General features: G+C 50.2%; 35 protein-coding genes and 1 pseudogene. 22 read left to right on the plus strand and 14 right to left on the minus strand.

The window, feature by feature from the left end:
* From NDI52_RS24320 to NDI52_RS24360, 9 genes are all read left to right on the plus strand, one after another.
* Positions 1-231, plus strand: a 231-nt coding sequence (locus tag NDI52_RS24320; protein WP_348256529.1) for a hypothetical protein, incomplete at its 5' end; no start/stop codon positions are given.
* A 309-nt stretch (positions 232-540) separates the two neighbouring features.
* The gene (gene xrtO, locus NDI52_RS24325; RefSeq protein WP_190772532.1) at positions 541-2,067 is read left to right on the plus strand and encodes an exosortase O; all 1,527 of its coding nucleotides are present in this window, start codon (positions 541-543) and stop codon (positions 2,065-2,067) included.
* Between the two features lie 61 nt (positions 2,068-2,128).
* Positions 2,129-4,807 carry a TIGR02921 family PEP-CTERM protein gene (locus tag NDI52_RS24330; RefSeq protein WP_190772531.1) on the plus strand — a complete coding sequence of 893 codons (2,679 nt, stop codon included), beginning with the start codon at positions 2,129-2,131 and terminating at the stop codon, positions 4,805-4,807.
* Between the two features lie 387 nt (positions 4,808-5,194).
* Positions 5,195-10,126 (plus strand): PAS domain S-box protein, encoded by a 4,932-nt coding sequence (locus NDI52_RS24335; RefSeq protein ID WP_190772530.1) that lies wholly within the window; start codon positions 5,195-5,197, stop codon positions 10,124-10,126.
* A gap of 22 nt (positions 10,127-10,148) precedes the next feature.
* A complete protein-coding gene (locus NDI52_RS24340) occupies positions 10,149-10,604 on the plus strand; it encodes a response regulator (protein WP_190772529.1) in 456 nt (151 codons plus the stop codon).
* A 138-nt stretch (positions 10,605-10,742) separates the two neighbouring features.
* On the plus strand, positions 10,743-11,984 hold the full coding sequence (locus tag NDI52_RS24345; RefSeq protein ID WP_190772528.1) for an ATP-binding protein: 1,242 nt from the start codon (positions 10,743-10,745) through the stop codon (positions 11,982-11,984).
* Positions 11,985-12,428: 444 nt separating this feature from the next.
* Complete coding sequence (locus NDI52_RS24350; RefSeq protein ID WP_190772527.1) at positions 12,429-15,470, plus strand: PAS domain-containing protein; 3,042 nt, start codon at positions 12,429-12,431, stop codon at positions 15,468-15,470.
* Between the two features lie 22 nt (positions 15,471-15,492).
* On the plus strand, positions 15,493-15,957 hold the full coding sequence (locus NDI52_RS24355) for a response regulator (RefSeq protein ID WP_206754887.1): 465 nt from the start codon (positions 15,493-15,495) through the stop codon (positions 15,955-15,957).
* A gap of 586 nt (positions 15,958-16,543) precedes the next feature.
* Positions 16,544-17,779, plus strand: a complete 1,236-nt coding sequence (locus NDI52_RS24360; protein ID WP_190772525.1) for a hybrid sensor histidine kinase/response regulator — start codon at positions 16,544-16,546, stop codon at positions 17,777-17,779.
* Positions 17,780-18,018: 239 nt separating this feature from the next.
* Here the strand turns inward: NDI52_RS24360 and NDI52_RS24365 are convergent, their stop codons facing one another.
* The 3 genes from NDI52_RS24365 to NDI52_RS24375 form a co-directional block, all read right to left on the minus strand.
* Positions 18,019-19,059 (minus strand): DHH family phosphoesterase, encoded by a 1,041-nt coding sequence (locus NDI52_RS24365; RefSeq protein ID WP_190772524.1) that lies wholly within the window; start codon positions 19,057-19,059, stop codon positions 18,019-18,021.
* A 91-nt stretch (positions 19,060-19,150) separates the two neighbouring features.
* Positions 19,151-20,908, minus strand: coding sequence for an ATP-dependent DNA ligase (locus tag NDI52_RS24370; protein ID WP_190772523.1), 1,758 nt, complete (start codon positions 20,906-20,908; stop codon positions 19,151-19,153).
* Positions 20,909-20,961: 53 nt separating this feature from the next.
* Positions 20,962-21,195, minus strand: coding sequence for a hypothetical protein (locus tag NDI52_RS24375; protein ID WP_190772522.1), 234 nt, complete (start codon positions 21,193-21,195; stop codon positions 20,962-20,964).
* Between the two features lie 735 nt (positions 21,196-21,930).
* Here NDI52_RS24375 and NDI52_RS24380 point away from each other — a divergent pair.
* The gene (locus NDI52_RS24380; protein WP_190772521.1) at positions 21,931-27,513 is read left to right on the plus strand and encodes an ATP-binding protein; all 5,583 of its coding nucleotides are present in this window, start codon (positions 21,931-21,933) and stop codon (positions 27,511-27,513) included.
* Positions 27,514-27,620: 107 nt separating this feature from the next.
* On the opposite strand, the gene NDI52_RS24385 is transcribed toward NDI52_RS24380, so the two are convergent.
* A complete protein-coding gene (locus tag NDI52_RS24385) occupies positions 27,621-28,577 on the minus strand; it encodes an aldo/keto reductase (RefSeq protein ID WP_190772520.1) in 957 nt (318 codons plus the stop codon).
* Between the two features lie 452 nt (positions 28,578-29,029).
* On the minus strand, positions 29,030-30,364 hold the full coding sequence (locus tag NDI52_RS24390; RefSeq protein ID WP_190772519.1) for a cytochrome P450: 1,335 nt from the start codon (positions 30,362-30,364) through the stop codon (positions 29,030-29,032).
* A 246-nt stretch (positions 30,365-30,610) separates the two neighbouring features.
* Between NDI52_RS24390 and NDI52_RS24395 the strand changes: the two genes are divergently transcribed.
* Positions 30,611-30,901, plus strand: coding sequence for a hypothetical protein (locus NDI52_RS24395; protein WP_190772518.1), 291 nt, complete (start codon positions 30,611-30,613; stop codon positions 30,899-30,901).
* Between the two features lie 31 nt (positions 30,902-30,932).
* Here the strand turns inward: NDI52_RS24395 and NDI52_RS24400 are convergent, their stop codons facing one another.
* Positions 30,933-31,832: a LysR family transcriptional regulator gene (locus NDI52_RS24400; protein ID WP_348254098.1), complete on the minus strand. Its 900-nt coding sequence runs from the start codon at positions 31,830-31,832 to the stop codon at positions 30,933-30,935.
* Positions 31,833-32,422: 590 nt separating this feature from the next.
* Here NDI52_RS24400 and NDI52_RS24405 point away from each other — a divergent pair.
* From NDI52_RS24405 to NDI52_RS24415, 3 genes and pseudogenes are all read left to right on the plus strand, one after another.
* Positions 32,423-32,605 (plus strand): annotated as a pseudogene (locus tag NDI52_RS24405) (response regulator transcription factor); the annotation flags it as partial.
* 121 nt (positions 32,606-32,726) lie between these two features.
* Entirely contained in the window at positions 32,727-34,388 is a 1,662-nt protein-coding gene (locus NDI52_RS24410) for an FAD-dependent oxidoreductase (RefSeq protein WP_190772515.1), read from the plus strand.
* A 2-nt stretch (positions 34,389-34,390) separates the two neighbouring features.
* Complete coding sequence (locus tag NDI52_RS24415; RefSeq protein WP_190789208.1) at positions 34,391-35,800, plus strand: ATP-binding protein; 1,410 nt, start codon at positions 34,391-34,393, stop codon at positions 35,798-35,800.
* Positions 35,801-35,972: 172 nt separating this feature from the next.
* On the opposite strand, the gene NDI52_RS24420 is transcribed toward NDI52_RS24415, so the two are convergent.
* On the minus strand, positions 35,973-36,785 hold the full coding sequence (locus NDI52_RS24420; protein WP_190772513.1) for an SDR family oxidoreductase: 813 nt from the start codon (positions 36,783-36,785) through the stop codon (positions 35,973-35,975).
* A gap of 70 nt (positions 36,786-36,855) precedes the next feature.
* The gene (locus NDI52_RS24425; protein WP_190772536.1) at positions 36,856-37,806 is read right to left on the minus strand and encodes a class I SAM-dependent methyltransferase; all 951 of its coding nucleotides are present in this window, start codon (positions 37,804-37,806) and stop codon (positions 36,856-36,858) included.
* Positions 37,807-38,182: 376 nt separating this feature from the next.
* Here NDI52_RS24425 and NDI52_RS24430 point away from each other — a divergent pair, with 376 nt between their 5' ends.
* Both NDI52_RS24430 and NDI52_RS24435 read left to right on the plus strand, forming a co-directional pair.
* Complete coding sequence (locus NDI52_RS24430; RefSeq protein ID WP_190772512.1) at positions 38,183-38,959, plus strand: class I SAM-dependent methyltransferase; 777 nt, start codon at positions 38,183-38,185, stop codon at positions 38,957-38,959.
* 10 nt (positions 38,960-38,969) lie between these two features.
* The gene (locus NDI52_RS24435; protein ID WP_190772511.1) at positions 38,970-39,305 is read left to right on the plus strand and encodes a cupin domain-containing protein; all 336 of its coding nucleotides are present in this window, start codon (positions 38,970-38,972) and stop codon (positions 39,303-39,305) included.
* Positions 39,306-39,405: 100 nt separating this feature from the next.
* On the opposite strand, the gene NDI52_RS24440 is transcribed toward NDI52_RS24435, so the two are convergent.
* Positions 39,406-40,122, minus strand: coding sequence for a Crp/Fnr family transcriptional regulator (locus tag NDI52_RS24440; RefSeq protein WP_190772510.1), 717 nt, complete (start codon positions 40,120-40,122; stop codon positions 39,406-39,408).
* Positions 40,123-40,318: 196 nt separating this feature from the next.
* Here NDI52_RS24440 and NDI52_RS24445 point away from each other — a divergent pair, with 196 nt between their 5' ends.
* The 4 genes from NDI52_RS24445 to NDI52_RS24460 all read left to right on the plus strand — a co-directional run bounded on the left by NDI52_RS24445 (position 40,319) and on the right by NDI52_RS24460 (position 48,671).
* On the plus strand, positions 40,319-40,912 hold the full coding sequence (locus tag NDI52_RS24445; RefSeq protein ID WP_190772509.1) for an HPP family protein: 594 nt from the start codon (positions 40,319-40,321) through the stop codon (positions 40,910-40,912).
* 187 nt (positions 40,913-41,099) lie between these two features.
* Positions 41,100-44,681, plus strand: coding sequence for an NB-ARC domain-containing protein (locus tag NDI52_RS24450; RefSeq protein ID WP_190772508.1), 3,582 nt, complete (start codon positions 41,100-41,102; stop codon positions 44,679-44,681).
* Positions 44,682-45,318: 637 nt separating this feature from the next.
* Entirely contained in the window at positions 45,319-47,589 is a 2,271-nt protein-coding gene (locus NDI52_RS24455) for an AAA family ATPase (protein ID WP_190772507.1), read from the plus strand.
* A 506-nt stretch (positions 47,590-48,095) separates the two neighbouring features.
* Positions 48,096-48,671, plus strand: coding sequence for a glycine-rich domain-containing protein-like (locus NDI52_RS24460; RefSeq protein ID WP_190772506.1), 576 nt, complete (start codon positions 48,096-48,098; stop codon positions 48,669-48,671).
* Between the two features lie 67 nt (positions 48,672-48,738).
* On the opposite strand, the gene NDI52_RS24465 is transcribed toward NDI52_RS24460, so the two are convergent.
* From NDI52_RS24465 to NDI52_RS24485, 5 genes are all read right to left on the minus strand, one after another.
* On the minus strand, positions 48,739-50,241 hold the full coding sequence (locus NDI52_RS24465; protein ID WP_190772505.1) for a mannitol dehydrogenase family protein: 1,503 nt from the start codon (positions 50,239-50,241) through the stop codon (positions 48,739-48,741).
* A gap of 358 nt (positions 50,242-50,599) precedes the next feature.
* Positions 50,600-51,709 carry a sn-glycerol-3-phosphate ABC transporter ATP-binding protein UgpC gene (ugpC, locus tag NDI52_RS24470; RefSeq protein WP_190772504.1) on the minus strand — a complete coding sequence of 370 codons (1,110 nt, stop codon included), beginning with the start codon at positions 51,707-51,709 and terminating at the stop codon, positions 50,600-50,602.
* A gap of 40 nt (positions 51,710-51,749) precedes the next feature.
* Positions 51,750-52,601 (minus strand): carbohydrate ABC transporter permease, encoded by an 852-nt coding sequence (locus tag NDI52_RS24475; RefSeq protein WP_190772503.1) that lies wholly within the window; start codon positions 52,599-52,601, stop codon positions 51,750-51,752.
* 12 nt (positions 52,602-52,613) lie between these two features.
* On the minus strand, positions 52,614-53,519 hold the full coding sequence (locus NDI52_RS24480; RefSeq protein WP_190772502.1) for a sugar ABC transporter permease: 906 nt from the start codon (positions 53,517-53,519) through the stop codon (positions 52,614-52,616).
* Between the two features lie 485 nt (positions 53,520-54,004).
* Complete coding sequence (locus NDI52_RS24485; protein WP_190772501.1) at positions 54,005-55,357, minus strand: sugar ABC transporter substrate-binding protein; 1,353 nt, start codon at positions 55,355-55,357, stop codon at positions 54,005-54,007.
* A gap of 162 nt (positions 55,358-55,519) precedes the next feature.
* On the opposite strand from NDI52_RS24485, the gene NDI52_RS24490 reads away from it, so the two are divergent.
* On the plus strand, positions 55,520-56,326 hold the full coding sequence (locus NDI52_RS24490) for an SDR family NAD(P)-dependent oxidoreductase (RefSeq protein ID WP_190772500.1): 807 nt from the start codon (positions 55,520-55,522) through the stop codon (positions 56,324-56,326).
* A gap of 263 nt (positions 56,327-56,589) precedes the next feature.
* Positions 56,590-57,531, plus strand: coding sequence for a sugar-binding transcriptional regulator (locus NDI52_RS24495; RefSeq protein ID WP_190772499.1), 942 nt, complete (start codon positions 56,590-56,592; stop codon positions 57,529-57,531).
* The last annotated feature ends 140 nt before the right edge of the window (positions 57,532-57,671 follow it).

Here is a 57,671-nt window from a genome sequence, read left to right on the forward strand (position 1 = left end):
AATGCAATAAGATTGTCGTTATTCATGGTGTATCCTCGTCTGGTCTTTTTCCTTATCCAGCAGGATACGCCGTTTCTTCTCCTTTACTCATACACCACAAATAAACATAGCTCTCACCGCAGCAATTCTCAGTATGGGCATCAAAGCCAAGAGTTCACGCCCGTAGGGCGTGAACTCTTGGCTTTGATGCCCGAAAACCGCGCGCCTTTGGCGCGCGGTTTTCGGGCCTAATTTCAAAATGAGAATTACTGGGTTCACCGCTCTGATTTTGATAGGTGAATGAGGCGGGCTCTGTCCGCTTCATTCACTTGATTGCCTGAAGCTATAACAAGCGTAATTTTTTGAGGGGGAAACTGATTGGTTTCCCCCTCGGAATGAGTGACTTATTAGGCACTAATTTTTCTTGACGTTCCGAAATCCGTGAGTTGAACTTGAAGTAAAGCTTAGCTTGGATACACTACCGCCTAAGAATATTCCGTAGAACTATATGTTACATCGGGCACATAAGCTGCGGAGCCACTTGCTGAGGAGAAACAGGGTATGGCAGTAAACGCAGGTTCCGCATCAGCCGACACCGTCGGGGGTGAGCTGAGGCAACGATTCCCACAAGGGATCGCATGGAGCGCAGCCATTGTTCTTAGCTGGTTTTACCTCAACAGAGCATCTGTGCAGTGGCTATGGCAAGCGGCACAAGAGCTGTCCTTATTAAATGGATTGATGCTGGCGGCGGGTGGCCTGGTGTTGCTGGTGCAGATGCTTCGACAGCCGAGCCAATGGCAGCTGTCTCCAACTCCCACCCTGCGGGTTGCCCCCGTAGCGCTGATCTTCGGCTGCGGGCTGGGAGCGATCGCCACACAGTGGGTTCTCAACCTGGAACAGGTTCCTGTGGTGTTATTGATGTTGGGAACCTATAGTTGGCTGGGGTTGCATATCGCGCCAGCTATCTGGCGGCGGGGATTAGCTGTGGCGGTGGCGATCGCCATCCTTCTCCCCTTCAGCGTTCAATTCACCACAGGTTTGGGATTCCCTAGTCGTATCCTCACGGCCCATGCCGTTGAGTTTCTGCTGCACCACTTCCAAATTGCGGCGCTTTCCTCGGAAGACATCATTGTGCTGGATACCGGGCTAGCACGGGTGGATTTACCTTGCAGCGGCCTCAAAAGTTTGTGGACAGGAACCTTGTTCTTACTAGCCGCCACCGGGCTCGAAGGGCGGCAAATCGGGCTTCGCTGGTTGTTAGTCTGTTTAGCTAATATTGGGCTGCTGATTCTGGCAAATATTGTGCGGGTATTTACCCTGGTAGGGATTTTGCACGTCCTGGGACAACCTGCCCTGGCAGAGACGCTACACCTGCCTCTGGGGGTGATCGGCTTTGTGGCCGTGTGTGCGATCGCCTGGGGGCTGCTCCAGTGGGTTCCTCGTAATCGAGGGCCTGTGGTACCCAAACCGCTTACCCTACAACCGTCTTTCCAAGCCAAAATTGCTCCCGCCGGAATTGTTCTTTGTTTAATCGCTCTGACGCTCTTGCCTCGACCCGGAGCGATCGCCTCCCATCCCCCTGACCTGGCTCACGTGCCTCTATCTGCTGCCATTCAAACGGTGTCCATTCCGCTTAATTCATACGAACAGGATTTTTTTGCCGCTCACTCCAATGCGTCCGTACAAAAGCAGCACTTTCAGTTTCAAGGGCTGAGTGGCGATCTCCTGATGGTTGGTAGCTCTAGCTGGCAGGGGCATCATGCACCTGAACTGTGTTTAATCAGCAGTGGCTTTGAAGTGAGCCACATGGAACCGCGGCAACTGACCCCTGAGATTTTGGGACGGTGGTTAATGTTGAATGGCGATCGGCAATCTGCGGCTTACTGGTTTCAGTCAGCTCACCGGACGACGGATGATTATTTGACCCGTATTTGGGCGGATGTATCGCGACAGGAATCTTCCTGGGTTCTTGTTTCCATCGTGTTTGACCACCCGGAAAATGCTCAGCAAGACAATGTTCAGTCATTTCTTCAGACTGTTCATGAAACAATCCGTGAAAATCTAAATTCCCCATCCGCCGATATTTAAAACTTTTGGCTCGCGTTCGCTATCTATTATTTCCGATTACCGTCTGCCATTTCTTTTTCCCATGACCTTCTTCAAATCTTCTAGTCTTCTATTTAAAATTGCTTTCTGGTTATTCAATACTTCATTACTCCTGGTGATTTATTTAGGAGTAATGTTGATTTGGGGCATCGCCATCATCAACGATGCGATGGATGGCAACGTGCCCTGGGATTTTCTGGTGCCCTTTATTGGGTTGGTGGGGGTGCCGACGACCTGTACGGTGGCAGAGATTGTCCCAAAGACGCGGCGATCGCTTCCCATCTTCCAATTGTTCTATGGGGTAGAGGCACCGCTTCTGACGTTTTGTCTACTGCGCTTCTTCTGGCTACGGGATCTAACCCCGGCGAATACGTTGATTTTAGGCATGAGTTTGGCGGGGGCGATCGCCTTCGCACACTGGTTATTTCAGGGAAGTAAGCCCCAATTTCAGCCGCAGTGGTGGCACCTGGCAGGGCATACGGTAATGCTGATGTTGGTGGGTTACTTGCTGGCCATTACTGCCTTTTACGTGCCGCCGATTGTGGCGATCGTTGTTATTGCGCTCATTCCCGCGAGCCTGTATGCCATCGTTGCATTTCCCTTCACAATGTTGGTGATTGGGTTTGCATCCATGCCCATCGGAATGGCAGTCGTATATTGGCAGTCATGGCGACAGTGCTTCACTTCCCTGGTCAGCCGATATAGCGCCAAATGGGTCGGTGCATTCACAATAGCGGTTGCTGGGTCAGTGCTTGGGCTATTTATTCTGTTGCAACAACAACCTCAAAATCAGGCGTTTAAGTTGTTGGAACAACCGGCTCAAACCGATGCAGAGCGGCAGATATTACTCCAAAAATCTGAGATTATTCGCCAGGGTTTGCTCAATGCCTATCTAGCAAATTACCGCTATCCCTACATTGAAAGCACACCGATCAAAGACATTTATCACTATCAATTCTCCTTGCCCGTGAGTATTGCTCAGGTGTTGCAGGATGCCTATGATTTTGTCATGGCTCCCTTTACCTACCAGGGCACCGAGGCCGACATTGACAGGGCAGCTGGGCTTTACGCACAGTTTTTTGACGCGCCCATTCTACGAGCTGAGAAACCTGCAATTAAGCGGGCTATCCAATCGACCTTTGACCGCGGGCAGGCAAAAGCGGGCTTACTTGACATTGGGGAGCAGCGGGTCTGGCTAGCAAACCAGCAGGTGACGGTAAACCCCCAAGGGGATTGGGCTGACGTAGAGATACACGAAACCTATCAGAATCAAACCTTGAACCAGGAGGAAATCCTCTATTTCTTCTCGCTGCCGGAAAGCGCGGTATTAACAGGCCTTTGGCTGAATGAGACGGGCGATCGCGCCACTGCTTATCCCTATACCATTGCACCCCGAGGAGCTGCTCAGCAGGTCTACAACGAGGAGGTAGAGCGGCGAGTTGACCCGGCCCTGCTGGAGCAGGTTGGCCCCCGGCAATATCGTCTGCGGGCCTTTCCCATCCCACCCAGCGGTATGGGCGAAATGCACCTGTGGATGACCTATAAGGTGTTGCAGCAGGATGGTGGCTGGCCGATGCCACGCCTTAGTGAGCAACGCAACGTTTACTGGGACAATACCACACCGCACCAGGTGAACGGTAAAGTGGTCAATTTGAGTAGCGAGTGGCTGCCTGCAAGCGTTCCAGCAGAGGCCATAAAACCGAGCCAGCATCAGATTGATTTGCCCTGGGGGGCACATGTGCTGGCAGTGCCGTTGGAGGGCGATCGCTACCAATTGCCCCAGAACAAACGGTTGGCGATCGTCCTCGATGGCTCCCGCAGCATGGAAACCCACCAGCCCGAGTTAAGCGCAACGATGGATTGGGTGCAGAACGTACTGCTGAAGCAGAACCAGGGTGACCTGTACTTGACCGCCATGTCTCCTGCGGCTCCCCAACGCATCGACAATTTGCAGGGGTGGGCGCTCCAAAAGACAACTTTTTATGGCACGTTGGAGCCCCGCCAAATGCTGGCCCAGTTTCAACAATTGCAGGGTGAGACGGCCTACGATGCCATTGTATTGATCACGGACCCTGGCAGTTATGAGCTGACGGCAGATAACACTACGGTGCTTCAAATGCCTGCACCTTTGTGGCTGGTTCATCTGGGCGGGTTACAACCGGCCTATGACGATGCCACACTACAAGCCATTCAAGATAGTGGTGGCAACGTGGCGACTACCATCCAGGAGGCAATGCAGCGGCTCGGAACTCAGCCCAGCCAGGGGGAAGGTACATCCCTGCTCAATGTGGTGGACGGTTATGCCTGGTATGTTATCCAGCCAGCCAGTGAGACTACCCCAGCTAATCCCAGCTTTGAGCCATTGGCGGCCCGACAGTGGGTAACTCACCTCAGCCGTTATATAAAACCCGATCAACTCAGCGAACTCGATACCATTCACGCTATCACGAAGGACTATGGCATTGTGTCGCCGTATTCCTCCATGGTCGTGCTGGTGAACGAAGAACAGCGGCAACGCCTGAGAGAACTAGAGCAATCGGAGGACCGCTTTAATCGAGAGGTGGAAGATCAGCAGTTACCTGAACCGGCCAGTGCTGTTTCTAGCGTTCCGGAGCCAGGGGAATGGCTGCTGCTGGGAGTAGTGGCGATCGCCCTTTCCGGTCTCTATTACCGTCAATTGCAGAGAGTAAAGAATTCAAGTGTATCTGCTCTCAGTAAGTAGTTGGATTCAATATAAGACCTAAGGAGATTTCCAGATAAGAACTTCCCCATTATTTGGAAAAAAGGCGCGGCGAAGCCGCGCCTTTTTTCCAAATAATGGGGATATTGTTTCTCAGAAATCTCCTAAGAAGCTGTGTCACCTGCCTCGCGGACGACACAGCTTTTTGATCCCTGTTGAGTCTTACAGCACTTTGCGCTTGAATCAGCCACGGTTGTTTTTGCGAGAGCCCCGCTGAGCGCGGCTCTCACAAAAACAACCAGATTTTAAGCGATTGAAAAGCGCTGTATGTTTAATGGAGCTGAGCTCCTTCCATGCATTCCTGCTCAGAATGTTTTTCTTTTATGGAGAAAAGGAACCCTAAGGGAAGCCTTTTCTCTGTCTCTATCCATGCTAGATTCACTCACTCTGTTGCTGGTCGGTGGCTTTCCCGCAGATCATGCCACCTACCAGCAGTTTCTGAGCCAGGATAAGCGCTATTCCTACAGAATCACCGAATTTGAGAAAGGGAAGGATGCCCTGGCCTGGTGCCAGTCCAATACCGCAGACGTGATTCTGGTGGACGATACACTTCCCGATCTGGATGGGCTGTCATTTCTGAAGGCCTTAAAACAGCAGGATGAATCTGTGCTGCCTGTGGTTTTGTTAACCACAGGCAGCACTGTAGCTGTTATTGAGGCGATGCAGCAGGGTGCTCAGAACTATCTGGATAAACGTCAAATTACAGCGGAAAGCCTGTCTCAATGCATACACCATGTCCTCGTGCAAACCAGGTTCATGCGAGATTCAGGATGGCAGCAGGAACAACAACGACTCGTTGCAGCGATCGCCCTTGAACATGCAAAACTCTATGAGCATCTCCAACGGGAAATAATCCAACACCAACAAAGCGAAATCGCTCTCCATGCGGTGTTTGAACAATCTCCAGAAGGGAAAGTTCGCTTTGCCCCAGATGGTTCCTTCATTGCGGCAAACCGGGCATGGGAGGAAATCTGGGAAATATCAACAGACAGGCTCGTAGGCTATAACATCCTGCATGATCCGGCGGTTGTCCAGGAAGGTTATTTGCCGGCAGTACTTCGTGCCTTTGCTGGAGAAGCCGTCACCTGTCCCCCTTTTTTCCACGATCCCTCACAGTTCAATCGTCCTGGTCGTTCTCGGTGGATTGATCTGCTAATGCACCCCATCAAAAACCCGGTAGGATGCATTCTGGAAGTCGTGATGGTTATTCGGGATGCTACCGATCGCATCACCTTAGAGCAAGAACAACAACGATTAGTACAGTTGGTTGAGCATAGCCCCAGCTTTATTGGGACAGCTACTCTGGATGGGCAAGTTACCTTTATCAACCCGGCAGGGCAGGTACTTGTTGGCTTGGGTGTCGGTAAAACGACGCAGACCATGGTTCCGGACTACCAAACTCCTGAAGAAAGCCAGCATTTCTATACTCAGGTTATTCCGGCTGTTCTCTCGGGAGGACAGTGGCAGGGAGAAGTAAGGATGCGCCACTTCCAGACCGGCGAACAGCTCCCCGTTTGGTGCAATACGTTTACGCTCTTCAACCCACAGACCGATCAGCCTGAGGCGATCGCTGCAGTCATACAAGATTTGCGGGAGAAAAAACAGACAGAAGCCTTACTCAGGCAGCAAGCTGAATTATTGGACCTGGCTTATGATGCCGTCATTGCCTATGACATTTCCGGCAGAATTACTTTCTGGAATCGGGGAGCCGAGAGTTTATATGGATGGACGAAAGAGCAGGTAGCTGATCACGTATCTCATACTCTATTTCAAACACAATTCCCCATTTCCTACGAAGTAATTCATGCGGCCATATTAGAACAAGGGTATTGGGAAGGCGAACTGATTCATACGCGGCAGGATGGGCAGAAGATTATTACAGAGAGCCGCCATTCCCTGATACGTGATACCCACGGCCAACCTACGCTGATTTTGGAAATTAACCGAGACATTACTGCCCGTAAACAGGCTGAGCACTCTCTGCGAGAAAGTGAGGAGAAATTCAGGCTACTCATCAAACACGCTCCTGTCAGAATTGCCATGTTGGACTGTGAAATGCGGTATGTCACAGCCAGCCAGCGATGGGTGAATGATTTTCGTACGGAACCGCTTGAAGCCTTAATTGGGCAGTCTCATTACGATGTTTTTCCCGAACTTCCTGAACGCTGGAAACAAACGCATCAACGATGTTTGGCTGGAGCTATTGATTATTGCGAAGCAGATTTCTTCGTGCAACCCGATGGCCTGAAACAATGGATCAGAAGGGAAATTCATCCCTGGTATCACCCCGACAATACGATTGGTGGCATCATTATCTTCTCTGAGGATATTACTGAGCGCCAACGAGCGCGACTGAACGAGCAATTTCTCAATCAATTAGAGCGGCGGCTGCGGCAACTTTCTGATATCAAAGCGATGCAATGGGAAGTTGTTAGCAGTTTGGGCGCATATTTAGATCTTGACCGTTGTTTATGGTGTGAAGTTGATAACAAACATAACGTTGTAGTGATTAATCAGGATTGGCGACAACCGGATCTTCCTAGCCATGCAGGCATGTATTCATTAGCAGACGTTATTCCTCTGGAGCTGCAAGCCCTTCATGCATCAGGTCAGCCTATTGTCATTGCTGATGTCTTAACCGATTCTCATACGGCGTCTAAAGCCAAGTTCTATCAGCAATTAAATATTGGCGCATTGATTGCCGTTTCTTGTGCCCATGCGGGTTATTGGGTTGCGACTCTTACGGGTAGTACTCGAACAGGCCGTCAGTGGCAAGAGGATGAAATTGTGTTAATGCAAGATGTTGTGTCGCGCCTCTGGAGCGTGATTGAGCAAACGCGATCGCTTGAATTATTGCGCCAAAGTGAGGAGAAGTTTCGCCAGTTAGCAGAAAACACTAATGATGTTTTTTGGATTAGTGAGCCTGAAATCAATGGGGTTCTCTACATTAACTCTGCCTACGAAAAGGTTTGGGGACGAAGCTGTGAAAGCCTGTATGCAGATCCAAAATCGTTTGTAGACGCAATTCATCCGGACGATCGAGAAGGATTTTTGGCGAGTGGGGCTGCAAGAGCAACGCAGTTTTACCAGAATGAATATCGAGTTGTCCGTCCTGATGGCTCGATTAGCTGGGTCATTGACAAAAACTTTCCGATTAGGAATGAGGCCGGTGAGGTTTATCGATGCTGTGGAATTGTTCACGATATCACCAGCCTTAAACAAGCCGAACAAGCATTGCAACGGGTAAACGAGTCTTTAGAAGAACGGGTTGCGGCACAAACTGCCGAACTTCAAGCCAGTGAACGCCTCTTAAATGCTTTTTTTGAGGCTACGTCTACCGCAAATATTGGCTTTTGCATTATCGACAACGATTTACGGTACGTGAAGGTTAATGAAACGCTAGCTGCTGTAAATGGACAGTCTGTCGAGAACCTTGTGGGTGAACGCGTTGTCGATAGCATTCCAGATATTGCTGCTGCTGTTGAAGTCATAACACGAGGAGTCCTGACCACTCGACAACCCGTCATTAATTTAGAGATGGCAGCCGCTGCCCCTGCTCAACCGGATGTTATCAAACATTGGTTGGTCTCCTACTTCCCCATTATTCAGGGGAGCGATCGCCCCGATGCTCTGGGCTGCCTCCTGTTAGATATTAGCGATCGCAAACAGGCAGAACTTGATATGCAAGCGAGTGAAGCTGCACTCCGGACGTTATCTTACATCACGACTGTTCCTGGCCTTAGTTTTGAACAACGCCTTGAGCAGTTGTTCGAGTTTGGGAGTCACCAATTTGATTTGGATTATGGCTTCTTAGCCTGTGCTGTCGGTTACGATTACCACATCGTTGCTGCCAGGACCCCTAATGAACCCGTGATGGTAGGCAAGGTGCTTGATCTTCGGCAAGCGTATTGTCTAGAAACCTTAAACTCCCCAGAACCCATCTGCATCGAACATGCGAGTCAATCCCAGTGGTGCGAGCATCCGGGCTATACCACCTCTGGCATGGAAAGCTACATCGGTATGCGCGTTCAGGTGTCCAATGAAAGTTATGGTGTTTTGTATTTTTGCAGTCGCCAACCTGTAGCGAAGCCTTTCAAAAAGATCGATCAGCAAATATTAAAGCTGATGAGCCAGTGGGTTGGCAGCGAGATTGAGCAACAACGATCGAATGCTGCCTTAGAACAAAGTGAGGTGAAGTTCCGCAGTGCCTTTGAAGATGCCGCCATTGGTATGGTCCTCATTTCTCCTGCTGGGGCTATGCTTCAGGTTAACGATTCCCTCTGTAAAATGTTGGGCTACTCCGAAGCAGAGCTTTTGGGCATGGATTGTCAGCCCATAACACACCCAGAAGATCGCGATCGCTACCAAGCCTACGTTCAACAACTGCTGAATAATGAGCATTCTACATGTCAATTAGAGAAGCGATATTTCCACAAACAGGGGCACATTGTTTGGACAATTCTGAGCATGTCGCTCGTTCGAGATATTCAAGAACAACCTCTGTATTTTGTTGCCCAAATCGAAGATATTACGGGTCTGAAACAAGCAGAACAGCAACTGTATCAACTCAACGCTCAACTTCAAGAAAGTAATCGAGAGCTAGAAAGCTTTGCCTTCATTGCCTCTCACGATTTGAAAGAACCCTTACGAACAGTGCGTAACTTCAGCACATTGCTTCAATTAACCTGTGGTAAGGCCCTGAATGACGAGGGTAAAGACTATTTGGCTCGCATCGACAAGGCAACCCAACGCATGCAGGCATTGATCGATGATCTGTTACGGCTTTCCAGGGTGGCAACCACAACAGCCCCCTTCGTGTCCGTTAATCTGAATCAGGTGATGGAGCAGGTTATCGCTAATCTTCAGGAGCAAGCTCAGCGTACAGGTGGGCAGATCCGAGTTGGTACCCTACCGACAATTGAGGCAGACCCGGGCCAGATGACCCAACTGCTTCAAAATTTGGTCAGCAATGCTTTAAAGTTTCATGGAGCAAGTCCACCTGTTGTAAACGTTTATGGAGATCAAAATTTAGGATCATTGGGTAGAAAAGATTGTGGGAATACTCAATACTATCGGCTGTGTGTAGAAGACAACGGCATCGGATTTGATCCGCAGTATTGCGATCGCATCTTTGGTGCTTTTGAGCGTCTGCATGGTCGTAGTGAGTATGAAGGAACGGGTATTGGTTTGGCAATCTGCAAAAAAATTGTAGAGCGCCATGGCGGTACTATTGAAGCTCACAGTATCCCTGGTCAGGGTGCAACGTTTATCCTGACTTTGCCTCAATTAACCGACGCTTAAGCTTCCCGATGGCAACAGTCCCATGCATGGAAACGTTTTGTTAATTGCTGAAGATAATCCAGACGATCGCTTATTGATTGAGCGTGCCTGGAGTTGTATACCCCACATTCAACTTTTCCTGGTTGAAGATGGAGAAGAGCTGATGAATTTTCTTGCTCACCAGGGAAAGTATGCTCAAGCTGATGTCTTCCCCCGCCCCAATCTCATCCTGCTTGACCTCCGAATGCCACGAAAGAACGGTTTTGAGGTTCTGAAAGACTTGAAAACTGCCCCCGAGTGGAAATCTATTCCGACGGTAGTAGTCACGACCTCTGATGCGGCTACTGATATTGATCGGGCCTATGAGTTAGGAGCTAACTCTTACATCATCAAGCCTCAAACCATTCAGGAAATCCTGGAACTGGCGGAAGTTCTTAATCATTACTGGTTCTCAAAAGCCTGTTTACCGCACAGTACGAGACAGAGCCTGAAAAGTTGATTTTGCCTACCTTTTAGCAAGCCCCAATAATTTTTGTCTAATTTGGGCATTCTAAGGAAAAGTTAAATGTCGAACTGGCTTGTATCAGTATTTTTGCCTGTTCTTGGTAAGCAAAAACAATAGTTCAGGGACCCATTAATGGAGCTTCAACACCTCAAAATTCTTTTCGTTGAAGACAACGAAGATGATTACATTGCTGTTCGTGCAATGCTGGCAACTGCGCGAGAACCTGAATTTGAGGTGGTATGGGTGGCAACCTATGAAGCAGCTTTGACCCATTTGGGTTATCAACAAAACAAGCCACAAGATCCCACCTATCACTATAATGCCTGCCTACTGGACTATCATCTGGGGGAGCATAACGGGCTAGAAATTTTGCAGAAAGCGCTCTTCATGGGTCATCATCCCCCGATCATTCTGCTCACAGGGCAGGGGGCGCGTGATGTTGATCAGCAAGCCTTAGAGCTAGGTGCAGCCGCTTTTCTGGCAAAGGATGAGATTAGCCCGACTAGCTTAGAACGAACGATTCGTTATGCTATCCGGCAAAAACAAGCAGAAACCCGGTTACACCAATCTCAGGAGATGTTGGCCCAGGCGAATGCTACGTTGAAGAGTAGAGTTGCCGAGCAGTCCGCAGAACTGGAACATACTCGTGAGCAAGAAGCCTATTTGCGTAAACTGCAAGCGCGGCTGCTATCCTCGGTTTCCCACGAGTTCCGCACCCCATTGATGTCGATTCAGGGAGCTGCTGAACTGATAGAGGAGTTCCCGTCGGATGAAGATACTCAATCTCAGCGGTTTCAAAAGATTTATGCCAGTGTCGATCGCATTACTCAATCGCTAGATAATGCGATGATTCATGCAGCGTTAGAGGCTGGTTCCATCCCCTTTAGACCGGTATCCGTTGATCCTGAATGGCTTTGCAAAGAACTTGTCGCTAACCTGCAACAGTTCCTGGGGAAACAGCAGCAGCTTGAATTTATCAATCACATGGATTCGGCCAAGGTGGTGCATTTGCATGTGAATGTCGTTCAACTCATTTTGACCCAGCTGGTTTTAAACGCAATCCGCTATGCACCTGACAGCCGTGTTATCCAGTTAGAACTGGGCTGTAAGCCGCAACCAGAGGGCCAAAGTATTGTTTTTGAGGTGAAAGATACGGGTATTGGAATTCCATCAGATGAACTGAATAAAGTCTTTGATGCATACTACCGGGCTACGAATGCCGACTTAATTTCGGGTACACCGGGCATTGGTGTAGGGTTGGCGATCGTTAAGCGAGCTACTGAACTTCATGGCGGCCACGTCACCCTCAGGAGTGAATTAGGGGTAGGGACAACCGCTATGCTCTCTCTACCCATCCTTGAACGAGAAGCCTAATACCTAATTTCATCGCTTCTGCAAATAAGACTACGTCATGGTAACGGATGGGGTAGATTTCCATCTACCACACCCGTTATCATGGCGTAAGCCCTACTAGGGTTGTTCTAGATATGTGGTTGCTTGTTATGGAAGGGGCGTTTTGCGCTTCTTCCATAACAACCAATCCCATATTTAAAGCATGACCATCCTGGTAAACGAATTCTCTTGTTCCCAGGTAATCTAAAATTTGAGGAAAAAATTAGTGTTTTGTAGCACCGGAATGTACCAGACATGAGGTGTTTCATACACTAAATGTTTCCTATTTGGAGACAGAAAGCCATGTTTAAGTGGCACTGAGTTACACAAAGGCTGTACTCAGATCCTCAGGTTTCCTAGAAATTTTGGGTCTGCTCCCCTGAACCCAGTGCTGCTTAACCTAATGGTCGTTCCCTGCTGCTATCTATGCCAGATCCGATGATCCTGTTACTGATCGATGCCTCTCCCACTGATCGAGCGCTCTATCAACTCCTTCTAAATCAGGACGATCGCCACTCCTATAAAATTATTGAATGCGAAAAAGGGAAAGATGCTCTGGTCTGGTGTGAGCATAATGCGGTAGATGTGATCCTGCTGAATGACATGCTTCCCGACCTGAATGGGCTAGAGTTTTTAGAGGCGTTGAAACAGCAAAGTCAAGAAACCGTGCTGCCAGTTGCACTGCTAGTCGATTCAGGAAGCATAGATGTTGCACTTGAAGCGATGAATCAAGGGGCTCAGACCTATCTGGATAAGAGCCGGATAACGGCGGAGAGTCTATCTCAATGTGTGCATCATGTTCTGGCGCAAAGTAGGCTGAAGCGAGAATTGGCGTGGCAGCAGGAACAACAACGACTCGTCGCGACGATGGCGCAGCGGATTCGCCAAGCCCTGAATCTCGATGAAATTCTTCAGACAGCCGTTCATGAACTTCGCTCACTCCTACGAAGCGATCGAGTACTGCTTTACCGCTTCAACCCCGACTGGAGCGGGCAGGTTGTGATGGAGTCGGTGGGGGGCGAATGGACATCCTTGATCGGTAGAGTGATTGATGAGTCCTGCTTTAAAGGTGACTTGGTTCAAGCCTATTTTCATGGTCGGGTGAGCCGTATTGAGGATCTTCATACCGCCGCTATTCAGCCCTGTCATCGGGAGATGCTGTCGCAATTTCAGATCCAGGCAAATCTGGTGGTTCCGCTGATTCATCACAGCAAACTGTGGGGGCTATTGATTGCCCATCACTGTGCAAATGCGCACCGATGGCAGGAACGGGAAATTGATTTGATGCAACAGGTGGCGACTCAACTGGCAATCGCCATTGAGCAAGCCGAACTTCATGCCCATCTCCTCAAAGAACAGACCCAGCGACAACAGGCAGAGATACGCTTTCAGTTGATGTTTGATCAAACCCCCGAGGGCCAAATACGCTTTGCCCCGGATGGTCAGGTGATTGCCGTCAATCGGGCCGGAGAAGAGATTTGGAATGCCCCAGCACAGGCACTAGTAGGGTACAACATCTTGCAGGATCCCTTTGTTGAGATGGACGGTCAGCGACTCGAGGTCATGCGTGCGTTTGCTGGGGAGCATGTTTCCCTGGTTCCCTTTTTCCATGATCCCTCTACGCTGGGGCGGCCGGGTCGTCCCCGTTGGGTTGATATACTTTTGTACCCCATTAAAGACGCTCAGGGGCATGTTTTGGAAGTTGTCATGGTGACGCGGGACATCACCGACCGTATGACGGCAGATCCAGAACAACCATTAGTTCGGTTGGTTGAAAACAGCCCTCATAAGGGAACGGCTACCTTGGATAGGCAGATGACATTACTGGCGCTGCGTGCTAGTGAAGCCCGATTGAGCTTGGCTCAATCTGCTAGTAACTCGGCAGTGTGGGATTGGAACATTACCACGAACACAGCATTCTGGTCGCCTGAGTTCTACCAGCTTTTAGAGCTTGACCCTGCTATTACCCCCAGCTTGGACAACTGGCTACAGTGTATTCATCCTGACGATCGCGACAAAGTGAAAGAGCAAACATTGCAATGCTTGACTGATGGATCGTCCAATATTAGGGTTGAGTTTCGGCTCATTGGTACCCAGGCATTGCAATGGGCTGCTGGAATTGGAAGGATTTTTCGCAATTCCAACGGTGAAGCTGTTCGGATGCTAGGGATTTTGATTGACATTACCCAGCAGAAGCAAACAGAAATTGCATTGCAGGAATTAAATAGTGAGTTAGAGCAACGTGTTGTAGAACGCACTGCTGAATTAGTTGACCTGAATGATCGTTTACTTCCGGCTTACAACAGTCAGATACAAACTCAAGACGCATTACATACAAGCGAAGAGCGCCTCCGATTGGCCCTTGATTTTACTCATATTGGATGCTGGGATTGGCATTTTCCCAGTGGTGAAGTGATCTGTAATGAACAATTCTTCAGGCTACTAGGTTCAACCTTCGATACGCGGCAAGTGAAGGGCGAACTGATTTATGCAGTTTGGCGGAGTCATGTTCATCCAGATGATTTGGATTGGGTGGTTCACCAGTTCTCAGACTCGATTGAGAAACAGACGGAGTATACCGTGGAATATCGAGTCGTGCATGACGATGGCTCCATCCGTTGGGTGATGTCACGGGCTCAAGGCATTTACGATGAGACTGGTCAATTACTGCGATCCATTGGCATTCTGTTGGATATTAACGATCGCAAACTGGCAGAACAACGCTTGCACGAACTGAATGTGCAACTCCAGAAAAGCAACAAGGAGTTGGAAAACTTTGCCTTCCTGGCTTCTCACGATTTGAAGGAGCCTTTACGAACGGTACGAAACTTTAGTACCCTGCTCCAGTTAACGTGTGCTGAATCTTTGCAGGAGGAAGGCAAGGACTATCTGAACCGCATCGGGAGAGCAACACAGCGGATGCAGTTAATGATTGACGACTTACTTCAACTCTCCCGCATATCGACCGCAACAACCCCCTTCACATCGGTTGACTTAAATCGGGTAATAGATCAGGTCATTGCTAATCTTGAAGAGCAAATTCGGCTGACCGCAGGCCAAATTCAGGTAGGAACTCTGCCGACCATTCAAGCCGATCCCATCCAGATGATTCAACTTTTCCAAAATCTGATCAGTAACGCTTTAAAGTTTCACGGAACTGCTCCGCCTTTGGTAAGAATTTATGTCAGGGAGAATCTGTTACCACAGAATAGTGCGAATCTGGGAAGTACGCAAAATTATGTGCTTTGCATAGAGGACAATGGCATTGGGTTTGATCCAAAATATCGCGATCGCATCTTTGGAGCCTTTGAACGTTTACAGGGCCGCAGTCAGTATGAGGGAACCGGTATAGGCCTGGCTATCTGTAGAAGGATTGTGGAACGGCATGGGGGCACAATTGAAGCTCACGGTACTCCTGGTCAGGGATCAACCTTCACCCTGACATTGCCTCGCTCAATTCGCGTCTAGCTCTCTAATGGCCACGAGTGTTATGTTGCAAAACGTTCTGCTAGTTGCTGAAGATAATCCAGATGACCGCCTATTGATGCAGCACGCCTGGAGCCATCGACCCCATGTGCAACTCTTTCTGGTTGAAGATGGGGAAGAGGTTATAGATTTTCTGGCTCATCAGGGAACGTATACGCAGTCAGACAGCTTTCCGCGGCCTGATCTCATCCTATTGGATCTTCGAATGCCGCGCAGGAACGGGTTTGAAGTTCTAGAAGCGTTAAAGAAACATCCAGATTGGAAAGCCATTCCCATTGTCGTGGTTACCACCTCTAATGCTGTTGAAGATGTCTACCGTGCCTATGAGTTGGGAGCGAATTCTTATATTAGCAAGCCACAAACGATTCAAGAGATTTTTGAACTGGCAGACAGCCTTGACCAATACTGGTTTGGTCGGGCTTGCCTACCCCGCAAACTTCATTCAAACTTGTTCAGTAGCGATCGCTAAAGCTCCTCTTACCACAAAACATCCAGGCTTTAAGCCACTCAACGTAAGACCCAAAGTGCCGTATTGACCGTCTGGGGAGAGAGACAACACTTTGGATTTTAAGTCTAAACATAACCACCTACTTTACCGCATCTTGAAACTACTTGAAGTGACTTCTATAGCCTTGGCTCAGTTGGTTAGGACATTGGGAGCTATTGAAGGCATTGCCTTTAATAGCTCCCAATGTCCTAACCAACGGCGATAGCAATTGTTGAATAACTGTAATCAGGATGTGTATCCTGAATTACCATTCCGTATTCGTTATTCAACTGGATTTGAGATGAGTCTGGAAGATTAAGACCTTTATCCTTTATGAAATCTGCCTAACTCATGATAAAAATGACGGTGGGTATAGAATACAGATGTGCTGGAAGTACAAAATACACCATTAAACCTTTAAACTTTATGGATGAGTACTGAAGCGATCGCTATGGCATAGTTTTTGTGAATGGGCGTAAAGGTTTTACAATCATATCCATTCTTGGAGGCAGTCCATATTAGGCAATCCACTCCCCATCAGAAGGAATAATTGTTCAGGCGTGAGTTCATGAGTCGTCAGCCCATTAAAATTCTGTTTGTTGAGGACAATGAAGATGATTACATTGCTGTGCGTGAAATGCTGGCAATTGTACGGGAGCTTCAATTTGAAGTGGAATGGGCTGCAACCTATGAAGAGGCTATCTCTAGCCTCACTCGTAAAGCTGATGAGTCCCAAGATGCACCCGGTTCTTACGATGCCTGCCTACTAAACTACTATCTGGGAGAACGTAACGGGCTAGAGGTTCTGCAACAGGCGCTATCCTATGGGCCTCAGCCTCCCATTATTCTCCTGACGGGAGTGGCAAATCGTGACATTGATTTGCAAGCGATGGAAATGGGCGCAGCTAATTTTTTGGCAAAGGATGAAATTAGCCCTGCTAACCTGGAGCGTACAATCCGTTATGCTATCCGGCAGAAGCAAGTCGAAGCTCTGCTGTACCAGGCCCAGAGAGCACTCGCCCAGGCGAACGCTACGTTAGAAAGCAAAGTTGCGGAACAATCCGCTGAATTGGAGCAAACCCGTGAGCAAGAAGCTTATCTTCGCCAGCTTCAGGCTCGATTGTTACCTTCGGTTTCCCATGAGTTTCGCACCCCATTGATGTCGATTCGGGGATCCGCTGAACTGATAGAAGGTTACCCGTCTGACCAAGATACACAATCCCTACGGTTTCAGCGCATTTATGCGGGTGTCGATCGCATTACCAAAACCCTGGATAATGCCTTAATTTATGCTGCGCTAGAGGCAGGTTCCATTCCATTTCAACCTGCACCGACGGATCTAGTCGCTGTTTGTGAAGAGCTGATCGCTAATCTTCAACAGTTGGCAGAACCACAACAGTTAGAGTTTGTCAATTCCTTCCGTCTCTCTTCGCCAGTTTCGGTTGACATTAGTTTGGTTCAACTGATGCTGACTCATCTAGTGCTGAATGCTATTCGTTACGCGCCTAACGCTGATTCGATTCAATTGGAACTCAGTTGTGAACAGCAAAACGAGTTGCAAACCATTGTGTTTTACATCAGAGATACCGGTATTGGAATTCCGTCCGATGAGCTGGAGAGCGTTTTTGATGGATACTACCGGGCCAGTAATGCCAATTCCATCCCCGGTACTCCTGGCATTGGTCTTGGGCTGGCAATCGTCAGACGGGCAGCTGAGCTACATAATGGGCAAGTTACACTCAACAGTGAGTTAGGGTTTGGTACAACTGCAGTGCTTTCCTTGCCTCTAACGATCGCTAGATAGCTTGTAAAAAAACTGAGTTCGGGTTAAGGGTGTTTTCGAGTGCCGCACAACGCGCGGCACTCGAAAACACCCTTAACCCGAACCGAGGTTAAAAAAGGGAGAGAGGTGGGGCAAAACCCTACCTCCTAATCCTTAACTCTGGTGCTGAATAATCTAGTTTCGAGCAAGTTAAGATGCCTGTTTTTGCGTGTGCGAAGCACACGCAAAAACAGGCATCTTGGAACTCAAATTAAATATGCCTACGCTTTTGAGAAGCCGAGTTGAGTGAGCAATTGTTGCCAGCGATCGCGCGGCAAGCTTCCACCCGATGCCTGGTCATGGCCATTTGCATAGTTGCCTTCACCGCCGCTCAGGGGGTGCGATCGCAAAAATTCCAGCACGTTGATGGAATTGGAACGGGCTGAGAAATTGATGCGATTGGGTATATAACCTTCATTGGCAGCAATGACGACATAGCCAGGGAGACGGCTACGCCAGCTCTGGGCGATCAGTGGATGTATCTGGCAGGGAGAGTTCAGTTGGAGTAACGCTACCTTACCCGCAAAGATAGGAGCGACCTTACGGGCTTCCTCCAGGGCGTGTTTCACCTCCTCGCGGGCCTGGCGCAGTTGAACCACTTCCGAGGAGTTGGAGTTGACCAGGGACTTGGGATCCGAATGATTTAATAGCGCGGCAACTGCCGCTTCTGGTTGATAGTGGGAGGCACGACGGGACGCGTTGATCAAAGCGGTGGCTTCTTTGAGATACTTGGCCGTGTACTTGCGTTTGGCCTGAGTGAGTAGGTCGAAGGGAGCACGATCGCCCAGGTCACTCAAGGTTCCAATGGCTGCAATCCAATCTAAATCTGATACATCAGCAATGGATTGACAGAGCTGCCAAACAAGCCAGGAAGTGTTGGGAATGGGATCCCAGGTATAGGCACTGATGAGTGTATCTCCATCAGGTACTCCTTCAGGATGGTGATGGTCGATAAAGCAGGTCGGGACGCCATCTAGAACGGCTTCGGAGCCGCTACCCAAATCCATAACAAAGAGGAATTCCGGCTGGGTAGAGGCAATACGATCGCGGTTTGCCTCCGTCCAGACGTTGCGTTCGCGGTCAGGGATGACAGGATGGATACGCGCGAACCCTGCGCGTTCGAATGCTCGCTGCCATACAACACCCGCCGTTACGCCATCGGCATCAGAATCGTAAGCCCCTGTGACGGGTGCGTTTGTAGAAATGCGATCGACAAACGTTTTAAACGCCTGACATGCGCTGTTTAAATCTGGAATGTTCATCTTCAAGGCCGCTTACAACAGTTCCTCTCTCAAGCAACTCACAGTTTCTTTTGTAGATGAGCGGAAGGGCGATCGTTCCGCTCAGCCACTCCTAAGGTTCTGGCTCGACATCTTCACTCCCCATCTGGGCAGCGAGTTGGCGTACCGTCTCAAGGGTGTCAGCCTCTTCCGGGGGTTTATCATGGCGGATACGAAGGATGCGGGGAAACCGCAGCGCATAGCCGCTCTTGTGACGCTTAGAGGGCTGCACCCGATCGAACGTTACCTCCAGGACAACCCTGGGTTCCACGGTACGCACACGCCCGTGGGCAAACTCCTGAATCGTATGGGCTTTCAGCCAATCGGAAAGTTCCTGCACTTCAGCATCGGTTAGACCTGAATAGGCTTTCCCGACATTCAGCAGAGTTGGATCATCCTCACTGGCCCGCACGGCAAAGGTGTAGTCTGAGAGGAATCGGCTCCGTTTGCCCGTGCCCACTTCGGCGGCGGTGATGACAACGTCTAGGGTGGCGATCGCCCGCTTTACCTTTAGCCAATCTTTGCCGCGTTTCCCCGGTTTGTAGGTCGATTGCAACGCTTTGACCATCAGCCCTTCATTCCCGCGATCGCGCGCCGCCTGGAACTCTGCATCCAGCGCCTCCGCGTTGTAGAACCGTTGGGAGACAACCCGTTGTACCGTGGGAGACTCCAACCCCAGCGATTCCAACATGGCCTGGCGCACTTCGTAGGGTTCCTCAATCAGCACCTGCCCGTTTCGGTACAGAATATCGTAGGCGACAAACGCCACGGGTACCGATTTCAACAAGTCGTCGGTCAACGTCTTACGCCCCAGGCGCTTCTGTAACTCCTGAAACGGGAGAATGCGGCCGTTTTGGTAGGGCACGATTTCCCCATCCAGAATTAACCCAGCATCCGCTCCCATGCCAAAAGCATCCCGTTTCATTGAGGCTAATGGCTGCACCAGATCTGGAAATGCAAGGGTGATCTCATCCAGGGTACGGGAGAAGAGCGCAACGCGAATGCCTGCGAAGGTTGCCCCATGGAGTAACGGATTTTTGTCAGAACTAGCGGGGGCAATGTGGGCCTGGGCTCGAATACCGTCATACTTATCTTCTACCGCAAAGCCTTCGGGCATGCGTTGAGTGATTTCAGCCAGGTCGTCTACCGGGCTTGCCAGCATGAATTTGATCGGGTGGAACAGCCGCATGTGAGCGGTGTCTAGCTGGTCATGGCGGGCCAGCACTGCCGTTTCACCAATATCACCCGTCAGCATGTTGACCCACTGAATGCGGGCCACATTTTGCTGAGCGAGGCGGGCGATCGCATCCTCCACGGCCCCTTCCCGCAACCCAATGCGCAAATCTCCTGCCATCAACTTGATAAGATACTTGGCTTCCAGAGAGGTCGCGCGCCGTAACAGGCTGATAATGACATCCACCTTTTTCTTGTTGCCGCGCGTTTCTACCAACGTTGCCAGCGTTGACTCCACCTCTGACAACAGCAGAATTGGCGTATCAACATCATCCAGCACACTGGCAGCCACATCCCCTAAATCGCCTCGCTGCACGAGTTCCGTCTGTAACCGCTCTGGATCTTCTCCACTCACCACGACCAGAGCCGTCATCAGAGCCGAGCCACCGACCTGCAAAACCCGCTGGTCAAATAGCGGAAAGGGAGAGCCTGCAAAATACCGGGCTGCTAGCCGCAAATCATTGTCAGATAGGGTATTGAAGTAATCTCCCAGAATGGCAGCTTTGGTAAGTCGTTTGGTGGTGGCAGCAATGGCTTCAGCGGCGATCGCAAACCGTTGAAAGGCGTTGACAGCCACAGCATAGGTATCTTGAATCATTGGTGTTTAATGGGTAATCAGCAATCGGTGGTGCGTCCCTGATTGCAGCTTGCTTAATCGCTTTGGGCAGTGGCGATTTGATTCAGCAATGTTTCATCGGAGCAAGCATGTTGCCAATCGTTCTCTAATTGGATTCGAACCGATTGGGCACCTCCACTGGGGGTACAAACCACCCAGTACTTATTCTCGTTACCCTTCACCTGGGCAGCATCATCCGAAAGGCCACTATAGGCCTGTACACAGGTCCAGGTTGTGCCCTGGCTATCGGTCACGTCTCGTTCTTCCATGGTGCTTGCAGTATAAGGATGCTGTGAGATGGGTGGGAAATCCACGCAAAAAATTACTCCATCTGTTAGCTATTAGAAGGCGATCGCCCCCGAACAACATCCTACTGAAGCAACGGTTTCAGCTATTCCTGGAGAAGAACAACTGATGATGGATAGGTTCAGGGGATGGGAGAAAAGGGCACTATATGCCTTTCCTTCACACCCTTTGAAGGGAATATGGCTCTTACGGCTTTGGATTTTAGTACAGGGCTCTACACGTAGTGATTGACTTGTAGCCTATGGAAAGCGCTACTCATAACCCATACTCTAGGTAGAGACAAAGCCTATGCCCTTTGTCGTATTGTCAAACTGTGCCGATCTCTTGTCATACCCATAACGACAGAGATGTTGTCGTAATATCATTCCTATGCCATTGGAAATAGCTACTCTAATTCATAAATTATGACAACAACTCACCCTTGCCCAGGAAAAGTTGATGGTAAATCCTGAAGTGCCATTGCGTGCTGTGCAGCCCCCATAAGAAAAGTCGTATCGTTGTCTATCTCTGACACTCTGTTTTAAGTCCCTTTAAATGTGCAAAGCACCCGAAAAAACAGCTTATCCAGGCATCTCTAAAGTATGCTCTAGCCTTTAAGCAGATTGGGGAAACGCTGCACTAGGTGTCTTTGCCCAAGGCAACGCAATGGCTTGGGGGTCAGGATTTGTTAGCCCAAGATTTTCGATAGGAGCAAGACGGTGGCTCAGGATGGAGTGGCGATCGCAAAAAACCTCTTCTCAGGCGGTGGAGAGATGGGGGCTTTAATGCGGTCTATGGATTGGGCCGAAACACCCTTTGGCCCTGTTGATCGGTGGCCTCAGAGCTTGCGATCGGCCCTGAGTATTTGTCTGAACTCCCGTTTTCCCATTGCGATTTATTGGGGCCCGCAATGTCTACTGCTCTACAACGATGCCTGGCGACCGATTGTGGGGGATAAACACCCTGCATCTCTAGGGCAACCTGGATGTGAAGTGTGGCCTGAAATCTGGGATGAGATTGGCCCTGAATTTGAGAAGGTTTTTTCAACGGGAGAAGGCACCTTCCATAGTGACGAGTTGCTGGCTATGCACCGTTACGGCTATACCGAAGAATGCTTCTTTGATTACACGTTTAACCCGATCCAGGGGGAAGGGGGCGGCGTTGATGGCATTTTTAACGTGGTGAGCGAAACCACGTATCGGGTTTTGAACGATCGCCGGGCCCAACTTCTGCACGAGGTGGCATCTCGTACGGGTACTGCTAAGACGACTGAGGATGCCTATACCTTGATTGCCGAAGCCCTTCAGTCAGCTTCAATTGATATTCCATTGTTTCTCTTCTATCAGGTTGATTTAGAGAAGGGATGCGCCCAGCTCTGCAATGGGAGCCCGTTTCCCTTGAACACCAGTGTTGCTCCAGATCGGATAGACTTGGATGCATCTGACAATCCCAAGGGCTGGCCCATTGCTCGCTGCGTCCGAACGGCTCAGCCACAGGTGGTCGGTGATGTGATGGCCCGCTTTGGAGCATTGCCGGGAAGCCCCTGGCCGGAACCCCCTGAGGAAGCGATGGTACTCCCCATTGCTTTGATGGGACAGACCAAAGTTGCCGGGGTCATGGTGGCAGTCGTAAGCCCACGACGTCGATTAGATGAGCGCTATCGAGACTTTTTGGGGCAGATTGCCAGCCAAACGGCCACCGCACTCGCTAATGCCCGTTCCTACGAAGAAGAACGACAACGCGCCGAGCAACTGGCCGAGTTGGATCGCGCCAAAACAGTGTTCTTCTCAAACGTTAGTCATGAGTTTCGGACTCCCCTGACGTTAATGCTCGGCCCCATAGAAGAAGCCCTGCAAGAGACCCAGGATGGTGAGCAGCGCGATCGCCTCCAACTGGTGCAGCGCAATGCCCTACGGTTACAGAAACTGGTCAATACCCTACTAGATTTCTCCCGCATTGAAGCCGGACGGATCGAGGCTGTGTACGAGCCGACGGATCTGGCCGAGTTAACGCGGGATCTGGCAGGAGTATTTCGCTCGGCGATTGAACGGGCGGGTTTGTGCTTGCGGGTGGATTGTTCTCCTCTGCCGGAACCGATTTACGTTGATCGGGATATGTGGGAGAAGATTGTGCTGAATCTACTCTCCAATGCCTTTAAATTCACGCTTCACGGGGAGATCGCCGTTCTTCTACACCCTTATGGAGATCACATTGCATTAACTATCCAAGATACTGGGACGGGTATTTCCGCCGAAGAACTTCCCCACATTTTTGAACGATTCCACCGGGTGCAGGGTGCTCAGGGTCGTACCTACGAAGGCTCGGGCATCGGCCTATCTCTGGTACAGGAACTTGTGCGCCTGCAGGGTGGCACGATTACAGTAAACAGTATTGTGGGGCAGGGCACCTGCTTTACGGTGGCTATTCCTACGGGCTGGGCGCACTTGCCGAGCGATCGCCTCCGCTTGGAGGGCGATCGCTCTCCATCCGCTCCTTCCACGACAAGCCGCACCTTATCATCGACCAGAGCCACTCCCTACGTCGAAGAAGCCCTGCGCTGGTTCCCAGACGCCAATGGACGCGTAGATGCGTGGCCTGAACGGGTCGACGAACATCCACCCGCCCATTCACCCAGTTCCCTTTCCTCTCCAGCACCCAACCTCCCGCTTCCCAAGATTCTTCTGGCTGACGACAACGCCGACATGCGCGACTATGTTAAGCGCCTATTAGGCCAGCGGTACACCGTGGAGGCGGTTGGCAATGGAGTTGCTGCCCTGGCTGCTATCTACCAGCAATTGCCTGACCTGGTATTAACCGATGTGATGATGCCAGGTATGGATGGCTTTGAGTTGCTTCGTAGGCTAAGGGCAGAGCCAGCCACGAAAGAGTTGCCCATCATTTTGCTATCAGCCCGGGCCGGAGAAGAAGCCCGCATGGAAGGGCTGGAAGCTGGAGCTGATGATTACTTGATAAAACCCTTTTCAGCCCGGGAACTTTTGGTGCGCATTGAAGCGACGTTGAAGCTGGCTCAAATGCGTCAGGAGGTTGCCCGTTATGAACAACAATTGCGGCGAGAAGCGGAATCTGGGCGAGAAAAGATCAGCCTGATTTTGGACAGCATTACAGATGCTTTCGTCGCCTTCGATCGCGAATGGCGGTATACCTTTGTGAACGAACACGCTACCAAAATTTTGCATAAAACCCGTGAAGAATTGCTCGGTAAACAGGTCTGGGAAGACGTATTTCCCAATCGTGTGGGAACGCTGTCCTATCATGAGCTACACCGGGCTGTAACGGAACAAGTTGCGGTTGTGTATGAGGACTTTAACCCAGCGCTTGGCACCTGGCTTGAAGTGCATGCCTATCCATCTGCTGAAGGGCTAGCCCTTTATTTTCAGGACGTGAGCGATCGCAAAAGATCTGAACAAGCCTTGCGCGAAAGCGAGGAACGCGTTCGTCAGCTGACTGAAAATATCAATACTGTCTTTTTCATGAGCGAGGGCTTTAGTGAGTCTTCGCCTGGGCACATTGTGTATGTCAACACGGCCTACGAACGGATTTGGGGGCGCTCCTGTCAGAGCCTGTACGAAAATACGCGTTCCTGGCTAGAGGCTGTGCATCCCGATGATCAAGAACGGATTCAGCGAGCGCTGCCTGGTCTTGCCCGTGCTGAGTTTGATCAGGAATTTCGCATTGTTCGTCCTAATGGTGAGATTCGTTGGGTGCATGACCGCGTCTTCCCGGTTCACAACGAGCGGGGTGAGCCTTATCGGACAGCGGGCATTGTGGAGGACATTACCGAGCGTAGGCTAGCTGAAGCTGCCGTGCGGTTAAGTGAAGAACGGTATCGGTCGCTTGTTACGGTGACGTCCTCGATTGTTTGGATTGCAACCGGTGAGGGGTCGCTCGTGTCGGCACCTGCCTGGGAAGAGTTTACTGGGCAAACACCGGAGGAATATCAGGGCTGGGGATGGTTTGACAAGGTGCATCCCGACGACCGAGAGCGTACCCTTGCTGTTTGGAGTGAGGCCCTGCAGAACAAATTCCCTTACGAAGTGGAATATCGTTTCCAGCATCGAGATGGTCAGTACCGCTATGGTATTGGGCGCGGAGTGCCGATTCTGGATGATACGGGTGAAATTCGGGAGTGGATTGGAACGCTTACGGATATTACGGAGCGAAAACAGGCCGAGGAAGCCCTGCGAGAGAATGAGGAGCGTTTGCGTCTTACCCTGAAGTCAGCCGCTTTAGGCGCATGGGAGCTTAACCTGCTAACTGGAGCGTTGACCTGGGATGAGCAATGTAAAGCGATGTTTGGGCTACCGCCTGAGGCCGAGGTCAATTATGATATTTTCCTGGCAGCATTACACCCTTTGGACCGCGATCGCATTCACCAAGTAATACAGGCTGCGGTCAGTTCTGAAGATGGCGGGGAGATTAATATTGAATATCGCGTGATCGGTATTGAGGATGGTATCGAACGATGGATCGCTACACGAGGAAAAACCTTTTTCAATGCGGCAGGGACAAAAACGCGATTGATTGGTACTGTTCTCAATATTACTGAACGGAAACGGGCAGAAGCTGAACGCGAACACCTATTAGCCCAAGAATATCGGTATCTGACACAATTGCAAGGGTTAGCTGATGCAGCTCTAGCAATTAATTCGGCTCTTTCTGTTGAACAGGTGTTGCAAGTCATTAACGATCAGGCAGCTTCCATCATTGGAACGCACCAGTCTGTCACAAGTATGACGATTAACGAAAACTGGGCACAGGCTATCAACGCAATCTACATGTCAGAAAAATACGCCCAGTGGCGGAATTATGATGAAAAGCCTGATGGTTCTGGAATTTATGCCTGCGTATGCCACACGAATCGTTCTATCCGCATGACCCAGGCCGAGTTGGAAGCACATCCCCACTGGAACAACTTTGGCCCATCAGGGGCAAAGCATCCCCCTATGCGGGGGGGATGGTTGGCGGCTCCTCTAGTGGGGCGAGATGGACAGAACATTGGGTTAATTCAACTCTCAGACCGCTTTGAGGGAGAGTTTACTGAAACGGATGAAACGATTCTGGTGCAGTTGGCACAAATGGCATCAGTGGCTATCGAAAATGCGCGATTATATGAAGCGGAGCAACAGGCCCGTTCAGCCGCAGAAGTGGCCCGGGAAGAAGCACAGGCCTCTAATCGAATCAAGGATGAGTTTTTAGCGGTGCTATCTCATGAGTTGCGATCGCCCCTCAATCCCATTCTTGGCTGGTCAGACCTGCTACAAAAGAAGAAATTAGATGAAGCTAAGACGGCTCAAGCCCTGGCTACTATTCAACGCAACGCCAAACTCCAGTCTGAATTAATTGAAGATCTTCTGGATGTGTCGCGCATCCTCCAAGGCAAACTCAGTCTTCACGTAGCTCCCGTCAATTTGTTGCCTGTTATTCGGGCTGCTATGGAAACAGTGCGATTGGCGGCAGAGGCCAAAACAATTCACTTGCAAGCAAATTTTGACGGGAATGAGGAATGGGTTTCTGGAGATTCCACACGGTTGCAACAGGTGGTGTGGAACCTGCTGTCCAATGCGGTGAAGTTTACCCCCGAAGGTGGCCAGGTCACGATTCAGGTGGAGCACCAAAGCAACCACGTCTTCATGACGGTTAGTGATACTGGGCAGGGGATTGCGCCGGATTTTCTGCCCCACGTGTTTGATTATTTCCGTCAGGCCGATGGTGCGACAACTCGTAAATTTGGCGGGCTAGGTTTGGGGCTGGCGATCGTACGGCATCTGGTTGAGCTGCATGGCGGTTCCATTCGGGCCGAAAGCCCCGGCGAAGGCATGGGGGCAAGCTTCACGGTGAAATTGCCTCTGATAAAAACCGACTCCCAAAACCATAGGGATAGCAGACAGCTAGATGCACCCCTGGATCTAAGCGGTGTTCAGATACTGATTGTTGACGACGACACGGATACCCGCGAGTTTGTCGCCTTCCTAATTGAGCAGCATGGAGCTCAGGTCACAGCGGTGACATCGGCAGACGAGGTACTGGTCGCTCTCACTCAGAACAAGCCTGACATCCTACTCAGCGACATTGGTATGCCCGAGATGGATGGCTATATGCTCCTGCGCCAGGTGAGAGCCTTGCCGCCAGAACTGGGCGGGGATATTCCAGCGATCGCCCTCACGGCCTATGCTGGGGAAATTGACTATCAACAGGCGATGCAGGCTGGCTTTCAACGACACATTCCAAAACCTGTAGACCCAGTCATGTTGGTGGAGGCGATCGCCAGTCTAATCAAATAGACCGGATAATATAACAACAATATGCAAGTGCGTTAAGTACAGCAACGATGGGGTGGGGCACGAAGTGCCCCACCCCATCGTAATTAATCTATGCGCACAGCGCTATATCAACCTGCTGCTGACATCAATTGCTGAAGTCGCTCAGGTTCTTCGCCTAACCAATCCGGATTTTGGGCCGTACCATCAAAAATTGAGGAAGTTTTGAAGGGCTCAAACTCGCCGTGGGCTCCTGCTTCTGCGGTTTTTGCGAGTAATGCCTGTACCTGCTCATCGGTCATCGGTTGGAATGCGTGAATGGCTTCAAACGCCTGGTCAACTAACTCCATCGAATCCATCCCTGTAATCACGACAGAGGTGGGTAAATTGAGAGCATAGTGAAGGCACTCAATAGGTGTGACGGTATTGGAACGTAACAGAATTCCATTTGCCATACTTTTCATGCCCAGTACGCCAATATTGCGCTTCACCAACTCAGGCAGTACCAGTTTTGCAAAGCTGCGGTAGTGCGCATCCATCACATTCAACGGCATCTGCACCGTGTCAAACCGGAAGTTGTAATAGTCAGCTACCTCCAGCATGTGCAGGTGAATCATGGGGTCTTTGTGCCCTGTAAAACCAATGAAGCGTATTTTTCCGGCTTGCTGTGCCTCCATGAGGGCTGCATGGGCTCCCTCTTCATCAAAAATACGGTGAGGGTCCTCAAACCGCAGTACCTCGTGATATTGCACCAGATCAACGTGGTCAACTTGCAAGCGTTGTAACGACTCGTCTAGTTGTTTCGCGGCTTCCTTTTTAGAACGTCCATCCAGCTTCGTCATGAGGAAGATGCGATCGCGATAACCCTCTTTCAGCGCTTTCCCCATCCGCTGCTCACTGGTCCCTTCGTTGTAATCCCAGCAATTATCCATGAAGGTGATGCCACGATCGATCGCACTCCGAACAATGCGAATTGCGAGTTCCTCATCAACATGCTTGAGGCTGAGATGCCATCCTCCCAATCCAATGGCGGAAACCTTGACACCCGTACTCCCAAGCTCTCGATATTGCATTTCTGAATCTGACATTTTGCATTCCTCTATGAACTAGCTTGGATAATGCTTTCAAAGCATGTTGACTGGGCGATGCAGCTTAATTATTAACGTTTCAAAAAGCCCAGAAACCCGGTGTTTCAACACCGGGTTTCTAGCATCCAACAACTTTGGCCTGGGTACATGAAGACCATTGCGTTCACATGTATATTGAAGCGACATCGGGCAAACAACAATAAATCACGTTGATAAATTCAGAGGGTAAACTCGCTAAAAGTTTGTAACGTGCTGCCTCACTGGTCAGCACCATCGTAGGAAATATGCACGAGAAATTTCGTCCTCCTAATGAGGGAACCAAATAAAGTCCAAACCTTCCATGTAAGAGGTGTAGCACTCGGAGCGCCCGGCCATGTTTAAAGCAAGTGAATGGGGTGCGAAACACAGCCCATCACTTATCCAATTAGAGCACTACCCTCTTTTACTTTCAGTTAACCAATTGTTTTGGTTAATGACCTAAACGTGACCCGCAGATTATCGCGAGGGTGTGGTGTGGGCATGACGACCATGCTCAAATCCTGGTCTGGCAGTAGCTCCCAAGTGTAGTAACGCACTAAGTGTGCTGCAAATAGCTTCATTTCTAGACGAGCAAACTCTTTGCCTAAGCATTCGCGAATCCCGCCACCAAAGGGGAGGTAGCTGTATTTGCTTTGCACGCCAGCTTGCGTAGTTCCAAAGCGCTCGGGTTGGAAGCGATCGGGCTCAGCATGTTCCAGTGGGTTCATGTGAGTCTGATTAATTTCGTACAGGACATTCCATCCCTCGGGCATCTGAAAGCCACTCATTTCACACGACTGTATCACGCGGCGAAAACCACCTCCAACAGGAGGTATCAGGCGCATCACCTCCTGCAATACCTGGTCGAGATACGTCATTTGCTTCAGGCTGTCCAGGGTGGTAGGGATGGCTGTATCAAACAACTGCTGTTCGGTTCGGAGTTTTTCCCAGACGAGGGGATGTTGGGCGATGAGCATGCAGAAGGAGGCGATCGCCGAGGTCAAAGTTTCATGCCCTGCAAATAACAACAGCAGCGTTTGGTCTTTTAACTCCTCGAGGCTCAGCCCATTGCCATCATCATCTCGAGCCTGGAGCAAAAGCCCCAGGGTATCGGTGCCAGATTCGGGAGATTTTTGGCGATCGCGAATAATTTCCTCAATTAGTTTCAGCAACTTGTGTCGTGCTCGTTTTGCTTTACCAAACTGTGTCCATGGCAAGTCTAAAGGAATTGAAAATAAACCCTGGCACCAGGTTTCAAACAGATGTCCCAACTCGCTCTGAGAGCCATGGTCAATTCCCACCAGCAGTTTGCACGCAACATCCAGGGTGTAGTTTCGCAATTCGGGATACCACACCAGTTGTCCCTGCTCGGCCCACCGCTTTGTATAGCTTTGAATAATTTCCTGCATAGCCGGAATGTAACCGGACAGAGCACGGGGCATGAAGGCCTGCGCCAGTAGCTTACGGCGGCTTTGGTGAGTACCGCCTGTCTGTAATGCCAACGAAAGGGGACCGAGCAACATCCGGGTGCTGGGCGGCCAACTGATTTCGAAATACTTATTGTCGTTCGTAAGGATGAACTGGTTAAATTCTGAACCCCGCACAAAGATAGTGGGTTGGCCCAACAAACGAGTTTTGAAAATAGAGCCGTATTTCTGGTGCTTCTTTTTCGCGTAGTTGGGATCACCAAAAAAGCTGAGGGTTTCCCCAATGAACGGCAAGCCAAATTCACCGGGAGGAAGGGAAAGAGGGGCGATCGGTTGTCCCATAACGGAAGTTAGACCTTTGCGTATGCCATTCCCTTATACTCACATTTCACGTCAAAATCTAGAACTCCTGTTTCCGTAACAATTCCCATTGGATGTATCCATTCCATCCTGATGGGAATCATCCACGGGTCTAGAACCTGGCGATCTATCGAAGTTGCTCATGGAAGCTATGCAAGCTGCTTTTTGTATCTTTAGCTACCGTTTTGTAGAGTAAGGTTATTAGAGAACTGCAGTGAGGCACCTGTTATGCAATCCCATTTCCACTCTGTGCAAACCCTGGAACGTATTTTCCAGAAGCCTTCTCGCCGTAACAATGCCTGGAAAGCTCAGCTCAACAACCTGTGGCAAGCGGCGATCGCCCATCTCTCTGTTTCCTCAGAACCTCATGTGTGGTGTAGTGAAGATGCTGCAGGACGTGAGGTTTGGAACAGCTATGACCCCACGACAGGTCAGGCTCTGCATGGTGTTTCGGCCTCTGAACTGCGGGTTTGGCTGGAAGACCGTCATTACCAGAACCCTTCGGCCTATAACCTGTAGAAGGGCAGTCCACCTCATGACGGCTGGATGTCTATGACACGAGTACCTGGGTCGTTTTGAGGCTGTCCAGAAACGCGTAGATAGCTGGTGATAATAGTGCATCCGCCAGGGTTGCCACCCCGATGACTCGTTCCAACGGCACGGGTAAGCTGTAGGCTCGAACAGCCGCCGGAATCGGCTCTGCCGCCAGCCTCGGTAAGATGGCAGCCCCCAGACCCTGGGCCACCAGGCTGACAATGGTCGCATCCGTTTCCACTTCGTAAGTGACTTTGAGAGCATAGCCGTAAGTCTGGGCGTGTTGATAGACCTGTCGCATCATGATGTAGTTGACGGGGGGCATAATCAGCGGCTGAGCGACCAATTCCTCCCAACTCAACTGTGAGCCTGCTGGTTGAAAAGTAATTGGTAGAAGGGCAACAAACTCATCTCGGATAACTTCCCACACCTCTAACCCCTCGCTAGCTGGCATAAAGGTAAACCCAATATCTGCCTGGCCCTCTCGCAATGCGTGCTCGACATGGGGGTAGTCTTCATGTTCAGCCAGGTTGACGGAAATGGCGGGAAACTGTTGGTGGAAGTGGGCGATCGCTCCCGGCAGAATATGCGTTGCAATGCTCCGAAAGGACGCAATTCTGACCTGACCACCCTTTAAACCTTTTGAAAGTTCGGCTTCTTTGGCGATCTCGTCGGCTCGATGCACAATCTCCTGGGCATGTTCGACGATGCGTTCGCCAAGGGGAGTCAGTCTGGCTCCATGCCGCCCCCGAGAAAAGAGGACGACACCCAGGTTTTGCTCCAGCATGGCGATCGCATGGCTCACGGCCGACTGAGACATTTGCAGATCGAGTGCAGCATCCGTGAAGTTCTGGCGCGCTGCGACAGCTACTAGAATCCGCAATTGCGACAGTTTCATCTGATTCTGGTAACCCATTCCGCAACCTGAATATCCACAACGGATCTACCGTGTCATAAATTGGATCCTTCAACTGCTCACGGCAGACGAAAGAGGGGTGCAGGCGTTTATACCTGCACCCCTCTTTCGTCTGCCATTTGAGCTTCTGCCTGGGTAAAACCTGAAACGGTTTCGCCCCGTGAAATAGGCAAGAACTCCGTGTGTTTCTTACAGCGCTTTGCGCTTGAATTAGCCACGGTTGTTTTTGTGAGAACCGCGCAGAGCGCGGCTCTCACAAAAACAACCAGATTTCAGTGCTTGAAAAGCGCTGTAAAAGCGAATGAGGGAGTGGAGGGCGATCGCCCTCCACTCTCTCATTCACAAACGAAACTCAGTAGATCGCAACATTTACCCTCAATTCGCAAGATTAGACAAGACAAGTCCTCATTTTTCTCGTACATACGGTCAAGAGGGGGTGCTCATCAATAACGGGGGCTGCTATTGACGACCAGACCATCAAGAGGACGCGCTTTTCAGGGGTCAGGCGTTGCCTTCGTTTTTCAGAGCCAGGGGGAGGGAGGATCGCTAACAGGATGAAAAGGAAGGACATTCTCATGCCGAAAGTTGAACTATCACCACGGGAGCTAGAAGTGTTAAAGCTTATTGCTGAAGGTCATAGCAATGCAGAAATTGCTTCCATACTCTACCTTAGCCCTAACACGATCAAAACTCACGTCCGCTCAGTATTGAATAAGCTTGGGGTGAACCACCGCGTTGAAGCCGCCGTCCTTGCGGTACGTCATGGCTTATAGTTCTGTACAACTCCCATTTCTGGTTTGCATGACCCGCTGGCTCATTAGCTCCCGTGTTCGGGGCCACATTATGTTCGTGATCAATTCCGCTTAAATTATTCCATCCCTACACGTACCCCCCATGAATAAGCCTGTCATTCTCGCTGTTGATGATGATCCTGAAGTGTTGCAGGCGATCGCCCGTGACCTGCGCCGTCAATATGCTGAGCAGTTCCGCATTATCCGCGCTGATTCTGGAAAAGCCGGATTGGATGCGTTGCAGGAGTTGAAACTGCGAAACGATACGGTTGCCCTGTTTCTAGTAGACCAACGCATGCCCCAAATGACAGGGGTGGAGTTTTTGGAGCAGGCGAGTGTGTTATTCCCGGAGGGCAAGCGGGTGCTGCTGACGGCCTACGCCGATACCGAGGCAGCCATCCGTGCTATCAACGTGGCCCGTCTTGACTATTACTTGCTGAAACCCTGGGACCCACCTGATGAGCGGCTGTACCCCGTTCTGGATGATTTGTTGGATGATTGGCGAGCGAACTTCCACCCTGAGTTTCAGGGAATTCGGGTCGTAGGCGATCGCTGGTCTCCCGACTCACACCGGATCAAAGACTTCTTAACCCGCAACCAAATCCCCTACCGCTGGCTTGACATTGAGCGGCATCCAGAGGCCAAAACGTTGCTGGACTATGCCAGGGTTGAGGGGCCCTGTCTACCCCTGGTGCTGTACTCCGATGGCTCCCACATGACGCGCCCCAAAAATCTGGACATTGCCGAAAGGATTGGCCTCCAGACTCAGGCGACCAAACCTTTCTACGACCTGGTGATCATTGGCGGCGGCCCCGGTGGTTTAGCGGCGGCGGTCTATGGGGCCTCAGAGGGGCTAAAAACGGTGATGATTGAGCGGGAAGCTCCTGGCGGTCAGGCGGGCACCAGTTCCCGGATTGAGAATTACCTGGGCTTTCCCGTTGGGTTGAGTGGGGGCGACCTGGCGCGGCGAGCGGTCACTCAGGCTCGTCGCTTTGGGGTAGAAATCTTAACGCCCCAGGAGGCGAAGAATCTGCGGATTGAGAATGATTACCGGATGATCACGCTGCAATCTGGGGCGGAGCTGAGTTGTCATGCGGTAATTCTGGCCCTGGGGGTGTCGTGGCGACGGTTAGCCATTCCGGGCATTGACCAGTTTACCGGAGCAGGGGTTTACTACGGTGCAGCTCAGACAGAAGCCCTGGAATGTGCCGATGAAGATGTTTATATCGTCGGTGGGGCGAACTCGGCGGGGCAGGCGGCTATGTACTTCTCGCGATACGCCCGCAAAGTGGTCATGCTGGTGCGGGGCGATTCCCTGACCAAGAGCATGTCGCAGTATCTAATTGACCAGATCGAAGCGACTGAAAATATTGAGGTATGGACGTTTTCCAGTGTGATTGAGGTCAAGGGCAACGGCAACCTGGAAGCGTTGGTGATTGAAAACTCAAAAACAGGAGAGGTTCAAACTTTGCCGACCCGCTATCTGTTTATCTTCATTGGGGCGGTTCCCAATACCGAGTGGCTGGATGGTGTCGTACAGCGGGACGACAGAGGATTCATTCTAACCGGCCCCGATTTGACGAAGGAAGGGGAATACCCTAGAGGTTGGTCCTATGAGCGATCGCCCTATCTACTCGAAACCAATATCCCCGGCATTTTTGCGGTTGGGGATGTGCGCTACGGCTCCATTAAACGGGTAGCTTCGGGGGTTGGGGAAGGCAGTATTTGTGTGCAGTTCGTCCACCGTTATTTGAGCAACCTTTAATTATGGGCAACACACTGTGTATTGATGACGTGTTGACGTTGGAACCGTTCCAGCAGTTGCCGCGCGAGCAGTTGGAGTGGGCGTGCGATCGCGCCACTAAACTTGATCTGCCTCCCAAAACTCTGTTGGTCAAGGAAGGCACGCCTTCGGATGGCTTCTACATTCTGGTTTGTGGTCGTATCAACATCACCCGCCTCAGCGAGGGAATTGAGATGCCGGTGGGGCAGCACGAAGCTCCCGCCTTTTTTGGCGAAATTACTATCCTGACGGAGGAGACTGTACCTGTCACCATGCGCACGGTTACGGAGTGCCACCTGTACCAGATTCCCTGTGGTGACTTTCTCACCCTGCTGCATAATTGCCGGGGCTTTGAGCGCAGTATTTTTCGGGTCATGGAACGACGGGTGCGGGGCCTAGAATCTTTTCTGCGGGGACGGGAAAAGATGGCAGCCCTGGGTACGCTCTCTGCCGGGTTGGCCCATGAATTAAATAACCCGGCTGCGGCCCTGGTACGAGCGCTGCGAGATGTCGTCCCTGCCCTGCGTGAGCTGGAACAGATGAGCATGATCTACGGCCAGCGCAACGTAGATCCGGAGCATACTAAGGAATGGCATCAAGTCCGTGATCATGGCTATGAGATGCTGCTGAGTGGCTCAGCAGATGCCATGACGTTGAGCGATCGCGAGGATGCCCTGCTGGACTGGATGGAAGAGTATGGAGTCAAAGGTGCTTGGAAGCTAGCCGAACCTCTCGCCAGTGCAGGCATAGAGGTTGCAACCCTGGAGCGATTGGTCGATCGTTGGCGCAATGACCCTACCGAGTTGCGCGATCAGGGCATCCGTTGGCTGGCCCTCTCCTTTGATGTGATGGCCATGATCAGAAATGGCCTGCGGGGAGCAGAGCGCATTTCAGCCCTGGTGCATTCCATGAAATCCTACTCCCATCTAGATCAGGGTGCCAAGCAATTGATTGACATCCACGAGGGACTGGAAGATACACTTCAGCTTTTTTCCTTCAAGCTGAAGCACGGGATTACAGTGAAGCGGCAATACGATCGCAACCTTCCCAAAATTTGTGCCTATGGCAGTGAATTGAATCAGGTGTGGACAAACTTGATTGATAATGCGATCGCGGCTATGGACGAAAAAGGAACGCTGGAAATCAAGACCTGTTGTGATGGTCGCTACCTTCGCACAGAGGTTATCGATTCGGGTACGGGCATCCCTGATGAAATCCAATCCCGTATCTTTGAACCTTTTTTCACAACTAAGGAGATGGGAAAAGGCTCAGGTTTAGGCCTGGATGCGGTGCGGCGTATTGTCGAAAACCGCCACCGGGGAGTGGTTTCGGTAACATCAAAACCGGGCTGCACGCGATTTGTCGTGTGTCTGCCACTTCCTGAGAAGGTATAGTCTGGCGCTAATACTTCACCCAACCCATGTTAGGAGATTTCTGAGAAACAATATCCCCATTATTTGGAAAAAAGGCGCGGCGAAGCCGCGCCTTTTTTCCAAATAATGGGGAAGCTCTTATCTGGAAATCTCCTTAGAAGGTGAGAGTGAGGTAACCCTCACCTTCACGGATCTACCCATTCCCCACCTCAAACCCTGCAGCTTGTGCCGAGAGCCGATCAATCAACCCCGGTACGAACAACCGGGCCCAGGGAATGAGTTTTCCTTTCAGCGTCATAATATGGTCTCGTTTGCGGTGCTCCATAGCTTGTAGAATTTGGCGCACACATTCATCAACGGACATATTCCCTTTGCTTTCATCTCGGGGGCTTTGTCCGAGGGGTTGCCCATCGCCCCCAAAGGCGCGTTGGCGAATGTCGGTTGCGACAAATCCTGGCGATACCACCAGCACGTCTACTCCGGTCCCTTGCAATTCGATGCGGAGGGTATCAAAAAAGCCTTGCATGGCGTGCTTGCTGGCGACATATCCGGTGCGAAACGGAATGCCTGTTTTGCCACAGATAGAGGAGATTCCTACCACGATCCCCTGGCTAGCCTTCAGGTAAGGAAGTGCGTAATGAGTGCAGTACACAGCGCCTAGGTAGTTCACCTGCATAACACGCTCGAAAACCGTCAAGTCAGTCACCTCTTCAAAGAGGCTCAGCATGGAGATACCCGCATTGTTGACCAACCCGTCAATCTGACCGAAGGTGGCGATCGCCTCCGCCATCAACCGCTGACACTCCTCTGGCTGTGACACATCGGTAGGAATGGCGATCGCCTTTGCCCCTTGTCGCACACAAGCGGCTAACACATCTTCCAGGGCTTCCTGGGTACGGGCTGCTAGCACCAGATTGGCGCCTTGCTGAGCCAGGGAGATAGCGAGCGATCGCCCAATTCCCATGGAGGCTCCAGTAATCACAAGAGTTTTGTTGGCAAAGCTCATGGTTTTCTCCCCGAGGTATTGTGGGTTGGAGGGGAATCATGTGCCCCTTCAGCCCACAATACCAGCAGTTTTAGACCGGAGCCTGCGCCAGGATGGTCCGGTGGCGTGGATCACTGGGGACGGTGGTGAGGTAATTGAAGCCGATGGACTGGAGAGCAGCCTCAATGTCAAAGGTGTAGTAGTCGTCAGACCAGGGTTCTGTACTTTTCATCAAGGTGAACAGCACGGGAGGAAGGTTCTGGATAACCGGGGATTTGGGGTTGTTGTCGACGATCGCCAGGTGGCCACCCGGGCGAAGGAGACGCAGGGCTTCGGTGAAGATGGCGATCGCAGGCTGACGGGGCAGCTCATGGGCGACAAATTGCAGCGTGATTAGATCAAAGGACTGGTCGGGAAGCCCCGTTGCGGCGGCATCGCCATGAATCCATTCGGCGATCTCTCCCTGGGTGTCACGATGGCGGGCAACGGTCAACATGTAGGGAGACAGATCCAACCCCACAGTGCGAACGGGGTTCTCTTGACGGTTCTGGTAAAACCGATGCAGGGCCAGGGTTGAAATCCCCACAGAACAACCGATATCCAGCACATCCTGTACAGGGGATGTTATGTACTCGGCCAGGACATGATGAAAACTACTGCGGAGGCGATCCTGCGCGTCTTGCCAGGTTAAAGGCTCGTCCTTCCAGACCCGCAAGCCCATAGCATAGGTGGCAGACTCGGCCTCGAAGGCAGCATCCCAGCACAGGTTGCCCTGATCGTAAGCGTGGAAGGGAGCCTGATAATAATCGGGATAGCGCACGTCTGGATTGGTGAGCTGAGTTATGTTCTGCTGAATACCCGATGTGGCTAATTCATCGTAATGTTTGCGCCAGAGAACTCCATTTTTCTCAGCAGTTTTAATTAATACTTGCCGAGCCTGCTGCTTCATCAGCGCATAAATTGGCTTGGTTTGAATGAGCAAATTAACGCAGCGTGAGAGGAAATCATCTCCTGCCCAGGCAGGTTTACTCTGGAGACTCATACCATGGCATCCTGTCAGAACGGTATTCATTGTAATACTGCTTGGTGAGCGACACTGATTGAACTATGGAAGAAACGAGTGTGTTCAGTACCAACGCATTCTTGTTGTGTGTGGTGTGCTTCGCATACCACACACAACAAGAATGAACTAAATAACCTGAGTGCGGGTTAAGGATGTTTTCGAGTGCCGCGCAGCGCGCGGCACTCGAAAACATCCATCTTAGCGAGCGCTTTAGCTTATCCCGAGTTGAGGTTAAATAAATTGGATTTGCGTAAGTTCTCTGTGTTTCTAAAAGTTTGGCAATATGAGGTAGCTCATAGCTTCCTTTGAGTGGATTTGACAAAGTAAAGGTATGCACTCCACCGAAGGTCAAGCCATGACACACACCCACATCAACTTCCAAACGGCACCGGGCCACCAGGTTATGGCTGCTGCAGGTAAGAAAATTCTACGACCCGGAGGACGGGCAGCCACCGAGCAGTTGTTTCAGTGGGCTGGATTTCAGCCAGGAGAAACCGTACTGGAGCTAGCGTCGAGTTTTGGGTATAGCGCGATCGCCCTTGCCCAACGCTATGGTGTGCGCGTTGTCGGCGTAGAACGCGATCCGGAAAGCGTTGCCCGTGCCCGTGCCAACATCAAAGCTGCTGGACTAGAGGGCCAGGTCGAGGTAATTGAAGGCAATATCTTTAACCTGGAACACATTCCTGGGCAGTTTGATTATGTGTTGGCAGAAGCGATTTTAACGATGCAATCGCAACCCGGCAAAGCCAAAATTCTGCAAGGTATTTGCGATCGCCTCAAGCCTGGGGGACATTTTCTTTCCCATGAAATGCAAGTGCAGGGGCGGGAAGATGAAATTCGCAAAGCATTGGCTGAAACGATTCGGACCAACGCCACCCCCCTTTCAGAAACGAATTGGATGGAAGCTTACGAAACGGCGGGTCTACACGTCGTTCAACACAAAGCTGGACCTATGGGATTGCTGGACCCGGCGCAAATCGTTCGGGATGAAGGCTGGGCTGATACTGTGAAATTTTTCTGGAATGCTTTGACGCAAAAAACAATTCGCGATCGCCTCTTAGCCATGCGAAATGTTTTCAAACAATATCAACAAGAATTGGGATACATCGTACTATACGCAGAACGTCACTAGGAGCCACATAATGATGACACTTCTAAATGCTCCCGAATCATTTAGCGATCAACTTCAAGATAAAATCCAATACGCTGAAACAGGAATTGTCAGCAAAGTTTTGCTTAAGCTTCCGCACTGTCAATACACCTTATTTTGTCTAGCAGCGGGTACAGATATTGCAGAACATACATCAACACAAAATGCTGTTGTGCAGGTACTAGAGGGCAATGGTATTTTGACGCTAGAGGGAGAAGATATTACCCTGGAACCTGGTGTCTTCGTTTTCATGTCTGCCAATGCACCTCATGCCCTGAAAGCATCTGAAAACTTAGCATTTCTACTAACCCTGTCTGAGCCCAGATAAATCAAGCTCCTATTGGATGTTGTGACAACGCCAATAAAACAACCGGTCATTCTTATCGTGAAAGTGACGGCAAAGCCGTCACTTTCACGATAAGAATGACCTAAGACTGCGGCATCGCTAATCCTCGACCTCCTGCGATCGCATCTAACCCATCCCAATCCAAAATCGTAATAGTGCCACCCCGGCTATAAGCTGCAACGGATTGAAGCTGCTTAAACAAGCGCACGCATTCCTCGTAAGTGATACCCACACTACGGGCAATTTCGTAATAAGACAGGTGCCTCTGCAAGCGAATGCCCTGCTTCACCTCTTCCGCACCTTGCTCTCTAGCATAGGATTGAATCAAACGCGCGACCCGTACGATCGCCCGTTCTGACACCAGCCCATGCACCATCTCATGCAACTGCTGAAGGCGCTGATTAAACACTGCCATCATATTCAATGCAATTTCGGGATTGGATTGAATGGCTGCCAGCAACGCCTCCCGATCTACGGTGAGTATCTGCACATCACTTTCCGCCGTTACCGTTGCAGGAGCAGTCCCATCTCCAAAAAGTGCTGGAGCCGCAAATATCTCTCCCTTTGAGAGGGTACGCAGAATGGTTTCCTTCCCATTGCTTGCCGTTTTGGAAATCCGTAATAGCCCATCCAACAGGGCATAGAGTCGGGCAGGCAGGCGATCGCCCTCATGGGACACAATTTCCCCAGCTTGATAAAGCTGTACATGACTATGGGGTTGTAGATGGGCTAACTGCTCCGGTTGCAGCCGAGCGAAGACCGAAACGGATACCAATTGCTCAGGAGTTGCCTGCTTCATGAAGACCCAAGAAAACGGCTGTCATCTCCTTCGATGCTACCGTAAGGGCTTTTCTGCAGGATGAATATCTCCTTTCAGTACAGAAAACATTATGGAAGTCATTTAGAATCTGTATCAAAAAATACCATTTTCTTGCTTTGTCAGAGAATTATAACATTGTTTAATAGAAGAGCTCCCAAGCCGCGTATTAGCTGGAATGAGACGAGTATCTTTCTTAAGAGCCTATAAAGGTCAAGCCCGTGAGCACCGAAGATATCGGGGCTCCGACGAAACTCTAAGCCGGCCCATAGCTGCTGTAGGCATAAAACGTCCCAAACGGGCGATCGCCTCCCATAACTACGCACAAATCTTCTTTTCGTTCATTGGCAGTTTTTTAGGGATTGGGGCTCTGGCATACCTAACCGCTCAGAGCGGATATCCATTAATTGCGGCTCCTTTTGGAGCAACGGCCGTGTTGGTGTTTGGGGTGCCAGATAGCCCATTAGCGCAACCTCGCAATGTGGTGTGTGGGAACTTCATTGGAGCCCTCACCTGTGCGACCTTGGTGCATTTTTTGGGTCATGATCCCTGGGTGATGGCGTTAGCGGTTGCCACGGCAATTAAATTGATGCAACTAACTCACACAGTTCATCCGCCGGCAGGGGCAGTTGCTTTGTTGGGTGTCATGAATAATGTCTCGTGGGATTTCGTGCTGATGCCTGTGCTACTGGGATCGGTACTCATTGTCAGTTGCACAGTTCTTTTCAATAATTTGGTCCCCGATCGCCCGTATCCCCAGAAGTGGTTCTGAGTGTGCGTTTGAAAAGCCAGTTCCAAGATGTGCATTTTTCTGTAGGAAGTACAGGAAAGAACAACTTTTGAAAAACGCTCTGATATAGTGAATTCAATCATCGATAAAACTCAACCCTCATCTCCTTGAGATGGGGGTTGAGTTTTATCGATAGAATCATGCACTGTGAGAGTTTCCTGAAGGGGCAATGCCGCGATCGCTCAAAGTCAGTCCAGATTGTATTGGTACCGTGAAGGTAGCGCTGAAACAACAGGGCATCCTGAGCCAGCGAGCATTGTCAGAAGAATTGAGTGTAGCTCTGTCTACCGTCAGTAATTTTTTTAATGGAAAACCCGTTGATCGGGCTATTTTCGAAGAGATTTGTACAAAACTTGCGCTCCCCTGGAAGGAGATTGCCGCTTCTGAGGATGAGGTGGCGATCGCTCCGCCCTATAAGGAGAGCCTTCGCCTTCAAGATTGGGGGGAAGCTCCCCAACTCAGCCGATTTTACGGACGGGCCGATGAGTTGTCCCAACTGGAAGACTGGCTTTGCCACGACCACTGCCGTCTGGTAACTGTATTGGGTATGGGAGGGGTTGGAAAAACGTCTCTGATCGTGAAGCTAGTCGAGCAACTTCAGGATCGCTTTGAGGGCTTTGTTTGGCGAAGTTTACGAAACTTGCCTCCCATCGAAACACTCCTAAAAAATCTACTTCAGACCCTGGCTCACCCCCAGCCAATGACCATTCCCGATCGCTTGCCCGATCAGATGAGCTTGCTCATCGAGTTTCTGCGCGATCGCCGTTACTTGCTCATCCTGGATAACGCAGAATCTCTTTTGCAAGGTGGAGAGCGGGCTGGCCATTATCGAGAAGGTTACACCGAATATGAGGAACTCTTGAACCGCATTGCCCATGGTCGGCATCAAAGTTGTCTGGTGGTAACCAGTCGAGAGAGGCTGGGGCAGTTAGCAGCCCAGGAGATTGAAGATGGGCCGACGCGATCGCTGCAACTCGGCGGGTTGTCGCGTGCAGATGGAGCACAAATTCTTCAAGCGAAAGGGCTGACTGTGGCTGCTGGGGTTGAGCAGTTAATGGAGAACTATCGCGGCAATCCTCTGGCGCTTAAAATTGCAGCGGCCACCATTCAATCTACCTTTGATGGTGATGTTACCCGCTTTCAGCAACAGAACATTGGGGTTTATGGCGGCATCTGGGATTTGCTCAAACAGCAGTGCGATCGCCTCTCCCCCTTAGAACAGGCTGTGATGGATTGGCTTGCCATCGAACGCGAATGGATTTCGTTCGCTAAATTGCAGCAAAATTGGATTGCGCCCATGCCGCAGCGTAACCTATTGGAAGCGTTGGAATCCTTACAGGGACGATCGCTTATTGAAGTTAGCTCATTAGGCTACACGCAACAGCCTGTAGTGATGGAATACATTACACAAACCTTCATTGATCGATGTCATCACGAAATTACAAGCCAAACTTTGGATGTTATTCGTAGCCACGCACTGCTCAAAGCACAAACTCAAGATTATATTCGGGATAGCCAGGCTCGGCTTATTCTGCAACCCTTAATTCAAAAATTGCTTGTAACACTGCACGATTCCATTCCGTTGGAATTCTTCTTAAATCAAATCCTCAATGCTTTAAGAGGAAAGCCATTATCCTATACAGGATACGCGGCTGGAAATGTAATTAACCTGCTAAATGCATTACGTTCAAACCTAGATAATTGCGATTTTTCGGATTTGGTAATCGCTCAGGTTTATTTCACGAATACCACTTTGCAAAATACCGATTTCACAGGTTCTACCTTTTATCAATCTACCTTTGCAGAGGTGTTTGGCGGTATTATCGCTGTGGCCTTTAGTGCAGACGGAAAGTACCTGGCCATCAGTGATGCGCGGACTGAAGTTCATGTATGGAATCTGTTGACTCAACGAAAATTATTGACGTTGCAGGGTCATAAAAGTTGGGTCTTTTCCTTAGTCTTCAGTCCTACTGGAAAAACCCTGGCAAGTGCCAGTGATGACTATGTTGTAAAGCTCTGGGGAATGGAAACAGGGCAATGTTTACAGACCTTGAAAGGACCAGCCAACCTCTTAAATGCGGTTACCTTTAACTCCGATGAACAATGCATTCTGTATGATGAGACTGTTGCCATTCAACTATGGAATGTTGACCATCCGGAATATCAAATTGCAGCCCTTCAAGGCAATACTCTGCTAGCTCGGTCAACGGCGCTTAGTCCTGATGGACGGGCGATCGCCATCAGCACGCGTGACCAAACAATCAAGCTATGGAATATTCAAACAGGGGAATGCTATCAAACCCTCAGCGGCCATACAGGGGATGTGCGGATGCTCCGTTTCAGTGCCAGTGGCCGCTACCTGGCTAGCACTAGCCTAGACTTAAGTATTCGCCTTTGGGATCTAGAAAGCGGCCAGTGCATACATTTTTTACAGGGACATGGGCACGGGGTGAGTGAAACAGCGTTTAGCCCGGATGAACAATACCTGACCAGTAGCAGTTTCGATCGCACCCTAAAGCTCTGGGATATAGCTACAGGGCAGTGCTTGAGAACCTTCCATGGGCATCAGAAACATTTGATGGCCTGTGCATTTAGCCCAGATGGGCAGCTTATAGCCAGTGGTGGTGGTGACCATGCCGTCAAATTGTGGGATGCGAAAACTGGGCAATGTGTTAAGACGGTACAGGGATATGCCAATGCTGTAACTCGCATTGCCCTCACGCCACCATTAGGCTACATGGACACGAGGGCCTCCCACAATCACTCTGTCCCCAGGTATGGAAAACATCCTATTTTAGCCAGTGCCCATGAAGATAAGACCGTCAAACTCTGGGATGTCTCAACTGGACATATTGTCAAAACCTTGCCACCGCAGGCTGATTTGATTTGGGGCCTCACATTTTCGCCAGATGCTTCCCTGCTAGTTACCGCCAATACTGATCACACGATTAAGCTCTGGAACTGGTACACAGGCGAGTGTTTGCAAACGTTACAGCACGGAAATTGGGGCTGGGCCGTAGCCTTTCATCCCAGTGGGTTTCCCCTCGCTACAGGCAGCTATGACCAGACTATCAAGATTTGGAATATCCATACGGGCGAATGCTTGCAAACCCTATGTGGGCATACCAGCGCTGTGCTCTCTGTCACTTATAGCCCGGATGGTCATACCCTTGTCAGCAGCAGCCATGATAAGACAATTCGTCTGTGGAACCCCGTAACCGGAGAGTGTGTGCGGGTGCTGGAAGGGCATGGCGATCGCATCGGGCAGGCTAGATTCAGTCCTGATGGCCAATTTCTTGTAAGTTGCAGCTACGATGAAACGATTCGATTCTGGGATCCCCATACGGGCGAATGCTTCCGCACTTTGCGAGGACATCAGGGAGCGATTACATCCATTTGCTTTAGCCCTGATGCGCAACACCTGATTAGTGGTAGCTTCGATCAAACCATCAAGATCTGGGATGTCGCTACAGGGGAATGCCTGAGAACGCTGCAAGGTCACAGCAGTGGTATTTTGTCTCTGTTGTATGAAGCTACGCCATTATCGCTGGAGGGTGGCGATCGCCTCCCCCTCATCCTCAGTAGTAGCTTCGACGGCACGATCAAAATCTGGCATCCTGAAACAGGAGCCTGTGTGAAATCTCTCATTGCTCCCCGACCGTATGACGGTATGAATATCAGCGGAGTATCGGGCTTAACAGCAGCCCAGGAAGCAAATTTGAAATTGCTAGGGGCGATCGTGGCTGGTTGACCTGCATTCTGCGTAGGAAAAGCCTATTCTGCACCCATAGTAGGAATTTAGATAACGGGCAGCACGAAACAGTGCCCATTATCTAAATTCTGGCTCTATCATGGTTTAGACGGATCGAATATTCTTGCAAATGTAAAAAAACAAATAAAGATTGAGATTATCCCATCCCGCTAGAGGGTGCTTGGAATGTTCTACAAGAACTAATTTGATTGTTTGCAGATGATATTCACAACCAATCAATCTCCAACCACCCGCCAGAGAACTCTCTGCTAGACATACAGAGACTTCCCTGCAGTTTCTCTCCCCAGGCGGTAAGAGAAATCTGTAAAGCGTATCTTTATTCCTCTCTCCTCCTGGACATGGCGAAGAAAGGATAGGTATCCCGTCACGTGTCCCCTTCAGGGGCAGAAGAGAACAGAGCTGGGGCAAGATTGCCCGCGAGCCAGGGATAATCTCAGATCACAACCCAGAGCTGAGCCATATCAGCTACCTCTAAAGTAAGAGTGCATAGCCGGGGGTGCAGTGAGAAAAGGTGAGATCTTTCAGTAAACTTCTATTTCCTCAGTGGATCTCATAAAAGCGTTCAATGTTCTAGCAAAGCCAGACCACGGGTATAGCCCCTATACGGAACTGACCCATGACCGCAGATGAGGCGATCGCCCTCCTCCATCAAATTCTGAACCAATCAGGCCAGACGGCTCAACTCAACGACACCCAGCTCAAAGTCTTCCGGCAAATTTGGCAGGGCCAATCTTACCCAATGATTGCCCAGGCCAGCGGCTACGATTACGACTACATCAAACAGGTCAGCTCTCGATTGTGGCAGATGCTCTCGAAAGCGCTCAATCAGCCCGTTTCTAAGCGCAATTTGCAATCGGTCTTTCAGCAATATCTCCAAACGGTTGAGCCCGTTGCGGTTTCACCGTCCTTCCTGGGCCAGCGTTCGATATACCATAACCTGCGTGCCGGAAGCGACAGTGCCTTCATTGGGCGGGAGGCAGAGATTGAGCGACTACTGGCTTTTCTGAGCTTCGATCATCCCGCCTCCTGCGTCAGTATTGAGGGGTTAGGTGGGATTGGTAAAACGACCTTGGCCCTGGCGATCGCCCATCACCTGAAAGCTGCCTCAGCGCCTTTCAACGCCATTATCTTTACTTCTGCAAAACCCAATCATCTGACCTCATCGGGCTTGTTGCCCCGGCTTCAACCCGATCGCACATTACAAGATTTGTTTCGGGCGATCGCCTACACATTGCACTGCCCGGATGTTTTGCTGCAACCCTTTGAAGAGCAACTGACGCAGATCTATCACCAGCTTTCACGTCAGCCTACCTTGCTAATCCTTGACAATCTAGAAACGGTTGAGGAGCAAGTTGCTATTTTGTCTTTTCTGCACGATTTGCCCAGCACGACTAAAACCCTTTTGACGAGCCGAGCCAAAACCCCGTTTCCTTCCGTTACCCTGGCTCCTTTGCCACCAGCCTGTGGTGTTGACCTGATTCAGAGCCAGTCCCACAACAAGGGACTGCGCCTAACCGATAACGAAGCTCAACAATTACATCAACGAACTAGTGGCATTCCCGCTGCTATCATTTATGCTGTTGGGCAACTGGCCAGTGGCTACCCGTGGGAATCCTCGGTGCAAGCAGTGGTTCAGGGAGACTATGCCCGCTTCTATTTCGAGAGTTCGCTCATGGCTTTGCGGGATGAGCCAATTTATTCCCTCTTTCTGGCGGCCGCTCTGTTTCCAAGTTCAGCCGCGACAGATGCGCTCGCCTATGTAGCTGAACTCGCTGATCCCGCCACTGTAACCCAGGGCTTGGCGCGGTTGCAGCAACTCTCACTGCTCAACGGGAGGGAGGGGCGCTTTGATATGTTGCCCCTGACTCGCGAATATGCGATCGCGCAATTAAATGCCGACCCTGACCTCAAATTGCGGCAACATCAGCGTCGGGTGGAATGGTATTTGACTTTTGCGGAAACTTATGGTGGCAAGGATTGGACGGATTGGCAAAACTATGGCCCTCTGGAACAGGAATGGGAAAACCTGCAGGATGTGATTGAGTGGTGCATTGCAGGGGATCGCTATGAGGAGGTCTGCCGTTTCTGGCGTAAAGCCCGTTGCTATAGCCACGCCCAGGGCTATAGCAAAAATCGCCTGAGCTGCTGGGCAACTCGCTTAGATTGGACGAATTGGCTGATCCAGGCGGCGGAGCAGCGCCAGGACTGGCCCACTGTTGCTGAGGTGGTGTTTGACCGGGCATGGACACTAACGCTGTTGGGGCAACCTCATCATTTGGAATCCGCAAAGGATTTGTTCGCGAGAGCCTGGGACTACCACCTATACCTTCAACCTGCAACTCAGGTGGAATTGGCGACTCACATTGCTGTTTGGCACATTGAGAATTTAGACTTCGTTGAAGCGTTGCACTGGTTGCAGCGTGCAGAAATGATGGTGCAGGAAACGGAGTTAGAGGCGACCGCCTACCAGCGCTTCTCAATTCGGCGGCACTACTACCGAGGCGAAATCGCCTACAAAACAGAAGATTTTACTCAAGCACAAGCCCACTTTGAGCAAGCTCTCCAGCAAGCCCAACAGATTGATTGGCGGCGGGTTGTTTTCCTGACGAAAGACTGGCTGGCTGATGTGGCCTTGAAGCAGGGCAATGTTACTGATGCCCGAGTGTGGATGGAAGAAGGTTTGCAAGTGGCCCAGAAAAGTGGCGATCGCTGCCGTACGGCATTCTGTATGCGATCACTGGCGCGTCTAGAATACAGCCAGGGGAATGGTGCTGAAGCTCACCATTGGGCCTCTGAAGCCTTGAGTATGTTTGCGCAGCTTGGCATGATATCCGAAGCCCAGGAAACTACGGATCTGCTGCACAGCATGGATTTATCCGTGCCATGAATAATTTAAAACTTGTACCCAAAGGAGAGAGGTGGGGCGTTGTCCCGCCTCTCTCCTTTTGATTCTGACCGTATAGCACTATAGCGCTGTTCACGTTGATAAGTACGGTGGTGTGGGACATGAAGTGCACCACACCACTGTTGCTGTACTTAACGCACTTGCACATTCAGGACTTACGCATGTGTGTGGTGTGCGAAGCACACCACACACATGCTCTAAATATGGCGGACTTGCGTAAGTCCTGACATTGCTATGTCCAAACGATCTGGTGATAGCTGTAGCTATTAGGAAAACCATAAAAATTGCCCTCGCGGGTAATTCTCCGTTTGTGTCTCTTATCGTAGGCTGAGAATAACCGAGTTTATCAAGTCGGTTGTTCTCAGTTATGAACTCAGATGCCCCGAAGTTGTGATGGAGATATGAATCACAAATGGTTTGGGTGTCGAACCTGTGTGTCTCCAGGAATCACTCCCAACCATCTCCTAAACCCCCATCAGGAGAATCCCATGCGTTCCTCTAAGCTCTGCCCCTCTGAAACCTTTGCATCTTTCATGCAGAAGGCAAAACAACTGGATCTATCTCCGATCGCCTATCAACTCATGTACAACGACTATGGCCCCCAATGGTCGAAGGAAGAAACTGTAAAGGCGATCGCGCACTATTTAGGGTTCCTCTACTTAGCTGATAAGTATCCTCGACTGACGTTAGTTCCATCTTACGAGATTGATCAGGTTTGGCACTACCACATTCTTGATACGAGCAAATATATGGATGACTGCATGATGCTCTTTGGTTACATCGTCCATCACTTCCCATATCTTGGGTTGCGGGATGAGCAAGATCAGGCGCATCAGCATAAAGCGTATGCCCTGACTCAAGCCCTTCTACGGAAACACTTTCAGGGTATTTCAATTGAGTCTGATACTACCCCATCCGATTGTGAACCTATCATGGAATTGTCCCATTCTATTAGCTGCCAGTCTGTAGAAGAAGAGCGTTTGCCTGTGCCATCTAAACGGGAGATACGCCCTCGGGTTGCACTCAGCATGGAAGCAATTTTTGATAAATTGCAATCAGCCTAAGCAATTAGCCTTGTAGAAACTGAGGCTTCCGGGTTCTCTAAGAATCCGGAAGCCTGTGTGCTCAACTCTAATGCGGGTGTTTTAACAGATGGGCGATCGCCCCCTTCGCCCCTAATTCAGACAGATGCCGCAATTCACGGCCAATAACCTCCGCCAGACGGGACGATTGCGCTAAATCCCCAAATACTTCTTCGACCTGAAGCAGTGGTTGAGGATTGACGCCACCCGTGTGGGCCCTTTCGGTGAGAATGTGCGCCATGGGGTCATCAATGGCAATGGGATTTCCCAGATCATCTACCCCATTGAGGTAGCGGAACCAGGCGGCAATGGTCAGCCCCAGGTAATCGATTGCCCCACCCTGATTCAGCGCATCCCGCAGGGAACCCAGAACAAATTTTGGCATCTTTGCCGCTCCATTTAAACAGAGACGGGGCAGTTGATCCTGAATTTTAGGATTAGAGAAGCGCTCAATGAGCGTCCGTTTATAGTCGTCCAGATCAATACCCGGTACTGCTTCCAGGGTTGGTTGTACCTCGGCCATCAAACGGTCGACGGCCTGTGTAAATAACGGATCAGCCATGACCTCATCGACATAGTGGTAGCCTGCCAGGGTACCCAGAAAACCAATCATCAAATGGCTGGCATTCAGCAAGCGAATTTTCATCAGCTCATAGGGATGCACCCGGTCGGTCATTTGTACTCCAACGGTTTCCCAATTAGGGCGGCCTGCGCAGAAGTCATCTTCCACAACCCATTGGAGAAAGGATTCCGCAACTACGGGAAAACCATCGTCAATGCCAAATTGTTCGGCGACCATACGAACATCCGCAGCAGTGGTTGCCGGGGTGATGCGATCGACCATGCTATTTGGGAAACTCACATTCTCCGAAATCCACTGACCCAATTCAGGATTCTGCAAATTTGCGAACGCGGTCAGCATCTTACGGGCAATATTGCCGTTCCCCTGCAAATTGTCACAGGACAGTACTGTGAAGGGGCCAACACCTTGCTGACGACGCTGATCGAGGGCGGCTGTTATGTACCCGAAGGCTCCAATGGGTTCGGTTGGGTGCTGTAAATCATGCTGAATTGTGGGATGATTTACCTCTAATTCACCCGTACCCTCATTGTAGTAATAGCCTGCCTCGGTAATCGTGAGGGAAACAATTTTGCAATTTGCATCGGTCATTGCATCAATAACCGCTTGTCGATTATCAGGGGCAAAGAGATATTGGGTGATAGAACCGATGATACGAGCATGATCCCCACCAGGCGATCGCTCCACTAGAGTATATAAGCAATCTTGAGATTGCAGCGCATCTCGCATGCGTTCGTCATACACTAGCAAACCAACTCCACAAATCCCCCACTGATGATCGGAAGTTTGATGAAAGTAATTGTCCAGATATAATGCCTGGTGTGCGCGGTGGAAACCACCAACACCGATGTGAACAATGCCATCGGTGATGGAATGGCGATCGTATTGAGGAATTTGTACGTGTTCTGGTAAGCGTAACAAAGATGCTTCAGTCAGCTTAATTGTGGCGTTTGCATGAGTTGAAGTATTCATGGTACTCCAGTGAAACTTGAAGGGTGTTTGTTTGGAATGAAGTCTGGTTTTATCAAATGAATCAATGCTCTTGCAGAATTAGACTTGTGATTGCTTTATGGAATTTAAGATTGCAATCCGAAGTTCTCTTTCTTGCATCTTGAGATCGGCTAGGCTTGACTGGAATGAATGGTATTTAACACAATTTCTGTCCCTGAAATAGCAAAGCCTATCCCCAATCCTTCTTGGAAGGGAAACTCTAAACTTCAGGCATCTCTATCGCTGATTGAATTCTTTAACCTCCATCAAAAGATCCCAGATCTAGATGGAGAGTGGCAATAGCTCTGCGACTTCTTCAAGAAACCGCAGAGCTGGCGTGTTAGGAGTGCATTAGAGGATGAAGTTCGGCCTTGGGAATGGCCTCTCCCTGGGTATTGAATAGGTGACAACGATCGCCATCTACATAAATGGGAATCTGCTCATGGGTGCGAATGAGGCGATCGCCCTCCGTTTGCACAACAATAGTATCGCCGCCTGCCAGTTTGGCATAGACAAAAGTTTCGCCACCCAGCCGTTCTACGACGATGACCTCACCTTGCATCGTGGCGCGAGTATGGTCGAGAGTAAGGTGTTCAGGGCGAATGCCGAGAGTAGCGCGATCGCCTACAGCAATGCGCCCAGGTTGCAGGGGTAAGGTAATCACTTCACCCCCCGGTAACTCAACACGGGTTGCCACTTCACCGACCGCCGTGACGGTCACTGGCAAGAAGTTCATCCGAGGAGAGCCAATGAACCCCGCCACAAATAGATTTCTTGGACGGTGATATAGCTCCAAGGGAGAACCCACCTGTTCAATGATGCCACCCTGCAACACCACAATTTTGTCCGCCAGGGTCATCGCTTCTACCTGATCGTGGGTGACATAGATCATTGTGGATTGTAGACTGTCATGCAGACTGGATAACTCAATCCGCATTTGTACGCGCAGAGCCGCGTCCAGGTTGGATAAGGGTTCATCAAACAGAAAAACTTTGGGATTGCGAACCAGGGCACGACCAATCGCAACCCGTTGTCGCTGGCCCCCTGATAACTCCTTGGGTTTACGCTCCAGGTAGGGCTCCAGTTGCAAGATACGGGCTACATCCCGCGCACGCTCGTAGCGCTTGGCTTTAGATAGCCCAGCAAGACGCAGACTAAAAGCCATGTTCTCCGCTACCGTCATGTGAGGATATAACGCGTAGGTCTGGAACACCATCGCTAACCCCCGCTTGTCGGGTGGCACGTCGTTCATGCGTTCCCCATCAATGAACAAATCACCCGATGTAATTTCTTCCAACCCAGCAATCATGCGTAGCAGGGTTGATTTGCCACAACCCGAAGGGCCAACGAAGACAACGAATTCGCGATCGTTGATGTCCAGATCGATTCCTTTGATCACATCAAAGTCGGTGTACTGTTTGCGAATGTTCCGCAACGTAACGGTAGACATAAAAGCTCCTCGTCATGCTCTCAAAAATTAGGATGAATTATTACTTCACAGCACCAAAGGTCAGACCGCGCACCAATTGCCGCTGGCTCAACCAACCAAAGATGAGAATAGGGGCGATCGCCATCGACGATGCCGCTGAAAGCTGCGCCCAGAAAAGCCCTTGAGGGCTAGAAAATGATGCAATAAATGTGGTTAATGGAGCGGCTTTTGATGTTGTCAGGTTCAAGCTCCAGAACGCTTCATTCCATGACAGGATGATAGCTAATAAGGCTGTTGAAGCAATTCCTGGTAATGATAACGGTAACAACACATGGAGTACTTCCTGCCACGTTGAAGCACCATCCATTCGTCCTGCTTCGAGAATGTCTTTGGGTACATCTCTAAAGAAGGTATAAATCATCCAAACTACAATAGGCAGATTAATCAGGGTATAGATAATAGCCAGACCAATGCGTGTATCCAGCAACCCCGAATCACGAAAAATCAGGTAAATCGGAACCAATACCCCAACGGGAGGTAACATCTTTGTGGACAACATCCACAATAAAGTTCCTTTTGTTCCTTTTGTTGGAAAGAAAGCCATGGCATAGGCCGCAGGAACCGCCAGGAGGATGGCTAGAATAGTAGAACCAAGGGAAATCACTACACTATTCATCGCAAAATTCAGGTAATTGGCTCGCTCCTGAATCGTGACGTAGTTTTCAAGAGTCGGCTGGAAGAATAGCTTCGGCGGCAGGGCAACTGCTTCCACTTCAGTCTTGAAACTGGTCAGTACCATCCAAAAGATGGGGAAAAAGAGCAGCCCGGCCGCCAACCATCCGAGCAGTGTTACCACCAGACGGCGGATTGCCTTTTTATTTTTTGAAGGAGAGGTTTGAGTCACTGGTGTCATGGTGATATCCCATTAAGCATCAACATTGCGGGCAACGCTACGCATTAAGAAAATAGCGACGATGTTGGCAAGCACAACCGCAATCAAACCGGCGGCCGATGCACCACCCACATCAAATTCAAATAAGGCCCGGACAAAGATGAAGTAAGCCAAGTTCGTCGTTGCCAACCCCGGTCCTCCGGATGTAGTAACGAAAATTTCCGCAAAGATGGTGAGGAAAAAGATGGTTTCGATCATGGCGAGAACGGCGATCGCCCGCCCCAAATGCGGCAGGGTGATATACCGAAAAATGTCCATTGCCTTCGCGCCATCCATTCTTGCTGCTTCCACTTGCTCGTGGTCCAGCGATTGAATCGCCGTCAACAGAATCAGCAACGCAAAGGGTAACCATTCCCACGACACAATTAGAATGACCGACAGCATTGGGTACTGAGCAAACCAGTCAACTGCCCCTAGCCCCAATGAACGCGTGATGTAGGCGAATAATCCATTCACCGGATGCATCAGCAGGTTTTTCCAGATGAGGGCACTGACGGTCGGCATAACGAAGAAGGGGGCGATCGCCAACAACCGGGCTACCCCACGTCCCCAAAACTCTTCATTAAACAAAACCGCCAACACTACTCCTAACCCGATCGTGATGAGCAGTACTGCCCCTACTAAGATCAGCGTATTCCAGATAGATATCCACAATGCTGGCGAACTCAGCAAAGCTACATAATTTCCCACCCCCACAAACCCGTTGTTGGTGGGATTTAACAAGTTATACCGTTGCAACGAAAACCATATCGTCATCAACAACGGCACAATCATCCAGATCAAAAGAACCACGATAGATGGGCCGACCAATGGCAACGTCGCCACTTGCCGCCTGGACGTGGATTTCTTCTTGCCTTCAACTGCCAACGTAGAAGCCATAGGACATAAAAAGCAAACGCTAAAAAACAAATAAACTGAAGCTCAAAAAGCTTATTTGAATAAGGTGAAACGCTCATTCAAAATCACTAATTTTCATTCTCAAGACTGCTCCTAAAATGAGGTAGAGCTTTCGAGTAACAATGTCTAGCCAGAGGCTAGAAGCAGGGAAATCAGTTTTGTTAAATTGCACCGATGTCTGGATAGTTTGAGCCGGAGAAGGTCTATTTAAGTGGTGTAAAAACCTAAATTCAAGGCTCGCCCATGCAAAGCGCTACACTTATCGCTCACCGACAACTTCTTGCAGAGGGGGCGTTGGGGGACAAGCCACGCCCCCCAACAGGAGATAGGGTCAAGTTAAACCTCTAATACAGCCCCATTTCAAGGAGGTGATTAACTGAGGGTTAATCACCTTTCGAGCATGACAACTACAACCCTACCCAGAGTAATTTAGTAATTTATGGAGGGTTTTAGTCAACCCCAATAAATTACTTGATGTATCCGCCTCGCTTCATGGTTTCTTCTGCTGTCGACTGTGCTTGCTGCAATGCTTGATCCACCGACGTTTGTCCCGTCAAAGCTGCGGCTAGCGTTTGTCCTACCTGCGTTCCTAACGCCTGAAACTCAGGAATTGCCACGAACTGAATGCCCTTATAAGGTACAGGGTCTGCTGTCGGCTTACTGGGATCGGCTGACTCAATCGAACTCAACACAATTGATGCAAACGGCGCAGCCTTTTGATACTCTGGATTTTCGTAAGTAGACTTTCGTGTTCCCGGCGGTACCGCTACCCAACCACGCTCCTGGGCTACCAACTGCACATACTCCTTGGATGTTGCCCAGGCAATAAATTGCTCTGCTGCTTCTGGCGACTTCGTAGAAGACGGAACCGCCAAAGACCAGGCCCACAGCCAATTCGAGCCATTAGGATACTCGGCAACAGGAGCCTTAGCAAAGCCAACTGTATCCGCTACCTGTGACTCCTTCGGGTCGGCTAACTTACCTGCCGCTACAGTCGCATCAATCCACATCCCGCATTTACCCGTCGAGAATAGAGCCAAGTTCTCGTTAAAGCCGTTAGAGCTAGCTCCTGGAGGTCCATCCTTCTTGAGGATGTCGACATAGTAATTCAGGGCTTCTTTCCATTCAGGGCTATTCAGCGCTGGTTGCCAATTGGTGTCAAACCACTTTCCTCCAAAGGTATTCACCAGGGTGGTAAAGTATGCTGTGTTTTCGCCCCAACCTGGCTTGCCCCGTAGACAAATGCCATACACGCCATTATTAGGATCATTAATTTTGTCAGCCCACTCACGCACCTGAGCATAGGTTGGTTGATCCGGCACGGTAATGCCGGCCTGCTCAAACAGATCCTTCCGGTAATAGAGCATCGAGCTTTCTGCATAGAAAGGTAGAGCATAGAGCTGATTCTCGTAAGACAATGCTTCCTTCACAGGCGGCAGGAGATCATTCGTGTCATATTCTGCTGGCAAATTCTCTAGAGGCAAAAGCCATCCCTGTTTTGCCCAAATAGGTGTTTCGTAAGTACCAATAGTCATAACGTCAAATTGCCCACCCTTGTTGGCAATGTCATTCGTTACCCGTTGGCGCAACACGTTCTCTTCCAGAACCACCCAATTCAGGTCAATGTTAGGGTGAGCTTTTTCAAATTCGTCCGACAGGTCTTGCATGATTACCATGTCGTTGTTGTTAACCGTGGCGATGGTCAACGTGGTGTTGTCACCAGCTTGCTGACCTCCTCCTAAAGTGCAGGCATGCAGCTGAACCAGCAAAATCCCAATTAAAAAAGCGCCAATCACGCGAGCCGCGCGAAACTTCAGCATCTTATGGCTCCTTATTTTTACCAGAAGGTAAATTAACAAATATTGATACTCTGCTCTTCTGCTGAGCATTTGCTCAATAATTGAAATAATACCGTCCTGCTTCCCAATCCTGAGAAGACGATGGACATTTGCAACATATATTCATTGATGAGGAACTTAGGGATGGTCGCGATCGCACGCTACAACTTCGCAGGCAAGACCATTTTGATTACCGGAGGAGCGGGAGACATTGGTAAAGCAACTGCTCAGCGCTTCGCAAAAGATGGAGCCGCCATTGTTCTGCTCGACTTGAATGCTGAGAAAATGGCTGCCGCTGCAGAGCAACTCTCAGAATTTTCCATACCTGTTGTGACGCAATGTTGTGATGTGACTCAGTTCGATGCAGTGGCCGAGGCCTTTGCCAAAGCTGCCGAAAAACAGGGTCGCATCGATTATGTTTTTAACAACGCTGGGTTTCAGGGAGCCTTTGCAACAACAGATGAGTACCCAGAAGATGACTTTCGTAAAGTTATGGATATTAACGTGTTAGGGGTGTTTCATGTCCTCAAGGTGGCAGCGCAACACATGCGGGCAATGGGAGGTGGGGCGATCGTTAACATGGCTAGCCATGCCGGAGTTGCAGGCCCCCCCAACATGCTGGCCTATGGTGCATCCAAATTTGCTGTTGTCGGTATGACCCAAACCGCTGCTAAGGATTTAGCGGCCTATAACATCCGGGTCAACGCCCTCTCCCCTGCCCTGATTGGTCCTGGCATGATGTGGACTCGGCAGACAGAATTACAGGCTGCTGTAGGTTCTCAATACTTTGACGCCAATCCCAAAACTGTAGAGCAGCAAATGATTGGCTCAGTTCCTATGCGCCGTCTGGGAAGCTTAGAGGAGGTGGCTCAGGGGGTAGCTTTTTTACTGAGTGATGAATCTAGCTATATAACTGGGTTTAACCTAGAAATTACGGGTGGCATTAATTAGATGACAGTTTCTCATGGATGGGCTGTCAAGCTGTTGTAGGAATGATTGGCAAATCGCCCTTCTGCTCCTAAAGGTATATGCGGTTACAGGCATGTAACCCGTTTCTGAGGAAATAGTGTTGAGGGAAACAATCAAAATAAGCCGTTATGTTCAGAAAACTGCAATCCATCAAAAGGCATAAATATGGGCAAAAAACCTGACCTCGGGCATATGCTCAAAGTGTGAACAAACGAGGCTAGCCAAGAACGAAGGGAAAAAGAGTGATGGAACGGCGCGATCGCAAACTCGATCAGGCGGCTCACGCAGCGTGGCTTTATTACATCGCCAGCAATACCCAAGAAGAGATTGCTGCGAAGTTGAATGTTTCCCGGCAAGCTGCCCAACGCTTAGTGGCTTTGGCTGTTAGTGAGAAGCTTATCAAGTTTCGACTGGACCATCCCCTGAGTGAGTGTATTGCCTTAGCCGAGGCCCTACGGGATAAATTTGAGTTGAAGCTTTGCGAGGTTGTACCGAGTGATGCAGGAAATGGTGAGGCTGTGAGCGGCATCGGTGTATGTGCAGCTACGCATTTAGAATATTATCTAGCGAGCAAAACTCCTAACATTCTGGCTTTTTCTTCGGGTCGCAGTCTACGGGCCATGGTGGATCAGATTTCACCAATGCACCAACCTCAGCATAAGATTGTTTCGATTATTGGCAATATGTCACAGTATGGCCGAGCAGGGCGGCATGAGGTTGTCATGCGCTTGGCAGACCGAATTGGCTCTCAAGTGTATCTGGTGCCAACCCCGGTTGTGGCTACCAGTGCTGAAGAGCGCGACCTGTTACAAACCCAGCGATCGTTTGTGACGGTGAAGACTTTAGCAGAGCAAGCAAAAATTACTTTTGTGGGTGTGGGTCAGGTGATCTGGAATGGCCCGCTTCATCAAAATGGTTTTATCAATGATGAAGAAGTTACGCAACTCATGGAATTGGGCGCGGTAGGCGAGATCGGTGGCTGGGCTTATGATCAGTACGGGACTGTCCTTTCAAAAAGTACAAATCTGCGAGTTGCCAGTTTTCCTCTGGAGCAACCAACCCAACGCTTGATGGTGGCGGTGGCGGGAACAGAGCAGAAAGTGGATGCAATTTTAGGTGCCCTTCGGGGCCGCATTATTAACGGTTTGATTACTGATGAAAGCGTTGCAAAAGCAATCCTGAAATAGGAGTTAGATATTCAGACATTTTTGAATAGTGGCATAGCACTGTAACCACCTACTTACAATGCTTCTCAAGCGCTTAAAATCTAGTTATTTTTGTGAGAGCCGCGCTGAACGCGGCTCTCACAAAAATAACCGTGGCTGAT

The organism is Leptolyngbya sp. PL-A3 (assembly GCF_039962325.1).
Lineage (GTDB): Bacteria > Cyanobacteriota > Cyanobacteriia > Elainellales > Elainellaceae > Vacuolonema.

Excerpts from the sequence above, each read along its gene's own strand:
- xrtO (WP_190772532.1), top strand. The coding sequence starts at position 541 with ATGGCAGTAAACGCAGGTTCCGCATCAGCCGACACCGTCGGGGGTGAG.
- NDI52_RS24330 (WP_190772531.1), top strand. The coding sequence starts at position 2,129 with ATGACCTTCTTCAAATCTTCTAGTCTTCTATTTAAAATTGCTTTCTGG.
- NDI52_RS24335 (WP_190772530.1), top strand. The coding sequence starts at position 5,195 with ATGCTAGATTCACTCACTCTGTTGCTGGTCGGTGGCTTTCCCGCAGAT.
- NDI52_RS24340 (WP_190772529.1), top strand. The coding sequence starts at position 10,149 with ATGCATGGAAACGTTTTGTTAATTGCTGAAGATAATCCAGACGATCGC.
- NDI52_RS24345 (WP_190772528.1), top strand. The coding sequence starts at position 10,743 with ATGGAGCTTCAACACCTCAAAATTCTTTTCGTTGAAGACAACGAAGAT.
- NDI52_RS24350 (WP_190772527.1), top strand. The coding sequence starts at position 12,429 with ATGCCAGATCCGATGATCCTGTTACTGATCGATGCCTCTCCCACTGAT.
- NDI52_RS24355 (WP_206754887.1), top strand. The coding sequence starts at position 15,493 with ATGTTGCAAAACGTTCTGCTAGTTGCTGAAGATAATCCAGATGACCGC.
- NDI52_RS24360 (WP_190772525.1), top strand. The coding sequence starts at position 16,544 with ATGAGTCGTCAGCCCATTAAAATTCTGTTTGTTGAGGACAATGAAGAT.
- NDI52_RS24365 (WP_190772524.1), bottom strand. The coding sequence starts at position 19,059 with ATGAACATTCCAGATTTAAACAGCGCATGTCAGGCGTTTAAAACGTTT.
- NDI52_RS24370 (WP_190772523.1), bottom strand. The coding sequence starts at position 20,908 with ATGATTCAAGATACCTATGCTGTGGCTGTCAACGCCTTTCAACGGTTT.
- NDI52_RS24375 (WP_190772522.1), bottom strand. The coding sequence starts at position 21,195 with ATGGAAGAACGAGACGTGACCGATAGCCAGGGCACAACCTGGACCTGT.
- NDI52_RS24385 (WP_190772520.1), bottom strand. The coding sequence starts at position 28,577 with ATGTCAGATTCAGAAATGCAATATCGAGAGCTTGGGAGTACGGGTGTC.
- NDI52_RS24390 (WP_190772519.1), bottom strand. The coding sequence starts at position 30,364 with ATGGGACAACCGATCGCCCCTCTTTCCCTTCCTCCCGGTGAATTTGGC.
- NDI52_RS24395 (WP_190772518.1), top strand. The coding sequence starts at position 30,611 with ATGCAATCCCATTTCCACTCTGTGCAAACCCTGGAACGTATTTTCCAG.
- NDI52_RS24400 (WP_348254098.1), bottom strand. The coding sequence starts at position 31,832 with ATGGGTTACCAGAATCAGATGAAACTGTCGCAATTGCGGATTCTAGTA.
- NDI52_RS24410 (WP_190772515.1), top strand. The coding sequence starts at position 32,727 with ATGAATAAGCCTGTCATTCTCGCTGTTGATGATGATCCTGAAGTGTTG.
- NDI52_RS24415 (WP_190789208.1), top strand. The coding sequence starts at position 34,391 with ATGGGCAACACACTGTGTATTGATGACGTGTTGACGTTGGAACCGTTC.
- NDI52_RS24420 (WP_190772513.1), bottom strand. The coding sequence starts at position 36,785 with ATGAGCTTTGCCAACAAAACTCTTGTGATTACTGGAGCCTCCATGGGA.
- NDI52_RS24425 (WP_190772536.1), bottom strand. The coding sequence starts at position 37,806 with ATGAGTCTCCAGAGTAAACCTGCCTGGGCAGGAGATGATTTCCTCTCA.
- NDI52_RS24430 (WP_190772512.1), top strand. The coding sequence starts at position 38,183 with ATGACACACACCCACATCAACTTCCAAACGGCACCGGGCCACCAGGTT.
- NDI52_RS24435 (WP_190772511.1), top strand. The coding sequence starts at position 38,970 with ATGATGACACTTCTAAATGCTCCCGAATCATTTAGCGATCAACTTCAA.
- NDI52_RS24440 (WP_190772510.1), bottom strand. The coding sequence starts at position 40,122 with ATGAAGCAGGCAACTCCTGAGCAATTGGTATCCGTTTCGGTCTTCGCT.
- NDI52_RS24445 (WP_190772509.1), top strand. The coding sequence starts at position 40,319 with ATGAGACGAGTATCTTTCTTAAGAGCCTATAAAGGTCAAGCCCGTGAG.
- NDI52_RS24450 (WP_190772508.1), top strand. The coding sequence starts at position 41,100 with ATGCCGCGATCGCTCAAAGTCAGTCCAGATTGTATTGGTACCGTGAAG.
- NDI52_RS24455 (WP_190772507.1), top strand. The coding sequence starts at position 45,319 with ATGACCGCAGATGAGGCGATCGCCCTCCTCCATCAAATTCTGAACCAA.
- NDI52_RS24460 (WP_190772506.1), top strand. The coding sequence starts at position 48,096 with ATGCGTTCCTCTAAGCTCTGCCCCTCTGAAACCTTTGCATCTTTCATG.
- NDI52_RS24465 (WP_190772505.1), bottom strand. The coding sequence starts at position 50,241 with ATGAATACTTCAACTCATGCAAACGCCACAATTAAGCTGACTGAAGCA.
- ugpC (WP_190772504.1), bottom strand. The coding sequence starts at position 51,709 with ATGTCTACCGTTACGTTGCGGAACATTCGCAAACAGTACACCGACTTT.
- NDI52_RS24475 (WP_190772503.1), bottom strand. The coding sequence starts at position 52,601 with ATGACACCAGTGACTCAAACCTCTCCTTCAAAAAATAAAAAGGCAATC.
- NDI52_RS24480 (WP_190772502.1), bottom strand. The coding sequence starts at position 53,519 with ATGGCTTCTACGTTGGCAGTTGAAGGCAAGAAGAAATCCACGTCCAGG.
- NDI52_RS24485 (WP_190772501.1), bottom strand. The coding sequence starts at position 55,357 with ATGCTGAAGTTTCGCGCGGCTCGCGTGATTGGCGCTTTTTTAATTGGG.
- NDI52_RS24490 (WP_190772500.1), top strand. The coding sequence starts at position 55,520 with ATGGTCGCGATCGCACGCTACAACTTCGCAGGCAAGACCATTTTGATT.
- NDI52_RS24495 (WP_190772499.1), top strand. The coding sequence starts at position 56,590 with ATGGAACGGCGCGATCGCAAACTCGATCAGGCGGCTCACGCAGCGTGG.